This window comes from Plantactinospora sp. CA-290183, from assembly GCF_050936375.1.
In the GTDB taxonomy this organism is placed as follows: domain Bacteria; phylum Actinomycetota; class Actinomycetes; order Mycobacteriales; family Micromonosporaceae; genus Plantactinospora.
On sequence record NZ_JBNJMX010000001.1, the window covers coordinates 792,600 to 848,934 of the forward strand.

At 72.1% G+C, this 56,335-nt stretch carries 50 protein-coding genes and 1 pseudogene (2 of these 51 only partly in view); 26 read left to right on the forward strand and 25 right to left on the reverse strand.

Annotated elements, in window-relative coordinates:
• The 6 genes from ACQEUR_RS03805 to ACQEUR_RS03830 all read right to left on the reverse strand — a co-directional run.
• Positions 1-240, reverse strand: partial view of a hypothetical protein gene (locus tag ACQEUR_RS03805; RefSeq protein ID WP_433025196.1) — the start only. Its footprint begins 255 nt before the window's first position; only the first 240 of its 495 coding nucleotides appear in the window; the start codon lies at positions 238-240; the stop codon falls past the left edge of the window.
• Positions 241-389: 149 nt separating this feature from the next.
• Complete coding sequence (locus ACQEUR_RS03810; protein ID WP_433025199.1) at positions 390-1,439, reverse strand: ABC transporter ATP-binding protein; 1,050 nt, start codon at positions 1,437-1,439, stop codon at positions 390-392.
• Complete coding sequence (locus ACQEUR_RS03815; protein ID WP_433025202.1) at positions 1,426-2,472, reverse strand: ABC transporter ATP-binding protein; 1,047 nt, start codon at positions 2,470-2,472, stop codon at positions 1,426-1,428. The genes ACQEUR_RS03810 and ACQEUR_RS03815 overlap by 14 nt, the downstream gene beginning before the upstream one ends.
• A gap of 4 nt (positions 2,473-2,476) precedes the next feature.
• Positions 2,477-3,373: an ABC transporter permease gene (locus tag ACQEUR_RS03820; RefSeq protein WP_433025951.1), complete on the reverse strand. Its 897-nt coding sequence runs from the start codon at positions 3,371-3,373 to the stop codon at positions 2,477-2,479.
• Positions 3,374-3,415: 42 nt separating this feature from the next.
• Positions 3,416-4,354, reverse strand: coding sequence for an ABC transporter permease (locus ACQEUR_RS03825; RefSeq protein WP_433025205.1), 939 nt, complete (start codon positions 4,352-4,354; stop codon positions 3,416-3,418).
• A 113-nt stretch (positions 4,355-4,467) separates the two neighbouring features.
• A complete protein-coding gene (locus ACQEUR_RS03830) occupies positions 4,468-6,096 on the reverse strand; it encodes a peptide ABC transporter substrate-binding protein (RefSeq protein WP_433025208.1) in 1,629 nt (542 codons plus the stop codon).
• A gap of 478 nt (positions 6,097-6,574) precedes the next feature.
• Here ACQEUR_RS03830 and ACQEUR_RS03835 point away from each other — a divergent pair, with 478 nt between their 5' ends.
• Both ACQEUR_RS03835 and mdh read left to right on the forward strand, forming a co-directional pair.
• Positions 6,575-7,453, forward strand: coding sequence for a bifunctional methylenetetrahydrofolate dehydrogenase/methenyltetrahydrofolate cyclohydrolase (locus ACQEUR_RS03835; RefSeq protein WP_433025211.1), 879 nt, complete (start codon positions 6,575-6,577; stop codon positions 7,451-7,453).
• A gap of 113 nt (positions 7,454-7,566) precedes the next feature.
• The gene (gene mdh / locus ACQEUR_RS03840) at positions 7,567-8,517 is read left to right on the forward strand and encodes a malate dehydrogenase (RefSeq protein WP_433025214.1); all 951 of its coding nucleotides are present in this window, start codon (positions 7,567-7,569) and stop codon (positions 8,515-8,517) included.
• A 91-nt stretch (positions 8,518-8,608) separates the two neighbouring features.
• Here mdh and ACQEUR_RS03845 read toward each other — a convergent pair whose 3' ends face one another.
• Complete coding sequence (locus ACQEUR_RS03845) at positions 8,609-10,183, reverse strand: alkaline phosphatase D family protein (protein WP_433025217.1); 1,575 nt, start codon at positions 10,181-10,183, stop codon at positions 8,609-8,611.
• Positions 10,184-10,245: 62 nt separating this feature from the next.
• The gene (locus ACQEUR_RS03850; protein ID WP_433025219.1) at positions 10,246-11,064 is read right to left on the reverse strand and encodes an MBL fold metallo-hydrolase; all 819 of its coding nucleotides are present in this window, start codon (positions 11,062-11,064) and stop codon (positions 10,246-10,248) included.
• 82 nt (positions 11,065-11,146) lie between these two features.
• Here ACQEUR_RS03850 and ACQEUR_RS03855 point away from each other — a divergent pair, with 82 nt between their 5' ends.
• Positions 11,147-12,364 carry an NADP-dependent isocitrate dehydrogenase gene (locus tag ACQEUR_RS03855; protein WP_433025222.1) on the forward strand — a complete coding sequence of 406 codons (1,218 nt, stop codon included), beginning with the start codon at positions 11,147-11,149 and terminating at the stop codon, positions 12,362-12,364.
• 355 nt (positions 12,365-12,719) lie between these two features.
• Here the strand turns inward: ACQEUR_RS03855 and galT are convergent, their stop codons facing one another.
• The 4 genes from galT to cysC all read right to left on the reverse strand — a co-directional run bounded on the left by galT (position 12,720) and on the right by cysC (position 18,281).
• Positions 12,720-13,823 carry a galactose-1-phosphate uridylyltransferase gene (gene galT, locus ACQEUR_RS03860; RefSeq protein WP_433025225.1) on the reverse strand — a complete coding sequence of 368 codons (1,104 nt, stop codon included), beginning with the start codon at positions 13,821-13,823 and terminating at the stop codon, positions 12,720-12,722.
• Complete coding sequence (locus ACQEUR_RS03865; RefSeq protein ID WP_433025228.1) at positions 13,820-14,599, reverse strand: DeoR/GlpR family DNA-binding transcription regulator; 780 nt, start codon at positions 14,597-14,599, stop codon at positions 13,820-13,822. The genes galT and ACQEUR_RS03865 overlap by 4 nt, the downstream gene beginning before the upstream one ends.
• On the reverse strand, positions 14,599-16,611 hold the full coding sequence (locus ACQEUR_RS03870; RefSeq protein ID WP_433025231.1) for a beta-galactosidase: 2,013 nt from the start codon (positions 16,609-16,611) through the stop codon (positions 14,599-14,601). Before ACQEUR_RS03870 ends, ACQEUR_RS03865 begins: the two co-directional genes overlap by 1 nt.
• A gap of 140 nt (positions 16,612-16,751) precedes the next feature.
• Complete coding sequence (gene cysC / locus ACQEUR_RS03875; protein ID WP_433025234.1) at positions 16,752-18,281, reverse strand: adenylyl-sulfate kinase; 1,530 nt, start codon at positions 18,279-18,281, stop codon at positions 16,752-16,754.
• 289 nt (positions 18,282-18,570) lie between these two features.
• On the opposite strand from cysC, the gene ACQEUR_RS03880 reads away from it, so the two are divergent.
• Genes ACQEUR_RS03880 through ACQEUR_RS03895 form a run of 4 tightly spaced genes read left to right on the forward strand, consistent with a single transcriptional unit; the run spans position 18,571 to position 22,110 of the window.
• Positions 18,571-19,524, forward strand: coding sequence for an ABC transporter ATP-binding protein (locus tag ACQEUR_RS03880; protein ID WP_433025237.1), 954 nt, complete (start codon positions 18,571-18,573; stop codon positions 19,522-19,524).
• Positions 19,521-20,396 (forward strand): ABC transporter permease, encoded by an 876-nt coding sequence (locus tag ACQEUR_RS03885; RefSeq protein ID WP_433025240.1) that lies wholly within the window; start codon positions 19,521-19,523, stop codon positions 20,394-20,396. Before ACQEUR_RS03880 ends, ACQEUR_RS03885 begins: the two co-directional genes overlap by 4 nt.
• Positions 20,393-21,361, forward strand: a complete 969-nt coding sequence (locus tag ACQEUR_RS03890) for an ABC transporter ATP-binding protein (protein WP_433025243.1) — start codon at positions 20,393-20,395, stop codon at positions 21,359-21,361. The genes ACQEUR_RS03885 and ACQEUR_RS03890 overlap by 4 nt, the downstream gene beginning before the upstream one ends.
• Positions 21,362-21,399: 38 nt before the next feature.
• Positions 21,400-22,110 carry an ABC transporter permease gene (locus tag ACQEUR_RS03895; RefSeq protein ID WP_433025246.1) on the forward strand — a complete coding sequence of 237 codons (711 nt, stop codon included), beginning with the start codon at positions 21,400-21,402 and terminating at the stop codon, positions 22,108-22,110.
• Between the two features lie 74 nt (positions 22,111-22,184).
• Here the strand turns inward: ACQEUR_RS03895 and ppc are convergent, their stop codons facing one another.
• Positions 22,185-24,971, reverse strand: coding sequence for a phosphoenolpyruvate carboxylase (ppc, locus tag ACQEUR_RS03900; protein ID WP_433025249.1), 2,787 nt, complete (start codon positions 24,969-24,971; stop codon positions 22,185-22,187).
• Positions 24,972-25,177: 206 nt separating this feature from the next.
• On the reverse strand, positions 25,178-25,996 hold the full coding sequence (locus ACQEUR_RS03905) for a class I SAM-dependent methyltransferase (RefSeq protein WP_433025252.1): 819 nt from the start codon (positions 25,994-25,996) through the stop codon (positions 25,178-25,180).
• A 199-nt stretch (positions 25,997-26,195) separates the two neighbouring features.
• Here ACQEUR_RS03905 and ACQEUR_RS03910 point away from each other — a divergent pair, with 199 nt between their 5' ends.
• The 5 genes from ACQEUR_RS03910 (at position 26,196) to ACQEUR_RS03930 (ending at position 33,055) form a co-directional block, all read left to right on the forward strand.
• Positions 26,196-26,849, forward strand: a complete 654-nt coding sequence (locus ACQEUR_RS03910; RefSeq protein WP_433025255.1) for a hypothetical protein — start codon at positions 26,196-26,198, stop codon at positions 26,847-26,849.
• A 163-nt stretch (positions 26,850-27,012) separates the two neighbouring features.
• The gene (gene mfd / locus ACQEUR_RS03915) at positions 27,013-30,660 is read left to right on the forward strand and encodes a transcription-repair coupling factor (RefSeq protein ID WP_433025954.1); all 3,648 of its coding nucleotides are present in this window, start codon (positions 27,013-27,015) and stop codon (positions 30,658-30,660) included.
• A gap of 73 nt (positions 30,661-30,733) precedes the next feature.
• Complete coding sequence (locus tag ACQEUR_RS03920) at positions 30,734-31,477, forward strand: hypothetical protein (protein WP_433025258.1); 744 nt, start codon at positions 30,734-30,736, stop codon at positions 31,475-31,477.
• 23 nt (positions 31,478-31,500) lie between these two features.
• Positions 31,501-32,484, forward strand: coding sequence for a nucleoside triphosphate pyrophosphohydrolase (locus tag ACQEUR_RS03925; protein WP_433025261.1), 984 nt, complete (start codon positions 31,501-31,503; stop codon positions 32,482-32,484).
• Positions 32,485-32,524: 40 nt separating this feature from the next.
• Positions 32,525-33,055 (forward strand): hypothetical protein, encoded by a 531-nt coding sequence (locus ACQEUR_RS03930; RefSeq protein ID WP_433025264.1) that lies wholly within the window; start codon positions 32,525-32,527, stop codon positions 33,053-33,055.
• Here the strand turns inward: ACQEUR_RS03930 and ACQEUR_RS03935 are convergent.
• Complete coding sequence (locus tag ACQEUR_RS03935) at positions 32,962-34,002, reverse strand: EamA family transporter (RefSeq protein WP_433025267.1); 1,041 nt, start codon at positions 34,000-34,002, stop codon at positions 32,962-32,964. The two genes, ACQEUR_RS03930 and ACQEUR_RS03935, sit on opposite strands and share 94 nt — an antisense overlap.
• Before the next feature lie 135 nt (positions 34,003-34,137).
• On the opposite strand from ACQEUR_RS03935, the gene ACQEUR_RS03940 reads away from it, so the two are divergent.
• Entirely contained in the window at positions 34,138-35,757 is a 1,620-nt protein-coding gene (locus tag ACQEUR_RS03940) for a DUF885 domain-containing protein (protein ID WP_433025270.1), read from the forward strand.
• A gap of 220 nt (positions 35,758-35,977) precedes the next feature.
• Positions 35,978-37,168 carry a lactonase family protein gene (locus tag ACQEUR_RS03945; RefSeq protein ID WP_433025273.1) on the forward strand — a complete coding sequence of 397 codons (1,191 nt, stop codon included), beginning with the start codon at positions 35,978-35,980 and terminating at the stop codon, positions 37,166-37,168.
• A 77-nt stretch (positions 37,169-37,245) separates the two neighbouring features.
• On the opposite strand, the gene nudC is transcribed toward ACQEUR_RS03945, so the two are convergent.
• Both nudC and ACQEUR_RS03955 read right to left on the reverse strand, forming a co-directional pair.
• Positions 37,246-38,094, reverse strand: coding sequence for an NAD(+) diphosphatase (nudC, locus tag ACQEUR_RS03950; protein WP_433025276.1), 849 nt, complete (start codon positions 38,092-38,094; stop codon positions 37,246-37,248).
• Complete coding sequence (locus ACQEUR_RS03955) at positions 38,091-38,798, reverse strand: hypothetical protein (RefSeq protein ID WP_433025279.1); 708 nt, start codon at positions 38,796-38,798, stop codon at positions 38,091-38,093. The genes nudC and ACQEUR_RS03955 overlap by 4 nt, the downstream gene beginning before the upstream one ends.
• Before the next feature lie 245 nt (positions 38,799-39,043).
• Here ACQEUR_RS03955 and eno point away from each other — a divergent pair, with 245 nt between their 5' ends.
• The 6 genes and pseudogenes from eno (at position 39,044) to ACQEUR_RS03985 (ending at position 43,804) form a co-directional block, all read left to right on the forward strand.
• Positions 39,044-40,327: a phosphopyruvate hydratase gene (gene eno / locus ACQEUR_RS03960; protein WP_433025282.1), complete on the forward strand. Its 1,284-nt coding sequence runs from the start codon at positions 39,044-39,046 to the stop codon at positions 40,325-40,327.
• A 97-nt stretch (positions 40,328-40,424) separates the two neighbouring features.
• Positions 40,425-41,135, forward strand: coding sequence for an FtsB family cell division protein (locus tag ACQEUR_RS03965; RefSeq protein ID WP_433025285.1), 711 nt, complete (start codon positions 40,425-40,427; stop codon positions 41,133-41,135).
• A gap of 41 nt (positions 41,136-41,176) precedes the next feature.
• Positions 41,177-41,731, forward strand: coding sequence for a DUF501 domain-containing protein (locus ACQEUR_RS03970; RefSeq protein WP_433025957.1), 555 nt, complete (start codon positions 41,177-41,179; stop codon positions 41,729-41,731).
• Between the two features lie 17 nt (positions 41,732-41,748).
• Positions 41,749-42,260: pseudogene (locus tag ACQEUR_RS03975) on the forward strand (amino-acid N-acetyltransferase).
• 34 nt (positions 42,261-42,294) lie between these two features.
• Positions 42,295-43,251: an exopolyphosphatase gene (locus tag ACQEUR_RS03980; protein ID WP_433025288.1), complete on the forward strand. Its 957-nt coding sequence runs from the start codon at positions 42,295-42,297 to the stop codon at positions 43,249-43,251.
• Between the two features lie 196 nt (positions 43,252-43,447).
• On the forward strand, positions 43,448-43,804 hold the full coding sequence (locus tag ACQEUR_RS03985) for a group I truncated hemoglobin (RefSeq protein WP_433025291.1): 357 nt from the start codon (positions 43,448-43,450) through the stop codon (positions 43,802-43,804).
• A gap of 340 nt (positions 43,805-44,144) precedes the next feature.
• On the opposite strand, the gene ACQEUR_RS03990 is transcribed toward ACQEUR_RS03985, so the two are convergent.
• The 4 genes from ACQEUR_RS03990 to ACQEUR_RS04005 all read right to left on the reverse strand — a co-directional run bounded on the left by ACQEUR_RS03990 (position 44,145) and on the right by ACQEUR_RS04005 (position 47,447).
• A complete protein-coding gene (locus tag ACQEUR_RS03990; RefSeq protein WP_433025294.1) occupies positions 44,145-44,663 on the reverse strand; it encodes a GNAT family N-acetyltransferase in 519 nt (172 codons plus the stop codon).
• 45 nt (positions 44,664-44,708) lie between these two features.
• Positions 44,709-45,647 carry a hypothetical protein gene (locus ACQEUR_RS03995; protein ID WP_433025297.1) on the reverse strand — a complete coding sequence of 313 codons (939 nt, stop codon included), beginning with the start codon at positions 45,645-45,647 and terminating at the stop codon, positions 44,709-44,711.
• Entirely contained in the window at positions 45,644-46,216 is a 573-nt protein-coding gene (locus tag ACQEUR_RS04000) for a DUF3558 family protein (RefSeq protein WP_433025300.1), read from the reverse strand. Before ACQEUR_RS04000 ends, ACQEUR_RS03995 begins: the two co-directional genes overlap by 4 nt.
• 148 nt (positions 46,217-46,364) lie before the next feature.
• Positions 46,365-47,447, reverse strand: coding sequence for an aldo/keto reductase (locus ACQEUR_RS04005; protein WP_433025303.1), 1,083 nt, complete (start codon positions 47,445-47,447; stop codon positions 46,365-46,367).
• 209 nt (positions 47,448-47,656) lie between these two features.
• Here ACQEUR_RS04005 and ACQEUR_RS04010 point away from each other — a divergent pair, with 209 nt between their 5' ends.
• The 3 genes from ACQEUR_RS04010 (at position 47,657) to ACQEUR_RS04020 (ending at position 50,431) form a co-directional block, all read left to right on the forward strand.
• Positions 47,657-48,568, forward strand: coding sequence for an AraC family transcriptional regulator (locus tag ACQEUR_RS04010; RefSeq protein WP_433025306.1), 912 nt, complete (start codon positions 47,657-47,659; stop codon positions 48,566-48,568).
• A 258-nt stretch (positions 48,569-48,826) separates the two neighbouring features.
• Entirely contained in the window at positions 48,827-49,276 is a 450-nt protein-coding gene (locus tag ACQEUR_RS04015; protein ID WP_433025309.1) for a nitroreductase/quinone reductase family protein, read from the forward strand.
• A gap of 126 nt (positions 49,277-49,402) precedes the next feature.
• Positions 49,403-50,431 (forward strand): aldo/keto reductase, encoded by a 1,029-nt coding sequence (locus ACQEUR_RS04020; protein ID WP_433025312.1) that lies wholly within the window; start codon positions 49,403-49,405, stop codon positions 50,429-50,431.
• Positions 50,432-50,578: 147 nt separating this feature from the next.
• Here the strand turns inward: ACQEUR_RS04020 and ACQEUR_RS04025 are convergent, their stop codons facing one another.
• Both ACQEUR_RS04025 and ACQEUR_RS04030 read right to left on the reverse strand, forming a co-directional pair.
• Positions 50,579-50,770 carry a DUF397 domain-containing protein gene (locus ACQEUR_RS04025; RefSeq protein ID WP_433025315.1) on the reverse strand — a complete coding sequence of 64 codons (192 nt, stop codon included), beginning with the start codon at positions 50,768-50,770 and terminating at the stop codon, positions 50,579-50,581.
• Positions 50,763-51,641 (reverse strand): helix-turn-helix domain-containing protein, encoded by an 879-nt coding sequence (locus ACQEUR_RS04030; RefSeq protein WP_433025317.1) that lies wholly within the window; start codon positions 51,639-51,641, stop codon positions 50,763-50,765. Before ACQEUR_RS04030 ends, ACQEUR_RS04025 begins: the two co-directional genes overlap by 8 nt.
• A gap of 304 nt (positions 51,642-51,945) precedes the next feature.
• Here ACQEUR_RS04030 and ACQEUR_RS04035 point away from each other — a divergent pair, with 304 nt between their 5' ends.
• Positions 51,946-52,749, forward strand: a complete 804-nt coding sequence (locus tag ACQEUR_RS04035; protein WP_433025320.1) for a class I SAM-dependent methyltransferase — start codon at positions 51,946-51,948, stop codon at positions 52,747-52,749.
• Here ACQEUR_RS04035 and ACQEUR_RS04040 read toward each other — a convergent pair.
• Positions 52,746-54,284 carry an alkaline phosphatase D family protein gene (locus ACQEUR_RS04040; protein WP_433025323.1) on the reverse strand — a complete coding sequence of 513 codons (1,539 nt, stop codon included), beginning with the start codon at positions 54,282-54,284 and terminating at the stop codon, positions 52,746-52,748. The two genes, ACQEUR_RS04035 and ACQEUR_RS04040, sit on opposite strands and share 4 nt — an antisense overlap.
• 91 nt (positions 54,285-54,375) lie before the next feature.
• Complete coding sequence (locus tag ACQEUR_RS04045; RefSeq protein ID WP_433025326.1) at positions 54,376-55,575, reverse strand: phosphatidylinositol-specific phospholipase C1-like protein; 1,200 nt, start codon at positions 55,573-55,575, stop codon at positions 54,376-54,378.
• Between the two features lie 136 nt (positions 55,576-55,711).
• Between ACQEUR_RS04045 and ACQEUR_RS04050 the strand changes: the two genes are divergently transcribed.
• Together ACQEUR_RS04050 and ACQEUR_RS04055 are read left to right on the forward strand one after the other, a co-directional pair.
• Positions 55,712-56,047 (forward strand): ArsR/SmtB family transcription factor, encoded by a 336-nt coding sequence (locus ACQEUR_RS04050; RefSeq protein WP_433025329.1) that lies wholly within the window; start codon positions 55,712-55,714, stop codon positions 56,045-56,047.
• Positions 56,047-56,335, forward strand: partial view of a cation diffusion facilitator family transporter gene (locus tag ACQEUR_RS04055; protein ID WP_433025332.1) — the start only. 350 nt of this gene lie beyond the right edge of the window; 289 of the gene's 639 nt are visible here — the first part of the coding sequence; it begins with the start codon at positions 56,047-56,049; the stop codon falls past the right edge of the window. The genes ACQEUR_RS04050 and ACQEUR_RS04055 overlap by 1 nt, the downstream gene beginning before the upstream one ends.

Below are 56,335 nucleotides of genomic sequence, written 5' to 3' on the forward strand. Positions count from 1 at the left end.
CTCCGGTCCGCGCAGGAACAGCAGCGCCCAGAGGGAGTCCTGGGGGTTGTCGGTCACGCCCCGCAGCTCCGCGCCGGCCGGGTGGTCGGCGCCGGCCGGGGGGCAGGTGGCGGCAGCGGGTACGGCCGCCGGGGCCGAGGCGGTCGGTGTCGCGTCCGGGCTCGGCGGGGCCGCTGACGGGGAGGGGTCCCGCCGTTCCGCGCCGCACCCGGTCAGCAGGGTCGACAGGGCCAGCGTCATCACGAGCTTCCGGTACCGCCGCATACCATCCAGAGCCCCACCCCCACCCCACGGTTCCCGCCACCCCGCCGAGGATCAGCCGTGATCGCGAAGGGTCCGGCCGGCGATGGCGAGCCGAACTCTTCGCGATCCTCGGTTGGCGACGACCGTCAGGCGACGACGTGGCGGGTCTCGGCGAAGTGGCACGCCGACGGGTGCGGCTCGGCGGCCCGGGGCACGAGCTGCGGTTCCTCGGTGGCGCAGATGTCCTGCGCCTTCCAGCAGCGGGTGCGGAACCGGCAGCCGGACGGCGGGTTGGCCGGGGACGGCACGTCGCCCTCCAGCCGGATGATCTCCCGGTGGGCGCGGGCGGTCGGGTCCGGGACCGGCACCGCCGAGAGCAGCGCCTGGGTGTACGGGTGCGTGGGGCGCTCGTAGATCTCGTTCTCGGTGCCGATCTCCACGATCTTGCCGAGGTACATCACCGCGACCCGGTCGGCGATGTGCCGCACCACCGACAGGTCGTGCGCGATGAAGATGTAGGAGAGGCCCAGCTCGTCCTGCAACTCCTCCAGGAGGTTGATCACCTGGGCCTGGATCGACACGTCCAGCGCCGACACCGGCTCGTCGCAGACGATCACCTCGGGCTTGAGCGCGAGCGCCCGGGCGATGCCGATGCGCTGCCGCTGCCCGCCGGAGAACTGGTGCGGGTACCGGTTGACGTGCTCGGGGTTCAACCCGACCAGGTCGAGCAGCTCCTGCACCCGCCGCCGGCGGGCACCGCGCGGCGCCGCCTCCGGGTGGATGTCGAACGGCTCGCCGATGATGTCGCCGACCGTCATCCGGGGGTTCAGCGAGGTGTACGGGTCCTGCATGACCATCTGCACGTTGCGCCGCATCCGCCGCAGCTCGCCGCCGGAGAGCGTGAAGATGTCCCGGCCCTCCAGCACGGCCCGCCCGGAGGTCGGCGTCTCCAGCCGCATCAGCAGCTTGGCCAGCGTCGACTTGCCGCAGCCGGACTCGCCGACCACGCCCAGGGTCTCGCCGCGGCGCAGCTCGAAGCTGACCCCGTCGACCGCCTTGACCGCGCCGATCTGCCGCTTGAAGACGATGCCCTGACTGATCGGGAAGTGCTTGACGAGGTTCTCGACCCGCAGCACGGTCTCGCCGCGCTGCTTGGTGGCCGTGGCCGCCGTCGTGGTGGGGTCAGACGCGCCCATCGAGGACCTCCTCCGCGAAGTGGCAGGCGCTGGTACGGCCGCCGCCGAGCGACCGGTTGGCCGGCACGGTGTCGACGCAGACCTGCTGGGCGTACGGGCAGCGCGGGTGGAACGGGCACCCGCTGGGGATGCGCATCAGGTTGGGCGGTAGGCCCTTGATCGTGGTGAGCCGCTGGCCGCGCTGGTCCAGCCGGGGAATCGACTCCAGCAGCCCCTTCGTGTACGGGTGCGCCGGCGCCCTGTACAGCGAGTGCACGTCGGCGTGCTCGACGATGCGGCCGGCGTACATCACGGCGATCCGGTCCGCGACGTCGGCGACGACCCCGAGGTCGTGGGTGATCAGGATCATCGCCATGTCGAGTTCCCGGCGCAGTTCGCCGAGGAGGTCCATGATCTGCGCCTGCACCGTCACGTCGAGCGCCGTGGTCGGCTCGTCGGCGATCAGCACCGCCGGGTCCTGGGCGAGCGCCATGGCGATCATGACCCGCTGCCGCATGCCGCCGGAGAACTGGTGCGGATAGTCGTTGACCCGCTGCCGGGCCCCCGGGATGTTGACCAGTTCCATCAGTTCGATCGCCCGGCGCCGGGCGTCGGCCCGGGACAGCCCCTCGCGCAGCCGCAGCGTCTCGCCGATCTGCCAGCCGACCGGGAAGACCGGGTTCAGCGCGGAGAGCGCGTCCTGGAAGATCATCGAGATCTGCTTGCCGCGGACCTTCCGGCGCTCCTCCTCGCCGAGGGTGAGCAGGTCGGTGCCGCGGTAGAGGATCTGACCGCTGGGGATGACCGCCGGCGGCATGTCGAGGATGCCCATGATGGCCTGGGCGGTGACCGACTTGCCGGAGCCCGACTCGCCGAGCACGGCCAGGGTCTCCCCGGCGTCCAGGTGGTACGAGACGCCGTTGATCACCTTCGCCACGCCGTCCCGGGTGTGGAATTCGACGAACAGGTCCCGCACCTCCAGCAGGTGCGCCCCGTCCGGGGTGGCGGCGGGCACCGCCGGGACGCCGCCCGTTCTGCCGATTCGCTCGCTCATGTGATCACCGCAGCTTCGGGTCGAAGGCGTCGCGGATCGCGTCGCCGAGCATGATGAAGGCCAGTACGGTCAGCGCGAGGAAGGTCGACGGCACGATCAGCGGTACCGCCGACTCCCGCATGTGGGTGCGCCCGGCGTCGATGTCGATGCCCCAGGAGACCGTCGGCGCCTTCAGGCCGATGCCGAGGAACGACAGCGTCGCCTCGGCGGCGATGAACGACCCGAGCGCGATGGTCAGCACCACGACCACCGGCGCCAGGGCGTTGGGCAGGATGTGCCGCCACATGGTCCGGCCGTTGCCGGCGCCGAGCATCCGGGCCGCGGCCACGTAGTCCTGCTGCTTGGCGCCGATCACCGAGGAGCGGATGACCCGGGCCGCGGTGGTCCAGCCGAGGATGGCCAGGACGAAGATCACGGCGAAGATCCGGACGTTCGGGCTGTCGCTGCTGACCCGCTTGAGCAGGACGATCGCGGCGAGCAGCAGCGGGATGCCGAGGACCACGTCGACCACCCGGGACAGCGCGGCGTCGACCCATCGGCCGAAGTAGCCGGCGAGCATGCCGATCACCACCGCGATCACCCCGGTGAGCAACGCGGAGAGCGCACCGACCAGCAGCGAGGCGCGGGCGCCGTAGACGGACCGGGCGTAGATGTCACAGCCCTGGAAGTCGTACCCGAAGGGGGCGCCGCCGCCGGGGCCGGCGTGCTGGCGGCCCAGCGTGCAGTCCTGCGGGCTGTTGCTGGTGAAGAGCCCGGGGAACGCCGCCATGGCGGTCACGCCCAGGACCAGGACCAGCGAGATCCAGAAGATCGGGTTGCGGCGCAGATCGCGCCAGGCGTCCCCGGCCAGGCTGCGGGGCCGGGTCTCCGGGTCCTTCGCGCCGCTGCGGCCACCGGCCATTCCCGCGGCGGCGACGGTCTCAAGCTCACTCATGCCTGTCCCTCACTCGTACCGGATGCGGGGATCGAGGACCGCGTAGAGGACGTCCACCACGAGGTTCGACACCAGATAGACCACGACCAGGACGCTGACGAGGCCGACCACCAGGGGGCCGTCCTCGGTCTTGATGCCGCGGAAGAGGTTGAACCCGACGCCCGGGATGTTGAACACGCCCTCGGTGATGATGGCGCCGCTCATCAGGTTGCCCAGCTCGACGCCGAGGAAGGTGATCACGGGGATCAGGGAGTTCCGCAGTACGTGCACGCTCACGATCCGCCGCACCGGCAGGCCCTTGGCCTTCGCGGTCCGTACGTAGTCGGAGCGGAGGTTCTCCGCGACCGACGTACGGGTCAGCCGCAGCGCCGTGGCCAGGGAGAGCGAACCGAGTACGAGGCCGGGCAGCAGGAGCGCGTAGAGGCTGGGATCCGACCCGGCGGTGGGCGGGAAGAGCGAGAGCTTGACGCCGAGCAGGTACTGCGCCAGCGGGGCGAGCACGATCGTCGGGATGCCCAGCACCAGCAGGGTCAGCACCAGGGTGGCGTTGTCGAAGATGCTGCCCCGGCGCAGGCCGGCGATCACCCCGGAGGTCACCCCGACCACGATCGCCACGAGCAGGCCGATGATCGCGAGCTTCACCGTGACCGGCCAGGCCTGGGCGAGCATGTCACTGATCTCCCGGCCGGTGAGCGAGTCGCCGAGGTCGCCGCGGAGCAGGTTGCCGACGTAGTCGAAGTAGCGGTAGAAGAAGCCACCGATCCCGGTCTGGTCGAGGTGGAACTTCTCGGTCAGGTATGCCCGCTGTGCCTCGCTGACCGGGCGCTCGCCGGCGAGCGCCTGGATCGGGTCGCCCTGTCCGGCGAACATCAGCGCGTAGACGATCAGAGTGGTCCCGAAGAAGGCCAGGACCATCTGGAGCAGGCGCCGCACGATGTAGCGGAACATAGCTCTCTTGACTCTCCGTGGGATGCGGCCCCGCAGGGGTGGGGTGCGGAGTGTGCGGAACGGTCCGGGCCACCCGGGGGTAACCGAGTGGCCCGGACCGGCCTTGCGTCAACTCAGCTGACGACCTCGATCTTGGTGAGGTCGACGACCTGGAAGAGGTCGACCTCGACGTTCTTGACCTTGGTCGAGTGCGCGAAGTTGTTCTGGCCGAACCGCAGCGGGATCACCGGCATGTCCTTGGCCAGGATGTCCTCGGCCTGCTGGTACTTCTGGATGGCCTCCTCCTGGGTGGCGGAGGTCGAGCCTTCCTGCACCAGCCGGTCGAAGTCCGGGTTGCTGTAGCCGTAGTAGTTCGACGACCCGTTGGTGGTGTAGAGCGGGCCGAGGTAGTTCTCCATGGACGGGTAGTCCATGAGCCAGCCCATCCGGATCAGGCCGACCGGCTGCTTGTCCTCGACCTTGGTGAGCAGGTCGGAGAACTTCGGCTCGGCGGTGCCGACGCAGTCCACGCCCAGGTTCGCCTTCAGCTGGTTGCAGGTGGCGTCGACCCAGTCCTTGTGGCCGCCGTCGCCGTTGTAGGTGATCTCCAGCTGGGCCGGGCCGCCGGCGGCCTGGTACGCCGCCTTGGCCTTGCCCGGGTCGAACTCGCACGCCTCGCCGCAGGTGTCGTCCCGGTAGCCGGCGACCACCGGCGAGACGAACGAACGGGCCGAGACCTGCGAACCCTTGAAGATCGACTTGGCGATCTCGTCGCGGTCGATCGCCATCGAGATCGCCTTGCGCACCTCGGGAGTGCTGAACTCCTTCTGGTACGTGGGGAACGCGATGAACTGGAAGGCGGAGGCCGGGCTCTGCTGGAACCGGTCGCCCAGGTCCGAGGCGGCGGTGCTCAGGTTCTCGGTCGGCACGGTGACGTCCACGTCGAGGTTGTCCGACAGCACGTCCGCGTACGCCGCGGTGAGCTGCTGGTAGATCCGGAACTCGGCGCCCGCGACCTTCGGCTTCTCGCCGGGGTACGCGTCGTACCGCTCCACCTCGACCTTGGCGTCGTGCTGCCAGGTGCCCTTCATCTTGAACGGGCCGTTGCCGACCGGGGCGTCCTCGAAGCCGGCCTTGATCACCCCGGGGGCGGAGAAGGCGGCCTGCGGCAGCGGGTAGAACGCGTTGTAGCCGAGCACCGTCTTGAACTCGGTGTACGGCTTCGCCAGGGTGACCGTGAAGGTCAGGTCGTCGACCTTCTTCAGCCCGGTCATGGTCTTGGCCTTCGGCTCCGCCGCCTTCTGCGGGCCGTCGCCGTCGGGGTCCTCGGCCTGAAGGTCGTCGTAGCCGGCGATCTTCTCGAAGAAGTAGGCGTTGCCCTGGCCGTTCGGCGCGTACGCGCCGTAGTTCCAGGCGTTGAGGTAGCTGTCGGAGGTGACCTTCTCGCCGTTGTGGAAGGTGTAGCCGTCCTTCAGCTTGATCGTCCAGACCACGTTGTCGGAGGACGTCACGGACTCCGCGGCGACCTCGTACGGCTTGTTCTGCGCGTCGTAGTCGACCAGCGGGGTGAACAGGGCGGAGAGCACCTGGTTGCCGCTTGACTCGTTGGTGTTGGTCGGAATCAGGTGCTGCGGTTCCCCGATCTGGATGGAAACCGTGGCATTCGGGTCGGTTCCCCCCGAGTCGCCGCCGCCACAGGCCGCGAGGCCGAGGGTCGCGGCGAGCGGGAGGGCGGTCCAGGCAGCCAGCCTACGAACCTGCATTGAGCCTCCTCGTCTCCTCACGCTCAGCAGTCGTCACCCGAAATGGGTAACGCTGTGCAACGCTCGGTAAAGGTAGGTCGTACCGGGACTCCTGGCCAACCTGGATGATTACGACCGAGTAACACAACTCCGGGTCAGGGCTTGCACAGACTGTGTTTCTCCTGGTAATAGGGCTGGGGGCGCGATGGGTCCGGCTAACCGGACATCTCGGATCTTCCCTGGTGCATGCGGCTCGGCGTGATCGACGTCTCCGGTGCCGCGGGGCCGGGAAGATCGTCCGGCTCGTCCCTTTCCGGCCCTGGCGGAATGTGGACTACCCCACAAAATCTCACTCAGGGTGACGAAAGACACGGTTACGTACAGTCACCCGGCCGCACCTGGTCGGCCGGCCGACCGGCCATTGGCCAAGTGGCCGATCCGCACCCCGGCCAGCCGGGTGCCCGACCAGCCGACCGGGCTGGCGTGAGACGATCTGCCTGTGACGGCCACCCTTCTGGACGGAAAAGCCACCGCGGCACACATCAAGGACGAGCTGCGCAGCCGGGCCAAGGCGCTGGCCGAGCGGGGCGTCGTACCCGGGCTGGGCACCGTGCTGGTGGGCGAGGACCCCGGCTCGCAGGCGTACGTCAACGGCAAGCACCGCGACTGCGCGGAGGTGGGCATCGCCTCGATCCGCCGCGAGCTGCCCGCCGACGCCACCCAGGAGCAGGTCGACGCCGTCGTCGCCGAACTCAACGCCGACCCGGCCTGCCACGGATACATCGTGCAGCTGCCGCTCCCGGCCCAGATCGACACCCAGCGGGTGCTGGAGGCGATCGACCCGGACTGCGACGCCGACGGGCTGCACCCGATCAACCTCGGTCGGCTCGTGCTCGGCTACCCCGGCCCGCTGCCCTGCACCCCGCGCGGCATCGTCGAGCTGCTGCGCCGGTACGACGTACCGCTGCGTGGCGCCGAGGTGGCCGTGGTCGGCCGGGGGAACACGGTCGGCCGCCCGCTGGGCCTGCTGCTCACCCGACGCAGCGAGAACGCCACGGTGACGCTCTGCCACACCGGCACGCTGGACCTGGCCGCACACACCCGGTCCGCCGACATCGTGATCGTCGCCGCGGGCGTACCGGGGCTGCTCACGGCCGACATGATCCGGCCCGGCGCCGTGGTCGTGGACGTGGGGATCACCCGGGTGATCGGCGCGGACGGCAAGGGCCGCTACACCGGTGACGTGGGTGCGGACGTCGCCGAGGTGGCCGGCGCGCTCGCGCCGATGCCCGGCGGCGTCGGCCCGATGACCCGGGCCATGCTGCTCAGCAACGTGGTGGAGCGCGCGGAGCGCGAGGCCGGGCCGGCAGCGGAGTAGGACCCCAGCCGCCTCCCGGGTCCCACCAGCCAAATGCGCCCCTGACCGGATCGGGACGGCCCTGGCTGATACCGTCCGGACATAACCCGACCGGTATCAGAGAGTGGGACGGCATGGGCAAAAAGGTCACCGTCGTCGGCGCTGGTTTCTACGGCTCCACGACCGCGCAGCGGCTGGCGGAGTACGACGTCTTCGACACGGTCGTGATCACCGACATCGTCGAGGGCAAGCCCGAGGGCCTCGCGCTGGACCTCAACCAGTCGCGTCCGATCGAGGGGTTCGAGACCAAGGTCGTCGGCGTGACGACCGGCAAGGGCGGCGAGGGCTACGAGGCCATCGAGGGCTCGGACGTCGTCGTGATCACCGCCGGCCTGCCCCGCAAGCCGGGGATGAGCCGGATGGACCTGCTGGAGACCAACGCCCGGATCGTGCGGCAGGTCGCCGAGAACGTCGCCAAGTACGCCCCGAACGCCGTGGTCATCGTCGTCTCCAACCCGCTGGACGAGATGACCGCGCTGGCCCAGCTCGCCACCCAGTTCCCGAAGAACCGGGTGCTCGGCCAGGCCGGCATGCTCGACACCGCGCGGTTCAGCAACTTCGTCGCCGAGGCCCTCAAGGTGCCGGTGGCGTCGGTGCGGACCCTGACGCTGGGCTCGCACGGCGACACGATGGTGCCGGTGCCGTCGCAGAGCATCGTCAACGGCAAGCCGCTGCGCGAGGTCATGCCGGCCGAGCAGATCGAGGACCTGGTGGTCCGGACCCGCAACGGCGGCGCCGAGGTGGTCGCACTGCTCAAGACCGGCTCGGCGTACTACGCCCCGTCCGCCGCCGCCGCCCGGATGGCCCGGGCCGTCGCCACCGACTCCGGCGAGGTCATGCCGGTCTGCGCCTGGGTCGACGGCGAGTACGGCATCTCCGGCGTCTACCTGGGCGTGGAGGCCGAACTGGGCCGCGAGGGGATCCGGCGGGTCGTGGAGACGCCGCTCGACGACGACGAGATCGCCAGCCTGAAGGCGGCGGCCGAGGCGGTCCGCGCCAAGCAGGGCGACGTCGCCAACATGTGACGCGCTCGCCCGGCTGAGCTGTTAGGAAGGGCCCCTTCTTATGCAAAAAGCGATAGGAAGGGGCCCTTCCTTGCAGCCTTCCCCCTTGCAGTCAGGCGACCGAGATGCCGGGTACGCCGGCCAGCACCACGAACTCCGCGGCGGTCCGGACGGTGGCGGTCGGGCCGAGCACGGTGTCGACCAGCCGTAGCGAGCTGAGCATCCGGTCCCGGTCCACGTCGCAGACGACGTAGCCCCGCTGGTTGTCGATGTACTTCCAGTGCGGGCTCTCCGCCATGATCGGGTCGTACGTGCGGTGGAAGGCGACCGGATCGGCGTTGCCGCCCGAGGTGATCGACGTACCGGTGATCTCCGCGGCGACCACCGGCGAGGCCGGGTCGTCGAAGTCCGGCTTCAGGTCGCAGACCCAGGTGCAGTGCCGGTCCCCGGTCAGCACGACCGGGTTGTCGACCTGCCCCGAGCCGAAGTACTCCAGCAGCCGGCGGCGCTGGACCCGGTAGCCGTCCCAGTTGTCCAGGTCGTACGTCCGCTCCGGCCCGGCCGTGCGGTCGTTGGAGGCCCACATCACCTGGTTGGCGAGCAGGTTCCAGCGGCTGCCGGAGGTCCGCGTCCCGTGCACCAGCCAGCGTTCCTGCTCCGGCCCGGTGATCGACAGCGCGGGGTTCTCCGCCTCGGCCAGGGTGGCCGGCTGGTCGCTGCGGTACTGCCGGGTGTCCAGCACGTGCACGCTGGCCAGGTCGCCGAAGCGCAGCCGCCGGTAGAGCCGCAGGTCGAGGCCGCGCGGCAGGGCGGACCGGCGCAGCGGCATGTGCTCGTAGTACGCCTGGAGGGCGGCCCTGCGCCGGGCCCGGAACGCCTCGGGCGTCTGCTGGGCCGGGTCCTGCGGGATCTCGTCGGCCCAGTTGTTGTCCAGCTCGTGGTCGTCGAGGGTGACGATCCACGGGAAGGCGGCGTGCGAGGCCTGGAGGTCCGGGTCGGTCTTGTACTGGGCGTGCCGGTTGCGGTAGTCGGTCAGCGAGTACGGCTCGTCGGCGCCCTCGTGCACCCGGTACGCGGCGGTGTTCGGCCGGCTCTCGTAGATGTAGTCGCCGAGGAACGCCACGAAGGCCAGGTCCTCCTCGGCCAGGTGCCGGTGTGCGGTGTAGGCGCCGGCCTGGTAGTCCTGGCAGCTCGCGAAGGCGAAGCGCAGCCGGTCCGGCCGGGACCGGTCGGCGGGTGCGGTCCGGGTCCGGCCGGCCGGGGAGATCTCCGCGCCGGCCCGGAACCGGTAGTGGTACCGGGTGTCGGGGCGCAGCCCGCAGACCTCGACGTGTACCGAGTGGGCCAGGTCGGGATGGGCCAGCGCGGTGCCCCGGCGGGCGATCCGGCGGAACCGCTCGTCCTCGGCCACCTCCCAGCGCACCGGCACCGGCCGGGCCGGCATGCCGCCGCCGGCCAGCGGTTGCGGGGCGAGCCGGGTCCAGAGCACCACGCCGTCGGGCAGCGGGTCGCCCGAGGCCACGCCGAGGGTGAACAGGCCGGCCGGGAGCGGCCCGCCGGCACCGGACGCGACGTGTGCGGCGGCGCCCTCGGGGGTGAGCAGCATCGGTCCGACCACGAGGCCGGCGGTCGCGGCGCCGGCGGCCGAGACGAGGCGGCGGCGGCTGACCGGGTACGGAGGAGTCATGCGCCCGATCGTGGCGACGTACGGAGAATTCCGTCACCGCCGACGATGGACCTGAAGACGTACTACAGCCGAACGAACGGTGCGCCCAGGTGCGGGGTGCCCAGCGTCGGCTCCGGTCGCCGGGCGAGGTCGGCCAGCGCCGCCGTCCGGGACGCCCGGGCCGCGTCCGGGTCGTCGTCGTGGGCGTAGGCCAGGGCGGGGTCGACCAGCTGCACCGGGTGCACCAGCAGGTCGCCGGTGAGCAGGAGCGTCCGGTCGGCGGCGGTGAGCAGCACCGACTGGTGCCCGGGGGTGTGCCCCGGGGTGGCGACCAGGCGCAGCCCCGGCGCGAGCGGCCGGTCGCCGTGCACCGCGTCGAGTTGCCCGGCGGCGGCCAGCGCGGCCAGCGGCTGCCCGGCCGGTGCGGTGTCGCCGGCCCGGCGTACCGCGTCGAGTTCGGCCCGCTGCACCAGATAGCGGGCGTTGCGGAAGTACGGCGTCGCCGGCCGCCCGGTCACCGCCCAGCCGATGTGGTCGGTGTGCAGGTGGGTGAGGACCACCGTGTCGACCTCGTCGGGGGCGATCCCGGCCCGGGCCAGCTCGGCCGGCAGCCGTCCGGGCACCGGTGCCCAGCTCCGGGCCGGCGCGTCGGCCGGCCCGATCCCGGCGTCGACCAGGATCACCCGTCCGGCCGCCGGCCCGTCGGTGAGCCGGATGGCGAAGCAGCGGAACGCCAGCCACCACCTCCGGTCGGCGGTGACGGTGGCCGGGTCCCGCTCGTCGGCCCGGCGCCAGTGCTCGGCGGTGGCCGCCGGAAACGCCTCGGCGCGGGGCTGGAAGAACGGGCCCTCGGCGTCCGGCAGCGCGACCACGGTGGCGTCGCCGACCGAGTAACTGATCATGCTGGCCAGTGTAGGGAGGGCCGGCACCTTCCAGTACGCTCGTACTGCTTGAGCACGTGTCCCCGGAGAGGAGCGCCGGCTGATGGCGAAGATCAAGGTTACGAACCCGGTGGTGGAGCTCGACGGCGACGAGATGACCCGGATCATCTGGAAGCAGATCCGTGAGCAGTTGATCCTGCCGTACCTCGACGTCGACCTGCAGTACTACGACCTGTCGATCCAGTACCGCGACGAGACCGACGACCAGGTCACGGTCGACGCGGCGAACGCCATCAAGCAGCATGGCGTCGGTGTGAAGTGCGCCACCATCACCCCGGACGAGGCCCGGGTCGAGGAGTTCGGCCTCAAGAAGATGTGGCGTTCGCCGAACGGCACCATCCGGAACATCCTCGGCGGCGTCGTCTTCCGCGAGCCGATCATCATGTCCAACGTGCCGCGGCTGGTGCCGGGCTGGACCAAGCCGATCATCATCGGCCGGCACGCGCACGGCGACCAGTACAAGGCCACCGACTTCGTGGTGCCGGGGCCGGGCACGGTCACCATCACCTACACCCCGGCCGACGGGGGAGCCCCGGTCGAGATGGAGGTGGCGAACTTCTCCGGCGGCGGCGTCACCATGGGGATGTACAACTTCGACGACTCCATCCGGGACTTCGCCCGCGCCTCGCTGCGCTACGGCCTGGACCGCGGCTACCCGGTCTACCTGTCCACCAAGAACACCATCCTCAAGGCGTACGACGGCCGGTTCAAGGACATCTTCGCCGAGGTGTTCGAGGCGGAGTTCAAGGCCGACTTCGACGCCGCCGGGATCACCTACGAGCACCGGCTGATCGACGACATGGTGGCCGCCGCGCTCAAGTGGGAGGGCGGCTTCGTCTGGGCCTGCAAGAACTACGACGGTGACGTGCAGTCGGACACCGTGGCGCAGGGCTTCGGCTCGCTGGGCCTGATGACCTCGGTGCTGATGACCCCGGACGGCCGTACCGTCGAGGCCGAGGCGGCGCACGGCACGGTCACCCGGCACTACCGGCAGTGGCAGAAGGGCGAGAAGACCTCGACCAACCCGATCGCGTCGATCTTCGCCTGGACCCGGGGCCTCGCGCACCGGGGCAAGCTGGACGGCACGCCCGAGGTGACCCGCTTCGCGGAGACCCTGGAGCGGGTCTGCGTCGACACCGTCGAGGGTGGTCAGATGACCAAGGACCTGGCGCTGCTGATCTCCCGGGACGCCCCGTGGCTGACCACCGACGAGTTCATGGCCGCGCTGGACACCAACCTGGCCAAGAAGCTCTCCGCCTGAGGTGTAAGGAAGGGCCCCTTCTTATCGCTTTTTGTATAGGAAGGGCCCCCTCCTAACACACCGAACGCGGCAAGATCGGCCGTTTTGCGCCGTTACCGCCGGCCGGCCCGCCTCGTTGAGCAGGATGGACGTGATGCCAGTCGCGTCCCGGAAGACCAGTCCGGTGGTGGCCGCCGCGAGAGGTCCGTACCGGTGAATGGTCTTCCCGGCTGTTGCGCACAGCCGGCCGTCCCTTCCCTGCGGGGGGCCCTGTCCCGGGCCCCCCGCGCCCTTTCCACCGTCGCCCCGACCGAGCCGTCGCCCGACCGGACCCGGGCCGAGCCGTCGCCCGACCAACGGGTCGTCGCCCACCGGCTCAGCCGGCGTCCCGCAGCAGCTCGGCCGCCCGTTCCGGTGCGATGTCGTTGATGAAGACCCCCATCGCCGATTCCGAGCCGGCCAGGTACTTCAACTTGTCCGCCGCCCGCCGGATGCTGAACAGCTGCAGGTGCAGGTGACCCAGGCCCGGTGCCGCGTGCACCGGCGCCTGATGCCAGGCCGAGATGTACGGCATGGGCATGTCGAACAGCCCGTCGAAGCGGCGCAGCACGTCCAGGTAGAGCGGCCCGAAGGCGTCCCGCTCGGCGTCGTCCAGCGCCGGAATGTCCGGCACCGGCCGGTGCGGCGCGACGTGTACCTCGAACGGCCAGCGGGCCGCCGCCGGCACGTACGCCGTCCAGTGCTCGTTCCCCGCCACCACCCGGTCCCCGGCGGCCCGTTCGGCGGCGAGCACGTCGGCGTACAGGTTCCGCCCACCGGTGCGTTTTGCGTGGCGCTGCGCGGCGGTCAGCATCGCCCGGCTGCGCGGCGGCAGGAACGGGTACGCGTAGATCTGGCCGTGCGGGTGGTGCAGGGTCACCCCGATCTCCACGCCCCGGTTCTCGAAGCAGAACACCTGCTCCACCCCGGGCAGTCCGGACAGTGCCGCGGTCCGGTCGGCGAGCGCCTCCAGCACGGTACGGACCCGGGGCGCGGGGAGGGTGCCGAACGAGGCGTCGTGGTCGGCGGTGAAGCAGACCACCTCGCACCGCCCCGTCCCGGGCCGGACCGCCGTGTACGGGGTCACCTGTCCGGGCGGGTCCCCGGGCCGGTCGCTGAAGGACGGAAAGCGGTTCTCGAAGACCACCACGTCGTAGTCGTACGCCGGGATCTCGCTGGAGCGTTCCGGAGTGGACGGACAGAGCGGGCACTGGTCGCTGGGGGGCAGGAAGATCCGCCCCTGCCGGTGTGCCGCGACCGCCACCCACTCGTCGACGAGCGGGTCGTACCGGAGCTGCGAGGCGGGCGGCGGCGGTGGCAGCTCCCGCCGGTCCAGCCCTTCCCGCACGGCGTCCGGATGCTCGTCGAAGTAGATCAGTTCGCGTCCGTCGGCGAGCCGCACCGCCGTCCGCCTGATCCGGACCTCCTGTGCAGCACTCATCCCGACACCTCGCAGAGCAGTAGTTCGGTGACCTGCGACCGCAGCGCCTCCCGGGCCGGCTCCGGCAGGCGTACGTCGGAGATCACGGTGTGCGCGGCGGAGAGCGGGGCGATGGAGGAGATTCCCACCGTCGCCCACTTGGTGTGGTCGGCGAGCACCACCAGCCGCTCGGTCGCGTCGAGCAGCGCCCGGTCGGTCTCCGCCTCCAGCAGGTTCGGCGTGCTGTAACCGGCCCGCTCGCTCATGCCGTGCACGCCGAGGAAGACCAGGTCGAGGTTGAGCGACCGGATCGCCGCGACCGCCACCGGCCCGACCAGCGCGTCGGACGGGGTACGGACCCCGCCGGTGAGCACCACCGTCTGGTCCGGCCGGCCCGAGCGGTGCAGGATCTCGGAGACCGGGATCGAGTTGGTCACCACGGTCAGCCCCGGTACCCCGGTCAGCCGGCCGGCCAGCTCGGCGGTGGTCGTACCCGCGGAGAGCGCGACCGCCATCCCGGGGGTGACCATCCGGGCGGCCTCGCGGGCGATGGCGGCCTTCTCGGCCCGCTGCCGCGCCGACTTGGCCGCGAAGCCCGGCTCGTCGGTCGAGCCCGGCCCGGCGGTGGTCGCCCCGCCGTGCACCTTGGCGAGCAGGCCGCGTTCGGCCAGCGCCTCCAGGTCGCGCCGGATGGTCATGTCGGAGACGCCGAACTCGCCGGCCAGCTCGGTGACCCGGACCCCGCCGCTGGACCGGACCCGCTGCAGGATCGCCTCCTGGCGCTGCTGGGCGAGCATCAGGCCGGTCCCTCGGCGGCCGGCTGCGCCAGCACCACCGCACCGTGCGCGGCGACCCGGGTCGGACCGGTCCAGCGTTCGCCGGTCAGCAGGTCCAGCCCGGTGGCGTCGACCTCCGCCGGTCGGTCGCCGTGGTTGAGCAGGAAGAGGTACGAGCGGCCGTCGGCGTGCCGGCGGCGGATCGCCTCCACGCCCGGCGTACCCGGCAGCTCGGGATGGACGCCGACCCCGGCCGCCACCTCGGCGAGCAGCCGGCCCAGCGGGGCGTCCGCCAGCCGGGTGCCGAGGTACCAGGCGGGACCCCCGGCCGTGCCGCGCCGGGTGATCGCCGGAGCGCCCGGCACCGGACCGTCGGCGTACCGGGCCAGCACCTCGGCGTCCGGGGCGGCCAGCAGCTCGGTCCAGACGGCCGCGGTGGAGCCGTCGTCGAGGCGTACCGTCTCGGCGGCCCGGAGCGGGAAGAACTCCTCGACCCGGATGCCGAGCAGCTCCGCGAAGGCGCCCGGCAGCGGTGCCGGCCGGACCTGGTCGCACTCGTCCACCAGCCCGCTGTACGGGCCGATCACCAGGCTGCCGCCGGCGGCGACGTACCCGGTGAGGTTGGCGACGGCGTCGTCGGTGACCGCGTAGAGGGCGGGGGCGAGCACCAGCCGGTAGCGGCCCAGGTCGGCGTCGGGCGGGGCGAGGTCGGCGGTGATGCCGGCCCGCCACAGCGCGCTGTGCCAGCGCCGGATCTCGTCGAAGGCGACCATGTCCGCGCTCGGCTGGTTGGCCGCCTCCTGCGCCCAGACGCTGCCGTAGTCCAGCAGCACCGCGACCTCGGCGCCGGTCCGGGAGCCCTCGATCTCGGCCAGCGCGCGCAGGTCGGTGCCGAGCTGGACCACCTCGCGCCAGATCTTCGAGTCGGTGCCGGCGTGCGGCAGCATCGCCGAGTGCCACTTCTCCGAGCCGGCCCGGCTGGCCCGCCACTGGAAGTAGAGCGCCCCCTCCGAGCCCCGGGCCACGTGTGCCAGCGCGTCCCGGCGGAGCTGGCCGGGGGGCTTGGCCAGGTTGCGGGGCTGCCAGTTGACCGCGCTGGTGGAGTGCTCCATCAGCAGCCACGGGCCGCCGGCCAGCGACCGGCTCAGGTCGGCGGCGAAGGCGATCTGCGCGGGCGGTTCCAGCGGGTGTTCACCGAGCAGGTAGTGGTCGTTGGAGAGCAGCCGGTCCGGGCCGGTCATCTCCCGTCCCCAGGCCCAGTGGTCCAGGTTGACGCAGCTCGCGGTCATCAGGTTGGTGGTCACCGGTACGCCGGGGGAGAGCCGGTGCAGCGCGTCGCGTTCGGCGACGAAGCAGGCCAGGTGCTCGTCCGAGCTGAACCGCTTGAAGTCCAGCACCTGGCCGGGATTGGACGAGGTCGGGGTCGCCCGGGGTGGCTGCACCTGCGCCCAGTCGGTGTACGTCTGCGACCAGAAGGCGGTGCCCCACGCCGCGTTGAGCCCGGCGAGGTCGCCGTGGCGCCGCTGGAGCCAGTCCCGGAAGGCGGCGGCCGAGACGTCGCAGTAGCAGTGCGCGTTGTGGCAGGCGTACTCGTTGTGTACGTGCCAGACGGCGAGCGCCGGATGGTCCCGGTAGCGCTGTGCGAGCTGCTCGGTGAGGGCCAGGGCGGCCTGCCGGTAGACCGGGGAGCTGGCGCAGATCGCCTGCCGGCTGCCGTAGCTGAGGCGCCGGCCGTCGGCGTCCACCGGCAGCGTCTCCGGATGGGCGTACGAGAACCAGGGCGGCGGGGAGGCGGTGGCGGTGGCCAGGCAGACCCGGATCCCGCCGTCGTGCAGCCCGTCCATGATCCGGTCCAACCGGTCGAAGGCGTACCCGCCCGGCTCCGGCTCCAGCCAGGCCCAGGCGAAGACGCCGACGGTGACCAGGTTGACCCCGGCCTCGCGCATCAGCTCCACGTCGCGCGGCCAGACCTCCTCGGGCCACTGCTCGGGGTTGTAGTCACCGCCGTAGCTGAGGCCCTGGATCTTCGGCACCAGACGTCCCACACCGCCCCCAACGCGCTCGCACGAAATCCAACAGATACGAACACTAGCGCTCGGCTAGGAACGCAAGGAAGGGCCCCTTCTTATCGTTTTCTGTATAAGAAGGGGCCCTTCCTAACACCCAAGGCGGCTCAGGCGGGCTGTAGCCGCGGCTCGACCCAGCCGGTCTCGGTCAAGTGCACCAGCACCGCCCGTACGCTCTCCTCGACCGTCAGCACACTGGTGTCGATGACCAGCTCCGCGTCGGTCGGCTCCTCGTACGGGTCGTCGATGCCGGTCATCCCGGTGAGCTGGCCGGCCCGCGCCCGCGCGTACAGGCCCTTGCGGTCCCGCTGTTCGCACACCTCCAGCGGGGTGGCGACGTGCACCAGCAGGAAACCCGCTCCGGCGGCCCGGGCCATCTCCCGGGCGGTCGCCCGGGCCCGCGCGTACGGCGCGATCGGGCAGCAGAGCGCCAGCCCCCGGTTCCGGGCCACCTCGGCGGCGACCCAGCCGATCCGGCGTACGTTCGTGTCCCGGTCGGCCCGGCTGAAGCCCAGGCCGGCGGTGAGTTCCCGGCGCACCACGTCACCGTCGAGCAGGGTGATGGTCCGGTCGCCGCTCTCCCGCAGCGCGTCGGCGACCCCACGGGCGATCGTCGACTTGCCCGAACCGGAGAGCCCGGTGAAGAAGACCACCAGGCCCCGGTGCCGGCGCGGCGGCCGGGCCCGGGTCAGCTCCTTGGCCACCGCCGGCGGGGTGTGCCACTCCGGCAGCGGGAAACCCCGGTCGAGCAGGTCGTCGATCTCCTCCTGGTGCAGCGCCAGCCGCCGGTTGCGCGGCGGGATGTCGTCGCGCCACCGCCACTGGCCGTCCCGGTTGTCGTAGGCCAGCTCGCGCGGCACCAGCATCCGCAGCCCGCCGCCGGTGAGCATCTCGGTGGTGGAGAGGACGTGGGTCACCCCGTACGCGCGGGCCACCCGGGCCCGCAGCAGCGCGTCCCAGATCTCGTCGCCGTGCCGCGCCATCGGCACCGTGACGATGGTCGCCGGCGGCATCCGGTCGCGGGCGCCGAAGACGCTGCGGACCAGCACCTCCGGCGGCAGCCCCTCCGGGCTGCTCTCCGCGGTCGGGATGAGCACGAGCAGGTGGGCGGCGAGGGTACGGACCGCGTAGGCGATCTGCGCCAGCTGCGGGCGGTGCAGCGGCCGGTCGGCGATCACCCCGAGCACCCGGCCCGGGGGCAGCAGCTCCCGGACCTCGGCCGGGTCGCGGCGCAACCGTTGGAAGGGACCCTGCCCGCCGTCGCCGATCCGCCGGACGGTGCCGCCGACGCCGTACGTGCCGTGCCGGGTCGGCCAGAGGTCGGTCACCTCCAGCAGCGCGATTGGTGCACCCTCGGGGTCGGTGAGGACCAGCCCCCGGTCCAGCGGGTTGGCGAGGTCGAGCCCGTTGGTCAGCTCGGGCGGGATCTGCATCGTCACCGGCACCGGCCAGGGCGTGGCATTGGCCAGCCGCCCCCGCCGGGCCACCGACGCCAGGTCGGCGCGGCCCATGAAGCCGGTGAGCGGGGCGTACGCTCCGGAGAGCAGCAGCTCCAGATCGGCCAGCTCATACGGGCGGGGCGTGTACGCCGGAGCGTCACGCAGCAACTCGTCGGGCAGCACCCACCCGTTGCTCATCGCACCCCCAACTACCCGGCCGGCACACAGTCTCCCAGTCGGCCGTCGATCGGTCGAGACCGCCACTCCCGAATGGACACCCCCGGTTGGGGGTCGTCGTTGATCGGTGGCCATGAGGAGATTACCCAACCGTGCGAAGGCGGGCCGCGCCGAACGACCCGGTCCGCCTCGGCGGTGCCGGACCGGTCGCCCCCGGCGCATCCCGGAGGCCGGACCGGGGGGCGTCTCAGGGAATTCCCAGGGTGGGTTCCGGACCTCCGCGCGGGCCCTCCGGTCATACCCTGGCCAGGTGACACTCATCGCGACCCAGTCGCTGACCAAGACGTACGGCGGCCGGGTGACCGCGCTGTCCGATCTCACGGTCACCATCGAGCCGGGAATCGTCGGACTCGTCGGGGCAAACGGGGCCGGCAAGTCCACCTTCATCAAGATCCTGCTGGGCCTGCTCGCCCCGACCAGCGGCCAGGCCCGGGTGCTCGGCCTCGACCCCACCATCGACGGGCAGTCGGTCCGGGCCCGGGTCGGCTACATGCCCGAGCACGACTGCCTACCGCCCGACCTGTCGGCGGCCGAGTTCGTCACGCACATGGGGCGGATGAGCGGGCTGCCCCGGACGGCCGCCCGGGAACGGGCCTCGGAGGCGCTGCGCCACGTCGGCCTCTACGAGGAGCGCTACCGGCAGATCGGCGGCTACTCCACCGGCATGAAGCAGCGGGTCAAGCTGGCCCAGGCGCTGGTGCACGACCCGGACGTGCTGCTGCTGGACGAACCGACGAACGGGCTCGACCCGGCCGGCCGGGACGCCATGCTCGGGTTGATCGAGCGGATCGGCACCGAGTTCGGCATCTCCGTCCTCGTCTGCTCGCACCTGCTCGGCGAGGTCGAGCGGATCTGCGACGCGCTGGTCGCCATCGAGGGCGGCCGGCTGCTGCGCTCCGCGCAACTGGCCGACATGACGACCGCCACCGAGGTGCTGTCGGTCGAGGTCAGCGAGGGGACCGAGGAGCTGGCTGGCCGGCTGGTCGCGCTCGACCTGCCGGTACGCCGGGATGGCCGGCTGCTGCTCGTACCGCTGGCCGACGACGCGACGTACGACCTGATCCTGACCGCGGTGGCCGAGTTGGACCTGCCGCTGCACCGGCTCGACCAGCGGCGGCACCGGGTCGCCGAGCTCTTCGCCACCGGACCGGCCCGGCCGGACGCCCTGGTGGCGGCGGGCACCGCCGAGGGAGGCACCCAGTGAGCACGCTCGACGCCCGACAGCCGGCCGGGGTGATCCACGACATCGGTTACCAGCGGTACACCGGCCCCCGGCTGGGTCGCCGGCACATCGTCGGCGCGCTCTACCTGCACGGGGTGCGTACCGCGTTCGGGCTCGGCCGCAGCGCCAAGGCCAAGATCTTCCCCTGGTTGATCGTCGGCGTGGTCGGCGTGGTGGCGGCGGTGCTGACCGCCATCCGCGCGCAGACCGGCACCGCGCCGCTGAGCTACGGCGAGTTCCCCGAGGTGCTCAGCGTCCTCATCATCTTCTTCTGCGCGATCGTCGCCCCGGAACTCGCCTCCCGGGACCTGCACAGCGGCGTACTCCCGCTCTACCTCGCCCGGCCGCTGCGCCGCGGCGACTACGCGATGGCCAAGCTGGCGGCCCTGGTCTCGGCGACGTTCCTGCTGCTGGCCGGCCCGCTGACCGTGATATTCGCCGGTGCCGCCTTCACCGTGGACGGGATCGGCGCCGTGTGGGACGAGTTCGGCGACTACCTGGGCGGCGTCGCCTACGCCGCCGTGCACGCGCTGGTGTTCTGCGTCGTGGCGCTGCTGGTCGCCTCCCTGGTACGGCGGCGGGCCGTCGCCGCCGGGGCGGTGGTCGGCGCCTTCCTGCTCACCACCCCGGTGGTCGGGGTGCTGGCGGTGCTGCCGTCGAGGGACGCGAGCCAGCTCGCCGGGCTGGCCAGCCCGGTCACCCTGGTCAGTGGGATCGGCGACTGGGCCTTCGAGCCCGGCGGCGAGGTGGCGATCGGGCCGTACGGGCCGGTCTACGCCGTCGTCGCGCTCGGCCTGGTGGCCACCGGTGTCCTGCTGCTGCTCGCCCGCTACCGGAAGGTCGCATCCCAATGACCGCGACGAACATCTCGACGAGCGCGCCGGACGTCCCGGCCGTCGCCACCGGCGCGACGAGGGTCGAACTCGCCGGTGTCTCCCGCTGGTACGGCAACGTGGTGGCGGTCAACGACGTGACCATGAGCCTCGGACCCGGGGTCACCGGCCTGCTCGGCCCGAACGGCGCCGGCAAGACCACCCTGCTGCACATGATGGCCGGGTTCCTCGCGCCGTCGCGGGGGACCGTCACCCTGGGCGGCGAACCCACCTGGCGCAACCCGGCGGCCTACCGCCGGCTCGGCCTGGTGACCGAGCGCGAGTCGGTGTACGGCTTCCTCAGCGCGTACGAGTTCGTGCTGGCCAGTGCGCGGCTGCACCGGCTCGCCGACCCGGAGGCGGCGGCCCGCCGCGCGATCGGGCTGGTCGAGCTGGCCGACGCCCAGGACCGGCGGATCGGCACCTACTCCAAGGGCATGCGCCAACGGGCCCGGGTGGCCGCCGCGCTGGTGCACGATCCCGAGGCACTGCTGCTGGACGAGCCGTTCAACGGGATGGACCCGCGGCAGCGGATGCACATGATGGAGCTGCTGCACTCCCTCGGCGCCGCGGGCCGGACCATCCTGTTCAGCTCGCACATCCTGGAGGAGGTCGAGCAGGTCTCCGGGACCGTCCAGGTGATGGTGTCGGGCCGGCTGGCCGCGTCGGGGGACTTCCGCACCATCCGGCGGCTGATGACCAACCGGCCGCACGTCTTCGCCGTACAGTCCAGCGACGACCGGCGGCTCGCGGTCGCGCTGATGGCGGAGCCGTCGGTCAACGGCGTGGACCTGGACCGCGAGGGGCTCACCGTCCGGGCCGGGGACTACGGGAGCTTCACCCGGGCCCTGCCGAAGATCGCCCTCGCCTCGGGCATCCGGGTACGCCGGCTGCTGCCCTCGGACGAGTCCCTGGAGAGCGTCTTCTCCTACCTGGTGGAGGCCTGATGTCCACGTCGACCCGTTCCGGTGGAGGCCTGAGTTCCATGTCGACCATTTCCTGGATCACCGCCCGCGGTCTCTTCGGCCGGCGCCGGTTCCTGCTGCTGTTTCCGCTGCCGGTGCTGCTGGTCGGGCTGGCGGTGCTGGCCCGGTCGGCCGGCGTCGACCCCGGCCAGTGGGGCCAGCCGGTCGTCTACGGGCTGGGGCTCGGCGTCGTCCTGCCGGTGATCGCGCTGATCGTCGGTACCGGGGTGCTCGGCTCGGAGATCGACGACGGCACCCTGCTGCACATCCTGACCAAGCCGCTGCCCCGGTGGCAGATCGTGCTGCCGAAGCTGGCGGTGGGGGCGGGGGTGACGGCGCTGACCGCAGCGGTCCCGCTCTACGTCGCCGGGGTGCTGGCCGACTCCGTACGGTTCGGGCTGGCGCTGGCCGCCGCGACGGCGGTGGGCGCCCTGGCGTACTCGGCGTTCTTTCTGGCGCTGAGCCTGGTCACCCGGCGGCCGGTGCTGCTCGGCCTGGTCTACGTGCTGATCTGGGAGGGGCTGCTCGGCAACGTCGTCGGTGGCACGACCGTGCTCTCGGTGCAGCACTACGTGGTGGCCCTCACCGACCGGATCGCCCCGACACCGCTGCTCGACGCCACGGTGTCGGTGCCGGTGGCGATCGTGATGAGCGTCCTCTTCACGGTCGGTTTCACGGTGCTGGCCATCGACCGGTTGCGTTCGTTCAGCGTGGCCGGCGAGACGAGCTGAGGCCCGCCGCCGTACGCGACACTTCCCGGTATTCCGGCGCTGCCTGAACACAGCGCCGGAATACCGCGATCCGCTCAGCCGGTGTTGCGCAGCCCGGCCGCGATGCCGTTGACGGTGGTGAGCAGGGCCCGCTCCAGCGCCGTACCGTCACTGGGGGCGCGTCGCCCGCCGGGGGCGGTCGCCATGGCCCGACCGGCGGCACCCGAGTCGCGGTACTGCCGCAGCAGCGCCACCTGGAGGTGGTGCAGCGGCTCCAGGTAGGTGTCCCGGACGGCGAGCGTGCGCTGGAGCACCGGCGAGTTCTCCAGCAGCGCCGGCGACGAGGTGATCGCCAGCACCTCGCGCTTGGTCAGCTCGTACTCCGCCTCGATCTTGTCGAAGATCGGCCGCAGCGGCTCCGGTACCAGGGTCTCGACGTACCGCCGGGCGATGTTCAGGTCGGTCTTGCTCAGCATCATCTCGACGTTGGACAGGAACGTTCCGAAGAAGTGCCAGGCCCGGTGCATCTCGCAGAGCACGTCGAACAGGCCGGCCTCCCGGGCGGCGGCGAGCCCGGACCCGACGCCGAACCAGCCCGGCACGATCTGCCGGGTCTGGGTCCAGCCGAAGACCCACGGGATGGCCCGCAGCCCGGTCAGCCCGGCGCCGGTGTTGGGGCGCTTCGCCGGCCGGGAGCCGATGTTGAGCGCCCCGAGCAGCTCGGTCGGGGTCGAGGCCCAGAAGTAGGCGGGCAGGTCCGGGTCCTCGACCAGCGACCGGTAGGACCGGTACGCCGCGCCGGAGACCACGTCCATCGTGGAGTCCCACCGGTCCAGCGCCTCCGCCGGCTGGCGCGGGGTGGTGTGCAGCAGCGTGCTCTGCAACACCGCGGCCAGGGTCAGCTCCAGGTTCTCCCGGGCCAGCGAGGGGAGGGTGTACTTGTCGGAGATGACCTCGCCCTGCTCGGTGACCTTGATCTCGCCGTCCAGGGTGCCGTACGGCTGGGCCAGGATCGCCTCGTGCGTCGGCCCGCCGCCCCGGCCGACGGTGCCGCCCCGGCCGTGGAAGAGCCGCAGCCGTACGTTGTGCCGGGCGGCCACGTCCCGCAGTGCGCGCTGCGCCCGGTGGATCGACCACTGCGAGGTGGTGATCCCGGCCTCCTTGTTGGAGTCGGAGTAGCCGAGCATCACCTCCTGCACGTCGCCCCGGGCCGCCACGATCGCCCGGTACGCCGGCAGGGAGAGCAGCTCGTCGAGCAGTTCGCCGCCGGCGTCGAGTTCGGCCGGGGTCTCCAGCAGCGGTACGAAGCCGATCCGGGCCCGGCCGGTGTGCACGTCGACGAGGCCGGCCTCCCGGGCCAGCACCACGGCGGCGAGCAGGTCGTCCACGCCGAGCGTCATCGAGACGATGTACGACTCGATCACCTCGACGCCGAAGCGTTCCTGCACCTCCCGGATGGCGCCGAAGACGTCGAAGGTCTTCCGGGCGGTCTCGGAGAGCGGAGTGTCCATGGTGGAGAGCGGTCGGCGGCCGGCCAGCTCCTCGGCGAGCAGCTTGGTCCGCTCCGTACGGCTCAGCCCGGCGTAGTCGGGCACCTCGCCGACCTGGGTGTAGAACTGGGCGAGCACCGCGTGGTGCGCCTCGGCGTGTTCGCGGATGTCCATGGTCGCCAGGTGCGGCCCGAACGCGGCGACCGTCCGGATCGCCGAGGCGAGCCGGCCGACGGCGGTGAGCTGCCCGGAGTTGCGGGCCAGCGAGGCGCGCATCAGCTCCAGGTCGGCGAGCAGGTCGGCGGAGCCGCGGTAGTCGCGACCGGGCAGGTGCGGGGTGCCCTGGTTGAGCCGGCGCCGGGTGTTGGCCAGCTTGGCCTTCACGCACCGCACCTTGAGCCGGTACGGCTCCTCGGCGTTGACCCGGCGGAACCGGGCGGCGACCTCGGGCAGCGCGTCGAGGTCCTTGGCGAGGCTGGCGGAGAGGTCGAGCGAGACCCCGCGCAGCCGGCGGGAGACCGAGATCTCGTTGATCAGGGACTCCATCGCCGCCTCGGTGGCCTGGATGCCGTGCTCGTACTGGATCAGGAGGACGTCCCGGGTGACCTGCGGGGTGACGAAGGGGTTGCCGTCGCGGTCACCGCCGATCCAGGTGCCGAAGGTCAGCGGCCGGGCGGTCGGCGCCGTCTCCACGCCGAGGGTGCGCAGCGTGTCGGCGAGGTCGTCGAGCACCTGTGGCGCCGCCTCGGCGTAGAGGTCGCGCAGGTAGTAGATGGCGTTGCGGGCCTCGTCGGTCGGGTCGGGCCGGTCCAGCCGCAGCTCGTCGGTCTGCCAGAGCAAGTCGAGCAGTTCGGCCAGCCGCCGGTTCGCCGGGCCCTCGTCACTGGCCCCGTAGAGGATGGCGGCGGCCGCCTCGGCGTCCAGTTCGTCGGCGACGGCGCGCAGCTTGGAGAGGATGGAGCGGCGGGCCGCCTCGGTGGGGTGCGCGGTGAAGACCGGCCGGACGGCGAGCCGGCGGGCGGCGGAGGCGATCTCCTCCGGCGGCACGCCCCGCTCCCGGATCAGCCGGGCGGCCTGGTCGAGCCAGCCGCCGTGGGTGGCCCGCTGCCGGCGCAGGTCCCGGGAGCGGTGCACCTGCTCGGTGATGTTGGCCAGGTGGAAGTAGGTGGAGAAGGCGCGGGCCAGCTTGGTGCCGGTGGTCACGTCCATCGCGCCGAGCCGCTGGGCGGCGGCCTCGGCGTCGTGCCGGACCAGGGCGCGGATCTCCTCGACCAGGTCGAGCAGCGGCGGACCCTCCTGGCGGGCGAGGGTCTGGCCGAGCAGCCGGCCGAGCCGGCGGATGTCGGCCCGGAGTGCGGCATCGGGCCCGTCGTGGTCGTGCTGGTCGGTCACCGTGCGCTCCTTGATCGAGTACGGAGGACAGCGCTGTCCGACACGGTGGATGGTATCGGCGGCCGGCCGCGGAAGCGAACGTGGCCCGGGCCGAGACGATCCGCCGCCCGGTGCGGCTCAGAGCCTATCCGCCCTGTTGGGGCCGTTGGGCGGGATGTCGTCACGCCGACCGGGCGCGACATTGGTCACCATCGCCGGCGCACGCCTCAGAACCGGTACCGGAGCATCCGCCCCATGCTGCGGAAGGCGGGGACGAGGGCGGCCAGCCGGACCCGCCAACGCATCGCCGGGGAGAGTCGGGAGAGCACGTCGGACGTGGCAAAGTAGCTGGCGTCCAGGCACTCGACCAGGGTGAGGCCGAGCGGCTCCAGCTCGCGCGGGTCCTCGATGCCCCAGCGCAGGGTGGCGCCGGCCCGGCGTACCACCGGGTTGGTCTTCTGCAGTTTGATCCCGGTCCGGCTGTAGAAGTCGAAGGTCATCTCGCCGCCGGGCAGGGTCGCGGCCAGCCGGCGCAGCAGGGCGGCGCCCTCCTCGGGCGGCAGGTACATGGTCAGCCCCTCGGCGACGACCAGCGTGGGCCGGTCGGTCGGCACCTGCGCCAGCCAGCCCGGGTCGGTGACCGAGGCGCCGATCATGCGGTAGCCGTCCCGACCGGGATAGATCTGCTCGCGCAGCGCGATCACCGTGGGAAAGTCGACGTCGAACCACCGGACGGTCGGTGGCGGGTCGAGCCGGTGGACCCGGCTGTCCATCCCGCAGCCGAGGTGCAGCACGGTGGCGTCGGGATGCCCGGCGAGGAACCGTCGGGTCCAGTCGTCGAACACCTTCGCCCGCGCGGCGACCGAGATCGCCAGGTCGTTGTTCATCCCGAACTTGCCGAAGTCGTAGTCGATCCGCCGTACCGCGTCCTCGGCGGTCGGGTCGGCGAGGATCGGGTTGTCGGCGCGGGCGTCGAGCGCGCGGCCGTAGAGGGTGGCCAGGTTCGTCGACTGGTCCTCCGTGAAGTGGACCTTGCCAGTGGTCATCAGCCGCTCCCGCCAGCTTCTCCAGAAGCCTCACCCGTGCCCGGAACTCTATGCCCGCCGGGTGCTGTCGAGCAGCCCGTCATCCGTCGGGGCCGACCGGCGTCGATTCCCGCTTGCGCGGGTACGGTCCCGCACCTGATCATCTGGTACGCCCCCGCCGGGCCGGCCGGTGGCGGGATCCGGCCGCCGAGGGGGCACCGTGGGCAACTCCCGTGCCTACCCGGTCCTGCGTACCGCCGACCTGCGCCGGGCGTACGCGGTGGCCCGGCAGCTCCTGGCGCTGGCCGATCTGCGGTGGGCCGAGGTGAGCCTCGCGGCGGACACCCGCTCGTACGAGGTCGACCGCTACCTCCGCGCGTTCCCGGGCGGCCTGCTCTGGCTGACGGTGCCGGCGGAGCTGGTCGACGTCGCCCACCCGGTCCTCGCCCCGTACGTCGATCCGGCGAACCTGGCCGACCTGCGTTTCCTGGAGGGTGTGTGGCTGGCGCCGGAGGTCGGTGCCGAGTGCCTGGCGGCGCTGCGGCGGCTGCCGGACCTGCCGGTCGAGTTCGAGCTGCCGGATCAGCCGGTGGGCGACGTCGAGGAGAGGTTCCTGCCCGTCGTCGGCGCGGACCGGGGCAGCGTGCGGTGGGAGTCCACGGCCTGGCCGCCGGTCGAGGAGCTGGATCTGGGCTGGCAGGTGAAGTACGCCGAGGTGCAGATCACGGTCAACAGCACCGGCGTCGACCACCAGGAGCGCTCCGCCGAGCACACGCTGTATGTGCACGTCGGTGCGGAGGGGGAGAAGCGTGCGCGCTGGCTCGCCGACCGGGTGGGGCTGGCCGTCGTCGGCCCCGAGGAGGCGGGCTTCTGACGGCTTCGGTCCGGCCCAGGGGATAGGCTTGCTGCGGTGTTAAGAGGGGGCCCTTCCTCTACCGAAAGCGATAAGAGGGGGCCCTTCCTTACACCCGAACCCCCCGCCCGGCACGGGCGTGGGGCAGTTTCCGCGTGCCCACCCAAAGGTTGTGATCATGACCGTGCTCGCCGGTCTGCTGACCGCCGCGCTCCGCGACCCCGCGCTGGCCCGGGCCCGTGAGCTGGCCCGTGCCGGCGGCACCGACGCCGACGGGCTCGACCTGACCGCGCCCCCGGCGCTGCGCCCGTTCGTGGTCGCCGCCGTCGCCGCCACCGCCGAGGCCGGCGGCGCGGACGCCCCGGTGCTGGCGGTCACCGCGACCACCCGGGAGGCCGACGACCTCGCCGTCGCGCTGGGCAGCCTGCTCCCGCCGGACCAGGTCGTGGTCTACCCGGCCTGGGAGACCCTGCCGCACGAGCGGCTCTCGCCCCGCTCCGACACCGTCGGCCGGCGGCTCGGCGTGCTCCGCCGGCTCGCCCACCCGGAGCTGACCGAGCACGACGGCCGGGTGCGGGTGGTGGTCGCCCCGGTCCGCTCGCTGTTGCAGCCGCAGCTCAAGGGGCTGGGCGACCTGGAACCGGTACGGCTGGCCGCCGGCGGCGAGGCCGGCCTGGAGGAGACCGCCCGGCGGCTGACCGACCTGGCGTACGCCCGGGTGGACCTGGTCACCAAGCGGGGCGAGTACGCGGTCCGGGGCGGCATCCTCGACGTCTTCCCGCCGACCGACGAGCACCCGTCCCGGGTCGAGTTCTGGGGCGACGAGGTGGAGGAGATTCGCACCTTCGCCGTCGCCGACCAGCGCACCATCGAGGCGGTGCCGACGCTCTGGGCGCCGCCCTGCCGGGAGCTGCTGCTCACTCCCGAGGTGCGTCGCCGCGCCGCCGAGCTGGGGCAGGAGCACCCGGAGCTGGCCGAGATCCTGGACAAGCTCGCCGAGGGGATCCCGGTCGAGGGGATGGAGTCGCTGGCGCCGGCCCTGATCGGCGAGGACTCCCTCGAGCTGCTGCCGCACTGCATGCCGGCCCGCACCCACGTACTGCTCTGTGACCCGGAGCGGATCCGCACCCGGGCGCACGACCTGGTCCGTACCTCGGCGGAGTTCCTGGAGGCGAGCTGGGCCGCGGCCGCCGTCGGCGGCCAGGCCCCGGTGGACCTCGGCGCCGCCGCGTTCAAGAGCCTGGCGGAGGTACGCACCACCGCCGCCGGGCTCGGCCAGCCCTGGTGGTCGATCTCCCCGTTCGGGTTCACCGAGGCCGCGCCCGCGCCCACGGTCCAGCCCTGGGAGGTCGAGCCGGAGCCGGTGACGGTCACCCCGGACGCGGGTGAGTCGCTGGCGCTGGCCGCCCAGCCGACGACGCTCTACCACGGTGAGACCGCCCGGGTGGTCGAGGACCTCCGGCGCTGGGTCGGCGACGGCTGGGGGGTGGCGCTGGTCTTCGAGGGCCACGGGCCGGCGCAGCGGGCGGTGGAGGTGCTCCGGGACGCCGGGCTCGGCGCCGCGCTGACCGAGACCGTCCCGGCCCCGCCCGGCCCGGGTGAGCTGGTCGTCGCCTGTGGCTCGCTCAACCACGGCTTCCTGGAGCCCACGGCCCGGTTCGCCGTGCTCACCGGCAACGACATCACCGGCGGGCGGGGTTCCTCGACCCGCGACATGCGCAAGATGCCCAGCCGGCGGCGCAACACCATCGACCCGCTGGAGCTGCGGGCCGGCGACTTCGTCGTGCACGAGCAGCACGGCATCGGCCGGTACGTCGAGCTGGTGCAGCGCACGGTCAACGGCGCCGAGCGGGAGTACCTGGTCATCGAGTACGCGGCCAGCAAGCGTGGCCAGCCCGGTGACCGGCTCTTCGTCCCGACCGACCAGCTCGACCAGCTCTCCCGGTACGTCGGCGGCGAGACGCCCACCCTGCACAAGATGGGCGGCGCGGAGTGGCAGAAGTCCAAGGCCCGGGCCCGCAAGGCGGTCCGGGAGATCGCCGCGCAGCTGATCCAGCTCTACGCCGCCCGCAAGGCGTCCAAGGGGCACGCGTTCGGCCCGGACACGCCGTGGCAGCGGGAGCTGGAGGACGCCTTCCCGTGGACGGAGACGCCGGACCAGCTCTCGGCGATCGAAGAGGTCAAACAGGACATGGAGCAGTCGATCCCGATGGACCGGCTGATCTGCGGCGACGTGGGGTACGGCAAGACGGAGATCGCGGTCCGGGCGGCCTTCAAGGCGGTGCAGGACGGCAAGCAGGTGGCCGTGCTCGTGCCCACGACGCTGCTGGCCCAGCAGCACTACAACACCTTCGCCGAGCGGATGGGGCAGTTCCCGGTGCAGATCCGGCAGCTGTCCCGGTTCCAGACCCCGAAGGAGGCCGAGCGGACGCTGGAGATGGCCGCCGACGGCAGCGCGGACATCATCATCGGGACCCACCGACTGCTCCAGTCGGCGACCCGGTTCAAGCAGCTCGGCATGGTCGTCGTCGACGAGGAGCAGCGCTTCGGCGTCGAGCACAAGGAGCACCTGAAGACGCTGCGGGCGGCGGTGGACGTGTTGAGCATGTCGGCCACGCCGATCCCCCGGACCCTGGAGATGGCGATCACCGGCATCCGGGAGATGTCCACCATCGCCACCCCGCCGGAGGAGCGGCACCCGGTGCTGACCTTCGTCGGGGGGTACGACGACAAGCAGGTCGCGGCGGCGGTCCACCGGGAGCTGCTCCGCGACGGCCAGGTCTTCTACCTGCACAACCGGGTGGAGTCGATCGACCGGGCGGCGCGGCGGATCCGGGAGCTGGTGCCCGAGGCCCGGGTCGCGGTCGCGCACGGCCAGATGGGCGAGGACGCCCTGGAGAAGGTCATGGTCGGCTTCTGGGAGAAGGAGTACGACGTCCTGGTCTGCACCACGATCGTGGAGTCCGGCATCGACATCCCGAACGCCAACACCCTGATCGTGGAGCGGGCCGACCTGCTCGGCCTGGCCCAGCTGCACCAGATCCGGGGTCGGGTGGGCCGGGGCCGGGAGCGGGCGTACGCGTACTTCCTCTACCCGCCGGAGAAGCCGCTGACCGAGCACGCGCACGAGCGGCTGGCGACCATCGCCCAGCACACCGAGCTGGGCGCCGGGATGTACGTGGCGATGAAGGACCTGGAGATCCGGGGTGCCGGCAACCTGCTCGGCGGTGAGCAGTCCGGCCACATCGAGGGGGTCGGTTTCGACCTGTACGTCCGGATGGTCGGCGAGGCGGTGCAGGCGTTCAAGGGCGAGCTGCCGGAGGAGGAGGCCGACATCAAGATCGACCTTCCGGTCGACGCGCACCTGCCGCACGACTACATCGGGGTCGAGCGGCTGCGCCTGGAGATGTACCGGAAGCTGGCCGAGGCCCGGGACGCGGCGCGGCTGACCGAGGTCGTCGCCGAGATGACCGACCGGTACGGCGAGCCGCCCGCCCAGGTCGCCAACCTGGTCGCGGTGGCCCGGTTCCGGCTGCTGGCCCGCGCGTACGGGCTGACCGACGTCTCGGTGCAGGGCCGGCACCTCCGGTTCGGCCCGCTGCCGCTGCCGGACTCCAAGCAGCTGCGGCTCAAGCGCTACCACCCGGACGCCGTCTACAAGGCGGCGACTGACCAGGTCAGCGTTCCCCGCCCGACGACCCGGCGGATCGGCGGTGAGCCGCTGCGCGACCAGGCACTGCTGGACTGGTGCGCGCAACTCCTCCGCGACGTGCTGGGCGAGCGCGAGGAGCGAGCCGGGGTTGCGAGCCCCGCAGTCGCGAGCGGAAGGTAGGGGCGGGGGGCGTGAGTCGGGCCGGGTGACCCCGTGCCGGCCGGCGGCACGGCTGCGTGAGAGCATGTCGAGCATGCAGCGTGCCCGTCGTCTGACGTCGATCGCGATCAGTGCCGTGCTCGGCGTAACCGCCCTGTCCGCCTGCCGGTCCGAGCCCGGCGTCGCCGCGTACATCGGTGATCGGAAGATCACCGAGGACCAGGTGAGCGCGATCCTCGACGACGCGAGGAGCAAGGTCCCGCCGGGCGGTCACGTGGCCGGTGCCACGCCGGCCCCGGAGCAGCCGGAGGGCGCGCCCCCGCAGGCGACCGAGGTGAAGGCCCCGACCCGCTCGGCCGTGGTCAGCGCCCTGGTGGTCGGCGACATCTGCCGCCGCCTCGCCACCGAGAAGGGCTTCCAGCCCAAGGAGCAGGCCCCGGTGGACCGGTTCGCCGAGCAGATGGGCCTGCCGGCCGGCTCCGACCACGTCCGCAACCTGGTCGAGCTGGACGCCTGCCTGGCCGGCATGCCGGCCGGCAATCCGGTCGCCCCTACCCCGGAGGAGATGGCCGACCTGGTCGCCCGGGGCAAGGCGGCGGGTGTGGTCCCGCCGGAGGTGAAGGTCGAGGAGGCGGCGACGCAGCTCGACGGCGAGCTGCTGCGCGGCCGGCTGGCCATGCGGAACACGCTGGCCGAGGCGCTGAAGACCTACCGGGTGACGGTCAGCCCCCGCTACCGCCCGCTCGAATACACCGTGCTGCCCTTCTCGGACGGCACTCCCGCGCTGGCGGTGCAGGTCGCCGGCGGCGGCTCCGACACCGTGATCGACGCCCGCTGACGGCCCGGCCGACCCCGAGACCGATGACCGGCCGGATCGTACTGCTGGTCACCTCGCCCCGGCTGCCGGCCGGGTTGCTGACGGCGGCGGCCTGGGACGTCGTACGGGCCCATCCGGTGCTGGCGGCGGCGGAGAGCGAGCTGACCACGGCCGTGCGGGTTTCGGGCGCCGAGGTGACCGTCACCGACGGGCCGGTCGTGGCCCTGCTCGACGCGGCGGCGACGCACGGCACCGCGGTCTGGCTGGCCGGCCCGGCCGGCGACGAGGCTCTGGCCCGCGAGCTGGGGCTGCGGCTGGCCCGTGAGCCCGGACTGGCCGAGCTGGAGCTGATGTACGGCTCCTGGGATCCGCCCGGCGCCCGGCTGTTGGACGCGGTGGCGGTGCTGGACCGGCTCGCCTCGCCCGGCGGTGACCCGTGGAAGCGGGCCCAGACCCACGCCAGCCTGGCGCCGTTTCTGCTGGAGGAGTGCTACGAGGCGTACGACGCCATCGCGGCCGGTGACCTCGGCGCGCTTCGCGAGGAACTGGGTGACGTGCTGCTCCAGGTGGTGCTGCACGCCCGGCTCGCCGAGGAACTGCCCGAGGACGAGCGGTGGAACGTCGACGACGTGGCCGGTGGGCTGGTGGCGAAGATGATCCGGCGCAACCCGCACGTCTTCGCCGGTGCCGAGGTCGGCAGCATCGAGGAGATCACCGAGAACTGGGAGCAGATCAAGCGCGCGGAGAAGCCCCGGGCCTCGGTGCTGGACGGCGTCGCGCTCTCCCAGCCGGCGCTGGCGCTGGCGGCGAAGATCCTGCACCGGGTAGAGCGGTCCGGGCTGGCGGTGCCGCCCCCGGAACCGTCGGCCGCGTCGGACGCCTCGGCGCGGCTCGGGACGGAACTGCTCGGCACGGTGGCCCGGGCCCGCGCGGCGGGGCTGGACGCGGAGGCGGCGCTGCGCCGGGCGACGCTGGACTACGCGGCGACGGTCCGGGCCGCCGAGGAGGATCCGGTTCCGCCTTCCTGACCGGTGTCCGCGCTGGCGCCGGTGCCGCATCCTGGCAGGTATGCGGGATCGCAGCGCGGGATCGCGCTGGATACGCCGGCGGGGACCGGTGGTCGGGTTCGCGGTGGCGGTGGCCGGGCTGCTGGCCGCCGTGCTGCTGGGCTTCGGTGCCCTCGACCCGCCGCCGTCCGGCACCGACGAGCCCTACTACGACAGCACCGCCGAGCTGGAGGGCAGTGCCGACCTCATCGTGCGGGCGACGATCCTGACCACCCGCGATCACCACGAGCAGGGGTATCCGCAGACCACCGCGCGGATCGCGGTGGCGCGGGTGGCAAAGGGCGACCTGGCCGAGGGGGCGCGGACGGAGGTGGCGTACGGGAGGCCGGGCTCCGGGCCCGACGCCCCGGAGGACCTCGCCGCGGGCCGGGAGTACGTGCTGCTGCTGGCGACCTATCCGGACTCGCCCAGCGTGCTGGTCAACTCGACCCAGGGCTACTACCCGGTCTCGGAGGGCCGGGCCACGGCGGCTTCGGCCGACAATCCGGTACCGCTGAGCCCGGAGACGGAGCGGGCCCTCGGCCTGCGGTGACGGCTGGGGCGCCGGGCCGGGGTGCCGGCGTACAGACCGGCGGCGATTCCGGCCGCCGCGACGAGTACGCCGGCGCTCTGCCCGGGGTCGGGCAGCCGGCCGGCCTGGACCGCCGCGGTGAGCAGGGTGGCGATCGGCATCACGCCGACGAGCGGGGCGACCCGTTCGACGCCGAGCCGGCGCAGGCCGGTGAACCAGGCCAGGAACGCGACCACGGTCATCAGCGCCGCGAGGTAGCCGAGGGTGGTCGCCTCCACGGTCGTCGGGAGGCGCAGCCGGCCGTACTCGCCCGCGGGCAGGGCGGCCAGCAGCAGCAGCGGTACGGCGAGCGCGCAACTGTGCGCGGCGACCCGTACCGGCCCCAGCCGGGGCAGCAGGGCGGCGGCCAGCAGGGAGAAGGCGATCTCGCCGGCGAGCGCCCCGACCGAGGCGAGTACCCCGACCGCGTCCGCCCGGCCGCTGCCCTGGACCAGTGCGGTGCCGCCGACGACGAGCGCGGCGGCGGCGACCAGGCGGGCGCTCGGGCGCCGGGCGCGCAGCAGCGGGCCCAGCAGGGCGAGCCCCAGCGGCGCCGCCCCGATGAAGGTGCCGACCACGGCCGGGTCGGCGTGCGGCAGCGCGATCAGGATGCAGGCGTTGAACGCGGCCAGTCCGGTGGCGGCGAGGGCGGTCAACAGGACCCACTCCCGCCGGGTGGGCCACCCGGGCGCCCCGGCCGGATGCCCCGGGTCACCTCCGCCGGGGACGTCCGGGGTGTCGTCGCCGGTCAGCAGGCGCGGAAAGCGGCGGGCGACGGCGTAGAGCGCGGCGGCGGCGAGCGCGTACCGGGCCGCCTGGCCGGTGAGATGCGGGTAGTCGACGATGAGCTGGCTGATCGACACGGAGCTGCCGACGATCACCATTCCGCCGACGCAGAGCAGGACGGCGACCGGGTTCGAGATCCTCACCCGGTCGACGCTAGGGCGCTATTGGTCTGACATACAGGGCCAATCATGCTGCCTTTGACAGGACCAAACTGGGCCCGGCGGCGGGGGAGGCCGGCGCTGCCGACCCGCACCGGCCTGATCGTCTAGGTTTGCCCCATGCCGCCATTCGTCCCCCTCGCCGAGCGGATCGTCGACGCGCTGCTCGCCAGTGACCCGGTCCTGGCCTCCGACACCGGCGACCACGGCGCCGACGACCGCCTGCCGGACCACTCCGTGGACGCGGTGGCGGGCCAGGTCGCCATGCTGCGCGACGCCGCCCACACGCTGTCCGAGGTGGACGCCGAGGCGTTGGAGACACCGGAGCGGGTCGACCACGCCGTCCTGTCGGCGCTGGTCGACCGGCAGCTCTTCGAGCTGACCGAGGTGCGGGGGCACGAGTGGGACCCGCTGGTACACAACCCCGGCCCGCTGCTGCACGCCCTGCTCGCCCGCCCGTTCGCCCCGGCCGACGTACGGCTGAGCAGCCTGGCCGGCCGGCTGGCCGCCGTACCGGACGCCCTGGCCACCGCCCGGGCCACCCTGCGGGACATTCCCCGGATCCACGCCGAGACGGCGGTCGGGCAGTTCGAGGGCACGGCGTCGCTGGTCCGCGACCAGCTGCCGGAGCTGCTGGCCGAGGCCCCCGGGCTGCGCGGCACGGTCGAGCCGGTCGCCCGGGAGGCGCTCCGGGAGCTGACCGGGTTCGCCGAGTGGCTGCGCGCCGGCCTGCGCGACGACGCCGGGCCGGGCCGCGACCCCCGGCTGGGCCGCCGGCTCTGGGAGGCCCGGCTCTGGCACACCCTGGACACCGAACTCTCCGCCCGCCAGGTGCTCGACCGGGCCTGGCAGAACCTCGACCGGGTCACCGAGGAGATCCGGGCGACGGCGGTCGAGCTGGTCGGCGGTCACGCCTCCGACCAGGCGGTACGCCAGGCGCTGGGGCTGCTCTCCGACGAGCACCCGGACAACTCCTCGATCGTGCCGCTGGCCCGGACCACCCTGGGCGAGGCGACCGACTTCGTCGCCGACGCCGACCTCGTGTCGCTGGTGGACGACCCCTGCGTGATCAAGGAGATGCCGGAGCACGACCGTGGGGTGGCCGTCGCCTACTGCGACGCGCCCGGCCCGCTGGAGACGGCGGCCGTGCCGACCTTCTACTGCATCTCACCCACCCCGGCCGACTGGCCGGCCTCCCGGGCCGAGTCGTTCTACCGGGAGTACAACGACCATATGATCCGCAACCTCACCGTGCACGAGGCGATGCCCGGACACTTCCTCCAGCTGGCGCACGCCCGGCGCTACCGGGGCAGCAGCCGGGTCCGGGCGCTGGGCCACTCCGGCCCGTTCATCGAGGGCTGGGCGGTCTACATCGAACAGGTGATGGCCGAGCGCGGCTTCGGCGGGCTGGCGGTCCGGCTCCAGCAGCTCAAGATGCAGCTCCGGATGAGCATCAACGCGATCCTCGACCAGCTCGTGCACTGCGAGGAGCTGACCGAGTCCGACGGGCTCGCGCTGATGACCGGGCGGGGCTTCCAGGAGGAGGGCGAGGCCGCCGGCAAGTGGCGGCGGGCGCTGCTGACCTCCACCCAGCTCTCCACGTACTTCGTCGGCTACACCCAGGTCGCCGAGCTGGCCGCGCGCCGCCCGGACCACGTACCGGTGCGGGTCTGGCACGACGCCATGCTCGCGCACGGCTCCCCGCCGCCCCGCCACCTCCCCGAACTGCTCGGGGTGTAAGGAAGGGGCCCTTCCTATCGTTTTCTGTTGTAGAAGGGCCCCCTCCTAACGCTTTGTGGGATTTTCGGGCCGGCTACCTCGGACGGGTCATTGTCGGTCGGCGTCTCAGCAAACGGCGCCGTCGGGCGCAGTCGCCCCGGTAGCCTTCCAAATGGGAAAATTCCTCTCGTTCAACCCTCATTTGGAAGAAGGGTGAGTCATGCTCGTAAAGAGGATGATAATGGCGGCTGCGGCGGCCGGTCTGGCCGGTGCTCTTCTCGGGTCCGGCCCGGGCGTCGCGGCCTCCGGCTCGGGCGCCTCGGGCTCGGGCGCCTCGGGATCGGGTTCGGCGGACGGGTCGGGTGGGCGCCAGCGCACCGAGGGCCTGGTGTTCGTACAGACCAACAAGTTTCTCGGCAACACCGTCAAGGTGTTCCTGCGCGGCGACGCCGGCGGGCTCACCCCGGCGGGTGAGTACGAGACCGGCGGGCTGGGCGGCAGCACGATCAACCCGCCGGTGGACCCGCTGGCCTCGCAGCACTCGCTCGTCTACCGGCACGGGCTGCTCTTCGCGGTGAACGCGGGCAGCAACTCGGTGACCGTGTTCCGGGTCGAGGGTGAGAAGCTCGAACGGGTCCAGGTGATCGGGTCGGGGGGCCTGCTGCCGGTCAGCATCGCCGTCCACGACGAGCTGGTCTACGTGCTGAACGCGGGCGGGGACGGCTCGGTGCAGGGGTACCGCCTGGACGACGACGACCGGCTCTCGCCGATCCGGGAGGCGCACCGGTCACTCGGGCTCGACAACACCAACCCGTCGAACTTCATGAGCGCCCCGGCACAGCTGAGCATCGACCCCGAGGGTCGGTTCGTGCTGGTGAGCACCAAGACCAACAACCTGATCGACGCGTTCTGGATCGCCGAGCGGGGTTGGCTGACAGAGGCGGTCGAGAACCAGGTCGCGGGGATGCCCTTCGGCTTCACCTTCGACGAGCGCGGCGGGGTGCTGGCCACGCTGGCCGAGACCAACGCGGTGATCCGCCTCCTGCTGGACGAGGAGAACGGCAAGCTCACCCCGGTCGGTCCGGCGGTGCCGAACGGCCAGATGGCGACCTGCTGGATCCAGCGGGTGGGGGAGTTCTACTACGCCGCCAACGCCGGCAGTTCCACCCTCAGCGCGTACCGGATCGCCGACGACGGGCAGCTCGAACTGCTGGCCGCCGTCGCCGCGACCACCGAGGGCGGCTCGATCGACATGACCACCAGCGGCGGCTTCCTGTACGTGCAGAACGGGGCGGCCGGCAGCGTGCAGGGCTACGACGTGCTCGACAACGGTTCGCTGAAGCTGATCAGCACCGCTGGCGGGCTGTCGAAGGCGGTAGCCACCACCAACGGGCCCACCACCGGCATGGAGGGCATCGCGGCCACCTCGTGACGGCTCGCGACGAATGCCGGTCCCGGCGGTTGCCGGGGCCGGCATCGACGTTGCCGGCACGGTTAGGGCGGGAGACCTCAGCGGTCCGGCCGCAGGCAGGCGTCGATCAGCCAGCGGGAGATCGAGTACGCCGGCGGCAGCTCGGTCGGCAGCGCGTCGAGCGGGAACCAGCGGGCCCGTACCACCTCGCGGCCGTCGACCACCGGCTCGGCCTCCGGCTCGGCGACCGTGGCGTGGAAACCGGCGAGCACCACCCCCGGACCGGACATCGCCCAGGGCTGGCTGCCGAAGTAGCGCGGCTCGCCGAGGCGCAGTCCCACCTCCTCGCCGGCCTCCCGGTGCACCGCCTCCTCCAGTGACTCGCCGGCCTCGACGAAGCCGGCGACCAGCGCCCAGAGGTCGGTGACGCCGTACGCGTGGCGGACCAGCAGCAGTTCGTCGGCGCCGCCCCGTCGGCCGGGCCGCCGGATCGCGACCAGTACGGCGGGGGAGAGCTGCATCGGCACGTACAGCCGGCAGGCCGGGCAGCGGCGGGCGTGTTCACCGGGTACGTCGGCGAGTTCCGTCCGGCAGGCACCGCAGTACCGGTGGGCGTGCCGCCACGTGACCACCTGGAGGGCGCGGCCGGCGAGGGCGGCCAGCGGCTCGTCCAGCCGTGCGGCCAGCACCGGCCAACCGCACCAGGCGCCGAGCCGTTCGTCGGCCGACGGCACCTCCGCCGCCCAGACCCGGGCCCCGTCCAGGGTGCCGAGCGGGATCCAGGCGGTCCCCGCCGGCAGGTCGGCGACCCGGGGGAACGTGCCGCCGGTGCCCAGGAGCAGGCGGCGGTCCGCCACCACCAGGCAGGGGTCGGACGGGTCCGCCGGGGTGTCCGGCAGGGCGTCGGGGACGAACCGGGGCCGGCCGGGGGCCGGACCGGTGCTCACTGCGGCTCGGGCCGCCGGTCGACCACTCCGGCGCCGGGGGGCAGGTCGAAGGCGCTGCTCTCCACCGCGTCGCGGTAGTTGCTCAGCGCCACGTCGAGGTCGGTGCCGTCCACCGAACCGGTGAAGCTGCCCAGGGCGCCCTCGCCGGTGATGCAGGCGTCGAAGGTGCTGGCGGCGGCGTTGCTGAGCCCGTCGACCCGTACGCAGCTGGCGTGCCGGCCGGCGACCGTGGTGTCGTACTGCCTGATCAGCGCGTTCGGGTCGAGCGCGGCGGCGGTGAGCAGGCCGATCACCACCGGCGGGGTGACCAGGCCGCGCTTGTTCATCTCGGTGAAGATCGCGATCGCCGGCTTGGTGCTGGGCTCGGGCGGCGCGGTGAGGGTGCAGGTGGGTTTCCTGGTGGCGGTGGTGTCACATTCCGTGGTCGCCTCGGCGGTCACGGTCAGCTTGCCGCCGGGGTAGGTGTACGCGGCGCGCAGCGGGTCGCGGGACTGCGAGATGGAGGCGCTCTGCCCGCCCGGTAGCTGGTAGTCGGCCGAGTAGGTCAGCTCGTGGGACTGGTCGAGCCGGGAGGCGAGGGCGTTGACGAGGTCGGCCCGGCCGATCACCCGGCCGGCGTCGTCGAGGGTCTGGCATCCGGCGAGCATCACCACGGTGATGATCGCACCCGTCAACATCCGGAGTGACGTGGACCGAGCCGGCATGGGTACCAGCCTTGTCGATCGGGTCGAGTGCACGCAAACCGCTTCCCCCACAATGTGAAACTAGTCCGGGAATGTCGGGCTCGCGGTAGCGCGTGGAGGCAGCGCCCGCGGGCCGGGGCCGGCCCGATAGGCTGCCGGGGGAACCCTCAGCCGCACCGCCGCGGCTCGGACCGGACCGCCATCGACCAATCCGATGGCCGCCATCGAGACCGATGGACTGAGATCGACATCTGAGGAGCAACACAGTGGCCACCATCGAGGGGATCGTCGCCCGCGAGATTCTGGACTCGCGCGGCAACCCGACCGTCGAGGTCGAGGTCGGGTTGGACGACGGTACGGTCGCCCGCGCCGCGGTGCCGTCCGGCGCCTCCACCGGCGCCTTCGAGGCGATCGAGCTGCGCGACGGCGACGCCGACCGCTACGGCGGCAAGGGTGTGGAGAAGGCGGTCGCGAACATCGAGGACCGCATCGTGGACCAGCTCGTCGGCTACGAGGCGAGCGAGCAGCGGCTGATCGACCAGAAGATGCTCGACATCGACGGCACCGAGACCAAGTCCGAGCTGGGCGCAAACGCCATCCTGGGCGTCTCGCTGGCGGTGGCGAAGGCGGCGGCGAGCAGCGCGGAGCTGAGCCTCTTCCGCTACCTCGGCGGCCCAAACGCGCACCTGCTGCCGGTGCCGATGATGAACATCCTCAACGGCGGCGCGCACGCGGACTCCAACGTCGACGTGCAGGAGTTCATGATCGCCCCGATCGGCGCGCCCTCGTTCCGCGAGGCGCTGCGCTCCGGAGCCGAGGTCTACCAGGCGCTCAAGTCGGTGTTGAAGAAGAAGGGCCTGGCCACCGGGCTCGGTGACGAGGGTGGTTTCGCGCCCGACCTGCCGACCAACTCCACCGCGCTCGACCTGATCGCCGAGGCGGTCGAGAAGGCCGGTTACCGGCTCGGCGCGGACATCGTCTTCGCGCTTGACGTGGCGGCCACCGAGTTCTTCGACAACGGGACCTACACCTTCGAGGGTGGCCCGAAGTCGGCCGACGAGATGACGGCCTACTACCACAAGCTGCTCGACGACTACCCGATCGTCTCCATTGAGGACCCGCTGGCCGAGGACGACTGGTCCGGCTGGGCCGCCCTCACCGCCGCGGTCGGCGAGCGGATCCAGATCGTCGGCGACGACCTCTTCGTCACCAACCCGCAGCGGATCGCCCGGGGCATCGCGGAGCGCTCGGCCAACGCCGTACTGGTGAAGGTCAACCAGATCGGCTCGCTGACCGAGACCTTCGAGGCGGTCGACCTGGCCCACCGGGCCGGCTTCAAGTGCATGATGAGCCACCGTTCCGGCGAGACCGAGGACACCACCATCGCCGACCTGGCGGTCGCGATGGGCTGCGGCCAGATCAAGACGGGCGCCCCGGCCCGCTCGGACCGGGTGGCGAAGTACAACCAGCTGCTGCGGATCGAGGAGGAGCTGGCCGACGCGGCGCGGTACGCCGGGGCCAGCGCTTTCCCGCGCTACCGTTCCGTCTAGAGAGATCGCAACAGCCGATCTGGGATCACGACGGTCGGCCGACAGCGCGAGAGTCGGTCCGACCTCGTGAGAGCCTCGGGGAGGGGGTGCGACGGCGATGACCCAGCGCCGTACGCCGAGCGGTCAGGGCCCGGCCCGCCGGCCGGATCGGGGCGGACGCGCCGGCGCCGGTGCGGTCCGGGCCGGCCGGCCGGTGGCGCGTGACGCCTCCGCCCGGGTCGACCAGGGCTCCGGCGCCGCGCGCGCCCCGCGATCCGGTACGACCCGCTCCGCCGGCCCGGTCCGTACGGCCGGTTCGGCGCGCACGGCGGGCTCGGGTCGCGGCACCGACGGGATCCGCCCGGCGAGCCGCCCCGCGGCGGCGCGGCGCGGCACCACGGGCGGGACGGTCCGGCGCACCTCCGCCCCCCAGCCGCGTCGCTACACCGGGCGGGTGACCGTCCTGATCGGCGTCCTGGTCGCGCTCGCCCTCGCGTACACCTATCCGGTCCGGGTCTACCTCAACCAGCAGTCCGAGATCGCCCGCATCGAGGCCGCCCAGCAGGCGCAGACGGCGCACATCGGCGAGCTGACCGAGAAGGCGGAGCTCTGGAAGGACCCGGAATTCATCAAGATCCAGGCGAGGGAACGGTTCTACATGGTGGCGCCGGGGGAGGTCCCGCTGGTGGTGCTGACCGATCCGGAGGGAGCGGCCCGGGACGCCGGGACGGGTCCGCAGGTGGTCGAGCAGCGCGCCCCGGAGCCGTGGTACGACACGCTCTGGTCGAGTGTCCGGGCGGCCGACGAGGCAGAGCCGGTGAGCCGGTGAGCGAGGTACGCCGCCCCGTACCGGCGGATCTGCCCGAGGCGGTGGGCACCCCACCGGAGCGCCCGGCGGCGGAAGAGGTGCCGCCACCGGTGCGGGAGCCGGCCACCGATGCCGACCTGGCGGCGGTGGCCGCCCAGCTCGGCCGTACCCCCCGGGGCACCCGGGCGGTGGCCCACCGCTGCCCGTGCGGCCTGCCGGACGTGGTGGAGACGACGCCCCGGCTGGCCGACGGCACCCCGTTCCCGACGCTGTTCTACCTCACCTGTCCCCGGGCGGTCGCCGGGTGCAGCCGGCTGGAGTCGGCCGGGTTGATGCGCCAGATGGCCGAGCGGCTGGCCGCCGACCCCGAGCTGGCCGAACGCTACCTGGCCGCGCATCGGGACTATCTGGACCGGCGGGAGGCGATCGGCCAGGTGCCGGAGATCCACGGCGTCTCCGCCGGTGGCATGCCCGGCCGGGTGAAGTGCCTGCACGTGCACCTCGGGCACGCGCTGGGCGCCGGCCCGGGGATCAACCCGTTCGGCGACGAGGTGCTGGAGCTGCTGGAGCCGTGGTGGCGCGGCGGCCCGTGCGTGGAGCCGGAGTCGACCTGGTGAGCGGGGTCGAACCGGAGCTGGTCGTCCGGCGGGCCCGGACGGCCGACGTACGCGGCATCCGCGAGCTGATCGACACGTACCGCGACGGCCGGCGGATGCTCAGCAAGGCGATGGTCACGCTCTACGAGGACGTGCAGGAGTTCTGGGTGGCGGTGCACCCCGCCGACGGGACGGTGGTCGGCTGCGGGGCGCTGCACGTGATGTGGGAGGACCTGGCCGAGATCCGCTCGGTGGTGGTGCACCCGGGCTGGCAGGGTCGGAAGATCGGCCAGCGGATCGTCTCGGAGCTGCTGGCGACCGCCCGCGAGCTGGGCGTCTCCCGGGTCTTCGTGCTCACCTTCGAGACCCGGTTCTTCGGCGGGTTCGAGGACTACGTCTGAAGATCGACCCGGTGCGCCGACGCCGCCTGCCGGCCTTCGGCGAGCAGCGCCTGCGCTCGGCCGGCGAGGAAGTTGTCGCGGAGTTCCTCGGCCTGGAGCGGGTCAAGCCGAACACCCTGGGCAACGTCCGGATGCTGCTGCGCCTGTGATGAACCAGGGAGACGACGACGTGGGGTGGTGGGCGTGACGGAGCGGGTCGCGGCGATCGACTGTGGCACCAACTCGATCCGGCTGCTGGTGGCCGACCTGCCCGAGCCCTCCGCCGGGCCGGAGTCGGCGCTGGTCGACGTGGCCCGCCGGATGGAGATCGTCCGGCTCGGTCAGGGTGTGGACCGGACCGGGCGACTCGCTCCGGAGGCGATCGAGCGGACCCGGGTGGTGCTGGCCCGGTACGCCGCCGAGATCTCCTCGCTGGGCGCGACCCGGGTCCGGATGTGCGCCACCTCCGCCTCCCGGGACGCGGCGAACGCCGACGAGTTCCGGGCGATGGTGCTGGGTACCCTCGGGGTGGAGCCCGAGGTGGTGACCGGCGACGACGAGGCCCGGCTCTCCTTCACCGGCGCGGTCCGCGGCCTCCGCCCCGACGTGCGGGGGCCGTTCCTGGTGGTCGACATCGGCGGCGGGTCGACCGAGTTCGTGGTCGGCGACCGGCCGAGTGGCGGCGGGACGGCGACGGTGCAGGCCGCCGTCTCGATGGACATCGGCTGCGTACGGATGACCGAGCGGCACCTGCGGGACGACCCGCCGACGCCGGAGCAGGTCGCGGCGGCGGAGGCGGACATCACCGCCGCCGTGGAGCGGGCGCTGACCGTGGTGCCGGGGCGGGAGGCGGCCACCCTGATCGGGCTGGCCGGTTCGGTGACCACCGTCGCCGGGATCGCCCTGGGGCTGCCCGAGTACCGGTCCGAGCGGATCCACCACGCCCGGGTGCCGTACGCCGACGTGGTGAAGGTGACCACCGACCTGCTGGCCCGGTCGGCGGCCGAGCGGCTGACCATCCCGGTGATGCATCCGGGGCGGGCCGACGTGATCGGGGCGGGCGCGCTGGTGTTGCAGGTGGTCATGCGCAGCGCCGGCATGTCGTCGGTGATCGCCAGTGAGCACGACATCCTGGACGGCATCGCCTGGAGCCTGGCGTAGACCCGTCGCATCACGATCCAGTTCAAGGCGTTGTGAGGACATCGTGATGTTGCCGTCGCGCCGGGCCAATTCCCGGGCAACGTGCCGGAGCTAGCGTCCACCGTGTCGTGCCGAGCTGGGCGACTGCCAGTATTTGCCGGCCCCCGTCCGACCGCCTACAGTCCACTTCGGACATTCGTGCAGAGAGGCCAGTGAGATGAGCATCTACGAATCGATCGGTGGCGCCCCGGCGGTCAGCGCGGCGGTGGACGACTTCTACGTACGCGTGCTCGGTGACCCGAAGCTGGCGCCGTACTTCGTCGGGGTGGACGTGCCGAAGCTGAAGGCGCACCAGCGGGCGTTCATCGCGGCGGCGATCGGCGGGTCGGAGATCTACGCCGGCCGGGACATGTCCTCGGCACACGCCGGCCTGAACATCACCGACGCGGACTTCGACGCCGTGGTCGGCCACCTGGTCGACACGTTGGCCGGGCTCGGCGTACCGGAGGAGACGATCGGCCAGATCGGCGGTGCGCTCGCCCCGCTGCGCGGCAACGTCGTCACGGCGATCTAGCCCGAGCCGCCCGGGCCACGGGCCTTCGGTTGCCAAGGATGGCTCACCGATGAGTCGGTGGTGGCCTGACGGCCGGCGCTACCGCACGCGGACCAGGAAGGCCGCGCGCAACCTGTAGACCTGCCCCTACAAACGGGGCAACCGCCCCCGGGCCCCGCTGAGGGCCCTCGGCCCGGGCCGGGTGGTGCTGGAGTTGCACCGACCGCTGTTGGTCGGCCATCTGCTCCAGCCGGCGGACCCGCTCCTCCGTCTTCGGTCGGCTGCGGTGGGCGCACAGACGGGGCAGCTCTACAGGCCAGAACCGGGCAGTTGCCACCGGATGACCGTCGCCGCCCACGGGTCACAGCGGCGACGGGTCGTGGCGGAGTCGGCTGTAGAGCCAGCCGTCGCGCCACTGCCCGGCCCGGAACTCGACCGACCGCAGTACGCCCTCCAGGCGGAAGCCGGCCTTCTCCAGTGACCGCTGCTCCGCGATGTTCTCCGGATGGGTGCCGGCCTGGACCCGTTCCGCCGGGGTGTGGGTGAACAGGTAGTCGCAGAGCATCGCCTGGGCCCGCCAGCCGATGCCCCGGCCGCGCCACTCCGGCAGCAGCACGATGCCGATCTCCCAGAATTTCGCCACCCCGGGGCCGGTGGCGTGCCAGCTCACGAGGCCGGCCCGCTCCTCGTCGACCTCGACGATCAGGCGGCCGTCCTCGGTGCCGAGATAGCCGTCGGCGGCGAAGCGCCGGGCCGGTGCCTGGGCGTCGCGGAAGCCGGCCCAGTCGAGGCCGATCAGGCCCGGCTCGGTGAGGAACCGCCGGAACATGGCGAGGTCGTCCTCCACCACCGGTCGCAGCCGTACGGACGCCTCGGTCATCTCGTGCCCCCAGGGGATCGTGGGGTTCCACGCTAGGCCGACGGCTCAGGTCTCGCAGTCCAGGTCCACCCCGCACGTGCCACAGTGGATGCTCACCCGACTGTCGACCGGGAGCTTGATCCGTACGCTGCACACCGGGCAGCCGAACGTCACCATGACCGGGGTACGGCCGGAGAAGGCGTAACCGTCGCCCTTCGACACCGCGTGCGGGCGGAGCACGCCCCGGTCCAGGGCGCGCCGTACCCGTGCCTTGTCCTTCTGGTAGTCCTTCCGCCGGCCCGGGTCGGTCGAGGTCAGCGGCGGGGTGGTCCAGTCCCGCATCGCGCCGGCGTGGCCGTGCCGGTACGCCCCGAGCGCCATCGGGCTGCTCAGCGACGGTTCCGGGTCCTCGCCGAAGAGCAGGGCCCGCCGGCCGAGGACGTAGCCGAACTGGTCCGGGGCGAGATAGCCGAGCCACCGGATGACCTCGTAGTCGAGCCGGTACGCGTCGAGCATCGGCCAGCCCACCCCGAGGAAGGCCGCGGCCGTGTCGGTGAGGATCTCGTCCTCGTAGCGCATCCGGTGGTGCCACAGGAAGACGTGCGTCACCTCGTGGGCCAGCACCGCGCCGATGTCCCGACGATGCGCGGCGATGCTCTGGTCGATGTCGATCTGGTAGCCGTCGCCGAGCAGCACCTGTCCGGCCCGCCCGGCCGGCAGCACCGGAAACCGGATGTGCATCTCCGTCTCGGGCAGCCCGAGGTGTCGCACCAGGGCCCGGGCCACCCGTTCGGTGCCGTCGTACAGGTCTTCGGAGCCACCGACCCGGACGTCCTCCGGGTGGATGCTGGTGGAAAAGCAGGCCACCGTCTCCGGGGAGAGCTGCCGGACCAGGGTGTGGATGGACCGGCGTACCTCGTCCAGCGGGGATCCCTGGTCGTGCCTCGCCCGCCGGGGCGGCGGGGCGGAGAAGGTGACCTCCACCTCGGACACGGCGGTGGTCACTCCAGCCGGGCGAGGATCGCGGTGGCGAACCGGGTGTTCAACCCGCAGTCCTCCGGCACCTCGGGGGCATCGCGGGGCGATGGGCTGGAGAGCAGCCGGAACGACTGCCGGGTGCCGACCGAGACGTACATGCTGCAACCGCCCCGGTCGAGGGTGCCGAGCACCGCCCGGTGTCCGGCGATGGTCCGCCGGGTGAGGTGCCGGACGTCGGACCGGGTCGTCTCGTCGGAGCGGGGGTAGGGGGTGAAGGAAATCAGTCCGTCCCGGGTCCACCACTGGCAGGACGGGCCGCCCAGGTCCGTCTCGGACGGCGCCATCACGACGCCGAGCTCGGTGGTCTGCTCGGCGCCGAGTGCCAGGCACGGCCGCTGGGCCACCTCGGCCACGCTGTGTTTCCCGTCCGAGGCCGCCGTCGGGCTCGCGGCCGCCGTGGGGCTCGGGCTCGCCGGGGGCGGCGTCGAGGCGACCCCGGGGGTACGCGGCGCGGCCGGGCCCCCGCCGCCGCAGCCGGTCAGCAGGAGCGCCGCCAGGAGCAGGATCGCCGCCGATCGTCCGCTGAGCTGGGTCATGGCTCGACCGTAGCGCCCGCCGCCGGGACCGGTCCCCGCTCGTGGCCGCTTCCGGCTAGGTCCTTTCTCGCGGATCCTGCCAGCAAACGGATCCAGCACCAGCTACCGCCCATGAGGCGGACCATCGGAACGAGTGTCTGGGTGTTGGTCAGTAGCGGGCGCGGCTGGATTGCAGTCGCGGGGAGACCGTGGACGGGCGCCCGTCCACGGTGGCTCCGGCGAACTGCATCATCCGCGCCAACATCCTGTTGTTGTTGGCGGGGAAGTTCAGCGCGGGAGCGGACACGTCGTCCAGTGTGGCGCGGTGGGCCTCGGTGAGAGTGACGTCCAGGGCCTGCAGGTTGGCCCTGAGCTGGTCTATGCGGCGGGCGCCGATGAGGGTGGAGGTGATTCCGAGGCGACCGTGCACCCAGGCCAGTGCCACCGCGGCGGGACTGGCTCCCACCTCGCGGGCGACGGTGTTGAGCGCGTCGATCACGACGTAGTCGGCTTCGCTCGGGACGCCGACCATCTGCGCACGTGTGGTGTCGACCGGGCCGGTGGCGGCGCTGGAGTACTTGCCGGACAAGAACCCGCTCTTCAGCGGCCCCCATGGCATCACTCCCATGCCCAGGGCCTGAGCCATGGGGATCAACTCTCCCTCTGAGGTGCGTTCGAGTAGGGAGTACTCCAACTGCAAGGCGATGATCGGCGCCCACCCGCGGAAGCGCGCGATGGTGGCGGCCTCGGCCGTCGCCCACGCCGGAATGTCAGAGAATCCGAGGTAGCGGACCTTGCCATCGCTGATCAGGTCATCCAGCGTCCGGAGGGTCTCCTCGACCGGGGTGGACGGATCGAAATTGTGCAACCAGTAGATGTCAATGTAGTCGGTTTGCAGACGCCGCAGCGAGTTCTCCAGCTGTTGCACGATCGCCTTACGGCCGGGTCCACCCCCGTTGGGGTCGTTCTGGTAGAGGTTGCCGAAGAACTTGGTACCGATCACCACCCGGTCACGCAGTGCGCGCTGGCCGGCGAAATAGTCGCCAATGATCTTCTCGGAGTGGCCGTTCGTGTAAATGTTGGCCGTGTCGATCGAGTTGCCGCCCCGGTCCAGGTAGGCAGCGAGGATGTTCTTGGATTCCTCGGGACTGCTTCCCCAACCGAAATCCTCGCCGAAGGTCATCGTGCCCAGCGTGAAGGGGCTGACGCGCAGGCCCGAACGGCCGAGCGTGACGTAGGAATCGAGCGACATCAGGAAGCTCCAAGTGGATGCAGGTACGAGACGGCGGGACGGCCCGCCCGCTGTGCTCTACCAGTCAAGCCCGCGGAGCCTTGATCAACTAGCACGATGCGCGCGATTCGTTGCACAATCCGCTCGGTCTCTTCGGGATCACCCGCACGTCCATGCACGAGCCTCTCCCTGCCGGTCGATCACCGCGAGTTCTGTGTTCCACTCGTGAGATGTCCCTGCACGAGCTGCGCGACCTGCTGGAACGGCACGTACGTCCCGATCTGACCACTGCGATCGACGGCGTCCGGATCTGCAAGATCGACCCCGGCGCTTCGCCGGTGACCTCGATGTCGGGCACCGTTCTGGCGATCATCGCCCGGGGCGGCAAGCGCCTCGCGCTGGCGGACCGAATGTACGAGTACGGCGTCGGTCAGTACCTCGTCGCCTCGGTCGATCTCCCGGTGACGGGGCACGTCGTCGACGCGGGCCCGGGCCACCCCGCACTCGGTTTCGGGATGACCCTGGACCCTGCCGCCGTCGCGGAGCTGCTGCTGGAGGTCGGGCCGGGGGATCTGCCGGGTTCCCCCGGTACCGCACGGCCGGGAATCGCGGTCAGTGACGCCCCGGACGAGTTGCTCGACGCCGTCGTGCGGCTGCTGCGCCTGCTCGACCAGCCCCGGGACCGGAAGGCACTCGTCCCGCTGTTCAAGCGCGAGATCCTCTGGCGGTTGATGACCGGGGAACAGGGTGACCTCGTCCGTCAGCTCGGCCTCGTAGACAGCAGCCTCAGCCACATCACGCGGGCGGTGCGGTGGATCCGGGGGAACTACGCCCGGCCGTTCCGCGTCGAGGAACTGGCCCAGCTCTCGGGGATGAGTGTCTCCGCCTTCCACCGGAACTTCCACGCGGTGACGGCGATGAGCCCGATCCAGTACCAGAAACACATCCGCCTGCAGACGGCGAGATTGCTGCTGGCGAACAACCCCCACGACATCACCGGCGTGGGCAGTCGCGTCGGATACGACAATCCGTCCCAGTTCAGCCGCGAGTATCGGCGCCTGTTCGGTGTTCCGCCCAGCATCGACGCGGCACGCATTCGCGGCGGAGCCGGCCCCGCCGCCGACGCGCCGGCGTTGCCGTGAAATCGCCGGAGCGAAGAGGATCGTGCAACTACCCAAGACGATTCTGCTAGCACGGGGTTTGCGGCTTTGTTTTGCTGGAATTACTACCGGAACGGACACAGGATTCCGGACCAGTGCTGGCAAAACAGGAGGCAAGGGATGAAGGTCGGCAGACACTCAACCACCCCCTCCAGGGGAGAAGCATGAATCACCACGCCCTGGGCCGGACCGAAAACGACGGGGCGAGGTGCCCCTCGACGACGAACGGCCGATGAGAACGTGACCGTGGATGACGCCGTCGCGCGAGCCCTCGCCATCGGGCCGGACTCCTCCCCGGCTGAGCGCACCATCGACATCACCACGCTGGGCGCCCGCACCGGCATCCCGCGCCGCATCGAAATCTGGTTCCACCGCGTCGACGGTCGCTGGTACCTCAGCGGCATGCCCGGACCCCGCAGTTGGTACGCGAACGTGCGCGCCAACCCGCGGTTCATGGTGCATCTCAAGCACGGGGTCAAAGCCGACCTGCCCGCGACCGCGGTGCCGGTCGACGAGCCGACCCGACGGCGAGTGATCACCGCAATCCTCGACCTCCAGAACCGGCCCGAGATCGCCGCGCGGGTCGCCCGGCGCCAGGAGTTCGACGACTGGTTCGCGCGTAGCCCGCTGGTCGAGATCGTGTTCGACGACGAGGAACTGCGGACGGCGTCCTCAGCGCGGTCCGGATAGTCCGGGCCTCAAGACATCGGTCACGTCGTCTGGTCGGGTTCCCGGCCTCGGCGCGTCGGGTTCTTTCCCGCCGCGCCGTTCGCCAGCGCCGGCCACTCAACACACGCCTTCACGGGAGACAAAACCATGAAACACCGCTCGCTGGGCCGGACCGGAATCCAGGTCAGCCCCTATGCCCTCGGCACCATGATGTTCGGTGCCCTGGGGAACCCCGACCACGACGACTCGATCCGGATCATCCACCGGGCGCTGGACGCGGGAATCAACTTCGTCGACACCGCCGACGTGTACTCCCAGGGCGAGTCCGAGGAGATTGTCGGCAAGGCACTCAAGGGCCGCCGCGACGGCGCCGTGCTCGCCAGCAAGGTGCACTACCCGATGGGCGAGGACCCGAATCACCGGGGCAACTCACGGCGCTGGATCATGACCGCGGTCGAGAACTCCCTGCGCCGCCTGCAGACCGACTACCTCGACCTCTACCAGATCCACCGCCCTGACCCGACGGTCGACATCGAAGAGACGTTGTCGGCGCTGTCTGACCTGATCCGCAGCGGCAAGGTGCGCGCGATCGGCACGTCGACCTTCCCGGCCTCGGAGATCGTCGAGGCGCAGTGGGTCGCCGAGCGGCGCGGCCTGGCGCGCTTCCACACCGAGCAGCCGCCGTACTCCATCGTCAACCGGAGCATCGAACGCGAGGTCCTGCCGATCGCTCAGCGCTACGGGATGGGCACCTTGGTGTGGAGCCCGCTCGGCCAGGGCCTGCTCACCGGCCGACACCGCAAGGGCAAGCAGACCGACACCCACCGGGCCGGCCATACGCCGCAGTACTTCAGCGACGAGCGCAAGCTCGAGGTGGTCGAACAACTCATTCCGCTCGCCGAGAAGGCCGGCCTGCCGATGGCCCATCTCGCGATGGCGTTCGCGATCGCCCACCCGGGCGTGACCTCGGCGATCCTCGGGCCACGCACCATGGAACAGCTCGACGACCTGCTCGCCGGCGCCGACGTCACCCTGGACGACGAGATCCTCGACCGGATCGACGAGATCGCCCCGCCCGGTACCGACGCCGGCCCCAACCAGGCGGCCTACACACCGCCGGCCGTCTCGAACGTGAACCTGCGCCGCCGGCCGATCGCCGAGCGTTCCGCGGCCTGAGACGACGGCTTCGGTTGCGCCGGGAGCATCAACTCCCGGCGCAACCAGGCGGCCAGGCCACAAAGATCCATCGGCGCAGGGTGTGGTTGTCCAGCGTCCGGCCGCGGGTCACCACGACGGTCGACCGTCCGTGCCGGGGCGGGGGAGTCAGCCGCGCCGGGGCGGGTCGGTGAGGAAGGCGCGCCAGGCGGCGGGGGCGAAGGCGAGGGTGCCGCCGTCTCGCTGCTTGGTGTCGCGCACGAGGACCCGGCCGGGCAGGTTGCCGGCCACCTCTACGCAGGCGGCCTGGTTGCTGCTGCGGGTGCTCGTGTGCCAGTGCGGCACAGTCGGCTCAGTCATCGACACCCTCCCGGATGATGGCGGCAAGCAGGTCCTCGGAGTCTTCCTGGCTCAGCGCCAGCTCGCCCAGGCTGCGCCAGATCTCATCGTAGACCGCCAATTCCCCCGGCTTGTCCAGGTAGAGCGCGCCGGTCAGGTTCTCGCTGTAGACGGTGGTCGGCTCCGGCGGCCGGGTGCCCTGGGCGGGAAACTCGAAGATGCGGAATGAGTTCGCCACTGAGGCGAGATGTGGGCCGGCGGAGAGCGGCAGCACCCGGACGGTGACCGTGGGCAGCCGGTTGGCGTTGGCCAGGTGAGCGAGCTGGGCCAGCCAGGCGTCGCGGTCGCTGATCGGGCGGTGCAGCACGGACTCGTCCACGATCACCTTTAGGTCCGGCGCCTTAGGTCGGCGTCGCCGGAGGATGCGCTGCCGTTCCAACCGAAACGCGACGCTGGCGGCCACCTCATGCTCGGTGACCCCCGCTCTGGTCCCGAAGACAGCAGCGGCGTATTCCGGTGTCTGGAGCAGCCCAGGGATGAGCGTCGACTCGAAATCCCGGATCCGAGCGGCTCCCGCCTCCATCCCGACGTAGAGCTGGAACCAGGTCGGGATCACCTCGCCGTAGGCGTGCCACCAGCCCTTCGCCTTGGACTCCTTGGCCAGGCTCCGCAGCACGTCGGTCATCTGCGCCGTGACGCCGTAGAGCCGGCACATCGCCTCGACGTCGTGGGTGCGTACCGTCGTCTCGCCGCGCTCGATCCGGTACATCCGCGCCCGCGACCACTCCAGCAGCTTCGCGGCCGGTTCCAGGCTGATCCCCGCCTCCTCGCGGGCCAGCTTCAGATGCCGGCCGAGTTGGCGCTGCGGTACGGACGACGCGCGATCCCCCATGACCCGTTCCATTCTCCGGTGCGTGATGCCGAACGTTCCGAACGAGACACCGATATCGGGTCCGGCGACGCAGCGTCAATATTTTTCGGCAAATTCCGCACGATGCTGTTGTCGGAGACGGCGGTCGATCTCCAGGCTCTCCGTCAGGCGGTCGCGTCCGGCTGACAAACAGGGGGCTGTGAGGTCCCGGGCGCGACCTGCGGGGGCCGCCGGTACGGCAAGCCGGCGGCCCCCTTCCAGGGCGGGCGGTGCCGTACCGAAGGGGTGGCGACGCCGACCGCGACTCGCCATCCGGGAGGTCACGATGCCACAGTCGACCCGACCGCACGTGCCGCAGCGGCCGCTCTGGCTCTGCCGGGCGTGCGCGCGGCCGTGGCCCTGCCCGACCGCCCGGCACCGCCTGCCCGTGGAGTACGCCGCCGATCCGGTCGCGCTGCACGTCTACCTGGCCAGCATGCTCCAGGACGCGATCGACGACCTCTGCCGGCTCAATCCACAGCCCGGTCCCGATCCGGCCGGGATCTACCACCGCTTTCTCGGCTGGGCCGCTCCCCGACTGCGGGTGGCCCGCGCCCAGAACGGGCCGACGGTCGCGGACCGTCTCCGGTGGGCGAACCGCCTTCTGGAGATCGCGCCGGACGATCACGTATTGGAGATCGGCTGCGGTCGTGGCGAGGCGGTGTCGCTGATATGTGACCGACTCGTCGGCGGACGGATCGTCGCCATCGACTCCTCACCCGCGATGGTGCAACTGGCCCGGGAACGCAACGCCACCCAGATCGCGCTCGGCCGCGCCGAGATCCGGGCCGGCTCGCTGGCGGACCTGGACCCGGCCGGCGAACGGTTCGACACGGTCTTCGCGATCAACGTCAACCTGTTCTGGACCCGTTCGCCGGCCCGGGAGATGGCAGTGGTCACCCGACTGTTGAAACCGGACGCCGCGCTGCACCTGATCTACGAGCCGCCCGGGGCGGACCGGGCCGCCGAGTTGGCGCGGCGGCTGCCGGCCGTACTCGCGGAGCATGGCCTGGTGGCGACCACGGTGACCGCGACGACCACCCGGTCCCGGTCGCTGCTCTGCGTCACCGGCCGGCCCGCCGCCGGCTAGACCCGGACCGCACCGGGGCGCCCGTCCTCGACCACGAACGAGGCGAGGGTACGGATTCCGGCGTCCGGGCTGGTCACCTGCCCCCGCCAGCCCTGTGTGTCCAGCGCCCGGATGTCGGTCCGCCAGCTGTCGCGGTCCACCCGGCAGCGCAGGTAGCCGCGGTGGTAGCCCTCGAAGAAGCGGATGTGCGGCGACTCGGGCAGCAGCAGCGCGACCATCCCGGCCTCCTCCTCGGGGGTGGCGCCCCGGCTGGCGATCGCGGCGCCGGTGAACTCGGTGGCCACGGTGGCGCTGTCCGGGTCCTCGAAGTCGATCCTCAGGTCGTTGACCAGGTTGGTGTGGATGTCCCCGGAGAGCATCACCGGGTTGCGGACACCACCGGCGGCGATCGCGGTCAGCAGCCGCTGGCGGCTGGCGGGGAAGCCGTCCCACTTGTCCGTCGAGAACGACCGGCCCGGTCCGGGCAGGTAGTCGAGCTGGGCCATCAGCACCTGCGCGGTGGTGACGTTCCACCGGGCCGGCGACCTGGTCAGGCCGTCGACGAGCCAGGACTCCTGGGCGGCGCCGAGCATCTCCCCGGCGGCGGTGGAGCGGTAGCTGCGGGTGTCGGTGATGTTGACCCGGAGCAGGTCACCGAAGGTCAGCCGCCGGTAGAGCCGGAAGCCGGTGCCGGGGCGGGCCGCCCGGCGCAGCGGCAGGTGTTCGTAGTACGCCTGCCGGGCGGCGGCCAGCCGGGCCGGGAACGCGGGATCGGGGTCGTCGCCGCCGGCCCAGTTCGGGGCCACCTCGTGGTCATCCCAGGTCAGTGCCCAGGGTGCCGCCGCGTGCGCCTGCTGGAGCTGCGGGTCGGTCTTGTAGAGGGCGTGCCGCAGCCGGTACTGCTCCAGGGTGTACGGCTCGGCCCGGACCGGCTCCGGTGGCAGCTCGGCGCGGACGTAGCCCGGCGTGTCCGGTGTGCCGGCGGCGGTGATCTCGCCCTCGTAGATGTAGTCGCCGAGGTGCAGCACCAGGTCCAGATCCTCCTCGGCCATGTGCCGGTAGCCCGCGTAGTAGCCGTTCTGCCAGTCCTGACAGGACGCCACCGCGAACCGGAGCGCGTCCGGGGTGGCGCCCGCCGCCGTCGCCGTTCTGGTCCGCCCGGCCGGGCTGATCCGGCCGTCGACCCGGAACCGGTAGTGGTACTCCCGCGCTGGTGCCAGACCGCCGACCTCGACGTGCACCGAGTGCGCCGCCTCCGGCCGGGCGGTCGACACGCCGTGCCGGACCACCCGGGCGAAGCGCTCGTCCTCGGCCACCTGCCACTGCACGGTGACCAGCCGGGCCGGCATGCCGCCGCCGGGCTCCAGCGGGCGCGGCGCCAGCCGGGTCCAGAGCACGACGCCGTCCGGGGTGGGGTCGCCCGAGGCCACCCCCAGGGCGAACAGCTCCGCCGGCAGTCGGGCGTACGCCCCGGCGGGCCGCGCTCCGGTCAGCGCGGCGACGCCGCCCGCTCCGGCGGCGGCGAGCAGGCGGCGGCGGGTCACAGCGAAATCCATGCGTGGCAAGGTAGCAGTGCCAGCTACCTGACACCACCACCTAGTGTGGCCCCGGCCGCCACCTGCTCCCCGACCTGCCCGTTCCGGCGGGCTACCGCTCCAGCCGGTCGTCGCGGCAGGCGCGGGACGCGGAGACCGGGTTGCACCGTACGGCGGTCCCGCCGGGCAGTTCGGCGACGAAGTCGCTGTCGTACCGCGCGGCCATGCCCACGGTCGGGAAGTCGGTGGTCACCAACTGCGCGCCGCTGGCCAGCGCGGTGTCCAGCCGGCTGAACTCCTCGGTCTTCACCGTGCTCAGCGGCTCGTCGGAGCGGGTCCGCACCAGGTAACCCCGCTTCACCAGGTCCCGGATGGTCGCCTCGTTCGTACCCCGGGGGTCGTTCACCATCGTGATCGCCGCGTCCGCGTCGCCGGGATTGCCCCGGGTGAAGACCGCCCGCCCCGCCAGGTTGGGGTGCCCCGCCAGGTACATGTCGCGGATCGGGCCGGGACCGCCGTTGTCGAAGAAGAACATCACCTTGCCCCGGGCCCGGTCCAGGGTCGGCCAGCCGTACCTGAGCACCGACTGCTCCAGGGTCAGGCCGGGGCGGCGCAGGTCGTCCGGGCTGATCAACGCGTTCTCGGTGAAGACGGAGCGGATCTCCCGGTCGATGTCGTCCAGCAGGGCCGCGTCCCAGGCCGGGCTGACCGCCCCGCCGGCCTGCTCCAACCGGTCGTCGGTCTGCTTCAGTTCGAGCTGGAGCAGGATCGGCGCGTGGTCGGGGTGTTCCCGGGACCACTGCCGCACCTGCCGCAGGCAGTCGACCAGCGTACGGCAGGTGCTGTTGTAGTCGAGGTCGGCGACGTGCAGCACCTTCATGCCCGGCGCGGCCATCGCCGGATCGTCGATCGGGCCCAGCCCGGCCAGCTTGCGGGCGAGCGGCTGGCGGTAGAGGCCGCCCTTCGGGTCGGGGAGCAGGTCCAGTTCGAGCCCGCGCATGCCCTGCCGACCGAGCAGGTCCGGGATCGAGGCGTGGGAGTAGAACCCCCACGACGGGTACGTCGGATCCATGCTCACCGCCGACGCCAGCTCGGCGTCCTGCATCTCCCGGTGGTACGCGTTGTGCGCGCCCATGAACTGGAGTTCGTTCATCCTGACGTCGCCGGCCCTCGGGGCGCTGGCGGCCGCGTGCTGCGCCGCCGATCCGGCTCCGGGCAGCGCGTTCGCGCCGAGTGCCGTGCTGACGACGGCGGCGACGACGGCGCCGAGGCGGCCCGCCGAGACCAGGCGGTTCTTCCAGTGCGGATTCATGCGGTCAGGCTGGTCAGCCCGGGTGTCCCCGCGGTGACGGCCATCCGCTGGTTGATCATCGACCCTGTGAACTGTGCCGGTCGGGCAACTGCGTCCATCTTCCGCTGAATTCAGCGTTCACTGTATAGTTGCCTCCGTGGAGACCCTGACCTACGCCCAGGTTCTGGCCCGGTTCGGGCACGCGCTGTCGGACCAGACCCGCGCCCGGCTGCTGCTCGCGCTGCGGGACGGGCCGGGCTACCCGGCCGAGCTGGCCGACCTGCTCGGCGTGACCCGGCAGAACCTCTCCAACCACCTGGCCTGCCTGCGCGGCTGCGGCCTCGTGGTGGCCGTACCGGAGGGACGCCGGTCCCGCTACGAGCTGGCCGACGCCCGGCTCGGGCACGCGCTGGGCGACCTGCTGGGGGTCGTGCTGACCACGGACCCCTTGGCCTGCGCCGAGAGCCGGACCGGGACCGGGGGCTGCTGCTGATGGCCGGGTCGCTGCCGCTCGCGCCGGTCGGGCCCGCGCCGGCCCGGCGGGCCGTGCTGATCCGCCGGGTACGCCTGCTGGTCGCGGGCACGATCGCGTACAACCTGGTCGAGGCGGTGGTGGCGATCGGCGCCGGTACGCTCGCCTCCTCCACCGCGCTGGTCGGGTTCGGCCTGGACTCGGTGATCGAGGTCGCCTCGGCCGCGGCGGTGGCCTGGCAGTTCGCCGGAGCCGACCCCGAGCGGCGCGAGCGGGCGGCGCTGCGGGTCATCGCGGTCTCCTTCTTCG

What these genes read in the sequence shown, in the direction of transcription:
- ACQEUR_RS03965 (WP_433025285.1), top strand. Translation starts at nt 40,425, where the DNA reads ATGACCCAGCGCCGTACGCCGAGCGGTCAGGGCCCGGCCCGCCGGCCG.
- ACQEUR_RS03990 (WP_433025294.1), bottom strand. Translation starts at nt 44,663, where the DNA reads ATGACCGAGGCGTCCGTACGGCTGCGACCGGTGGTGGAGGACGACCTC.
- ACQEUR_RS04025 (WP_433025315.1), bottom strand. Translation starts at nt 50,770, where the DNA reads ATGACTGAGCCGACTGTGCCGCACTGGCACACGAGCACCCGCAGCAGC.
- ACQEUR_RS03985 (WP_433025291.1), top strand. Translation starts at nt 43,448, where the DNA reads ATGAGCATCTACGAATCGATCGGTGGCGCCCCGGCGGTCAGCGCGGCG.
- ACQEUR_RS03850 (WP_433025219.1), bottom strand. Translation starts at nt 11,064, where the DNA reads ATGATCAGTTACTCGGTCGGCGACGCCACCGTGGTCGCGCTGCCGGAC.
- galT (WP_433025225.1), bottom strand. Translation starts at nt 13,823, where the DNA reads ATGAGTGCTGCACAGGAGGTCCGGATCAGGCGGACGGCGGTGCGGCTC.
- mdh (WP_433025214.1), top strand. Translation starts at nt 7,567, where the DNA reads ATGGGCAAAAAGGTCACCGTCGTCGGCGCTGGTTTCTACGGCTCCACG.
- cysC (WP_433025234.1), bottom strand. Translation starts at nt 18,281, where the DNA reads ATGAGCAACGGGTGGGTGCTGCCCGACGAGTTGCTGCGTGACGCTCCG.
- ACQEUR_RS03810 (WP_433025199.1), bottom strand. Translation starts at nt 1,439, where the DNA reads ATGGGCGCGTCTGACCCCACCACGACGGCGGCCACGGCCACCAAGCAG.
- ACQEUR_RS03865 (WP_433025228.1), bottom strand. Translation starts at nt 14,599, where the DNA reads ATGCTCGCCCAGCAGCGCCAGGAGGCGATCCTGCAGCGGGTCCGGTCC.
- ACQEUR_RS03855 (WP_433025222.1), top strand. Translation starts at nt 11,147, where the DNA reads ATGGCGAAGATCAAGGTTACGAACCCGGTGGTGGAGCTCGACGGCGAC.
- ACQEUR_RS03825 (WP_433025205.1), bottom strand. Translation starts at nt 4,354, where the DNA reads ATGTTCCGCTACATCGTGCGGCGCCTGCTCCAGATGGTCCTGGCCTTC.
- ACQEUR_RS03830 (WP_433025208.1), bottom strand. Translation starts at nt 6,096, where the DNA reads ATGCAGGTTCGTAGGCTGGCTGCCTGGACCGCCCTCCCGCTCGCCGCG.
- ACQEUR_RS03905 (WP_433025252.1), bottom strand. Translation starts at nt 25,996, where the DNA reads ATGACCACTGGCAAGGTCCACTTCACGGAGGACCAGTCGACGAACCTG.
- ACQEUR_RS04040 (WP_433025323.1), bottom strand. Translation starts at nt 54,284, where the DNA reads ATGGATTTCGCTGTGACCCGCCGCCGCCTGCTCGCCGCCGCCGGAGCG.
- ACQEUR_RS03890 (WP_433025243.1), top strand. Translation starts at nt 20,393, where the DNA reads ATGACCGCGACGAACATCTCGACGAGCGCGCCGGACGTCCCGGCCGTC.
- ACQEUR_RS03940 (WP_433025270.1), top strand. Translation starts at nt 34,138, where the DNA reads ATGCCGCCATTCGTCCCCCTCGCCGAGCGGATCGTCGACGCGCTGCTC.
- ACQEUR_RS04005 (WP_433025303.1), bottom strand. Translation starts at nt 47,447, where the DNA reads ATGTCGCTCGATTCCTACGTCACGCTCGGCCGTTCGGGCCTGCGCGTC.
- ACQEUR_RS03955 (WP_433025279.1), bottom strand. Translation starts at nt 38,798, where the DNA reads ATGCCGGCTCGGTCCACGTCACTCCGGATGTTGACGGGTGCGATCATC.
- ACQEUR_RS03945 (WP_433025273.1), top strand. Translation starts at nt 35,978, where the DNA reads ATGGCGGCTGCGGCGGCCGGTCTGGCCGGTGCTCTTCTCGGGTCCGGC.
- ACQEUR_RS04030 (WP_433025317.1), bottom strand. Translation starts at nt 51,641, where the DNA reads ATGGGGGATCGCGCGTCGTCCGTACCGCAGCGCCAACTCGGCCGGCAT.
- ACQEUR_RS03845 (WP_433025217.1), bottom strand. Translation starts at nt 10,183, where the DNA reads ATGACTCCTCCGTACCCGGTCAGCCGCCGCCGCCTCGTCTCGGCCGCC.
- ACQEUR_RS04045 (WP_433025326.1), bottom strand. Translation starts at nt 55,575, where the DNA reads ATGAATCCGCACTGGAAGAACCGCCTGGTCTCGGCGGGCCGCCTCGGC.
- ACQEUR_RS04000 (WP_433025300.1), bottom strand. Translation starts at nt 46,216, where the DNA reads ATGACCCAGCTCAGCGGACGATCGGCGGCGATCCTGCTCCTGGCGGCG.
- ACQEUR_RS04035 (WP_433025320.1), top strand. Translation starts at nt 51,946, where the DNA reads ATGCCACAGTCGACCCGACCGCACGTGCCGCAGCGGCCGCTCTGGCTC.
- ACQEUR_RS03895 (WP_433025246.1), top strand. Translation starts at nt 21,400, where the DNA reads ATGTCGACCATTTCCTGGATCACCGCCCGCGGTCTCTTCGGCCGGCGC.
- ACQEUR_RS04020 (WP_433025312.1), top strand. Translation starts at nt 49,403, where the DNA reads ATGAAACACCGCTCGCTGGGCCGGACCGGAATCCAGGTCAGCCCCTAT.
- ACQEUR_RS03815 (WP_433025202.1), bottom strand. Translation starts at nt 2,472, where the DNA reads ATGAGCGAGCGAATCGGCAGAACGGGCGGCGTCCCGGCGGTGCCCGCC.
- ACQEUR_RS03930 (WP_433025264.1), top strand. Translation starts at nt 32,525, where the DNA reads ATGCGGGATCGCAGCGCGGGATCGCGCTGGATACGCCGGCGGGGACCG.
- ACQEUR_RS04010 (WP_433025306.1), top strand. Translation starts at nt 47,657, where the DNA reads ATGTCCCTGCACGAGCTGCGCGACCTGCTGGAACGGCACGTACGTCCC.
- ACQEUR_RS03925 (WP_433025261.1), top strand. Translation starts at nt 31,501, where the DNA reads ATGACCGGCCGGATCGTACTGCTGGTCACCTCGCCCCGGCTGCCGGCC.
- ACQEUR_RS03920 (WP_433025258.1), top strand. Translation starts at nt 30,734, where the DNA reads ATGCAGCGTGCCCGTCGTCTGACGTCGATCGCGATCAGTGCCGTGCTC.
- ACQEUR_RS03820 (WP_433025951.1), bottom strand. Translation starts at nt 3,373, where the DNA reads ATGGCCGGTGGCCGCAGCGGCGCGAAGGACCCGGAGACCCGGCCCCGC.